Annotated in this window: 55 protein-coding genes and 1 tRNA gene (2 of these 56 cut by a window edge); 33 read left to right on the forward strand and 23 right to left on the reverse strand. The window is 65.3% G+C overall.

The window, feature by feature from the left end; genetic code table 11:
- On the reverse strand, positions 1–549 hold the 5' end (the start) of the coding sequence (locus OU995_RS14585) for a porin (protein ID WP_267830759.1). The gene continues 555 nt to the left of window position 1, outside the view; only the first 549 of its 1104 coding nucleotides appear in the window; the start codon lies at positions 547–549; the stop codon falls past the left edge of the window.
- A 426-nt stretch (positions 550–975) separates the two neighbouring features.
- Positions 976–1248 carry a cold-shock protein gene (locus OU995_RS14590; protein ID WP_267830760.1) on the reverse strand — a complete coding sequence of 91 codons (273 nt, stop codon included), beginning with the start codon at positions 1246–1248 and terminating at the stop codon, positions 976–978.
- 247 nt (positions 1249–1495) lie between these two features.
- On the opposite strand from OU995_RS14590, the gene clpS reads away from it, so the two are divergent.
- Together clpS and clpA are read left to right on the forward strand one after the other, a co-directional pair.
- Positions 1496–1861 carry an ATP-dependent Clp protease adapter ClpS gene (gene clpS, locus OU995_RS14595; protein WP_267830761.1) on the forward strand — a complete coding sequence of 122 codons (366 nt, stop codon included), beginning with the start codon at positions 1496–1498 and terminating at the stop codon, positions 1859–1861.
- Positions 1858–4176 (forward strand): ATP-dependent Clp protease ATP-binding subunit ClpA, encoded by a 2319-nt coding sequence (gene clpA, locus OU995_RS14600; RefSeq protein WP_267830762.1) that lies wholly within the window; start codon positions 1858–1860, stop codon positions 4174–4176. Before clpS ends, clpA begins: the two co-directional genes overlap by 4 nt.
- Before the next feature lie 104 nt (positions 4177–4280).
- Here clpA and OU995_RS14605 read toward each other — a convergent pair whose 3' ends face one another.
- The 5 genes from OU995_RS14605 to OU995_RS14625 all read right to left on the reverse strand — a co-directional run bounded on the left by OU995_RS14605 (position 4281) and on the right by OU995_RS14625 (position 7614).
- A complete protein-coding gene (locus OU995_RS14605) occupies positions 4281–5069 on the reverse strand; it encodes a zinc-dependent peptidase (RefSeq protein WP_267830763.1) in 789 nt (262 codons plus the stop codon).
- A 13-nt stretch (positions 5070–5082) separates the two neighbouring features.
- A complete protein-coding gene (locus tag OU995_RS14610; protein ID WP_267830764.1) occupies positions 5083–5898 on the reverse strand; it encodes a UDP-2,3-diacylglucosamine diphosphatase in 816 nt (271 codons plus the stop codon).
- Positions 5895–6398: a peptidylprolyl isomerase gene (locus tag OU995_RS14615; RefSeq protein ID WP_267830765.1), complete on the reverse strand. Its 504-nt coding sequence runs from the start codon at positions 6396–6398 to the stop codon at positions 5895–5897. Before OU995_RS14615 ends, OU995_RS14610 begins: the two co-directional genes overlap by 4 nt.
- Entirely contained in the window at positions 6395–6970 is a 576-nt protein-coding gene (locus OU995_RS14620; RefSeq protein WP_267830766.1) for a peptidylprolyl isomerase, read from the reverse strand. Before OU995_RS14620 ends, OU995_RS14615 begins: the two co-directional genes overlap by 4 nt.
- A 113-nt stretch (positions 6971–7083) precedes the next feature.
- Entirely contained in the window at positions 7084–7614 is a 531-nt protein-coding gene (locus OU995_RS14625) for a tetratricopeptide repeat protein (protein ID WP_267830767.1), read from the reverse strand.
- Between the two features lie 246 nt (positions 7615–7860).
- On the opposite strand from OU995_RS14625, the gene cysS reads away from it, so the two are divergent.
- The 7 genes from cysS to OU995_RS14660 all read left to right on the forward strand — a co-directional run bounded on the left by cysS (position 7861) and on the right by OU995_RS14660 (position 14910).
- Positions 7861–9261, forward strand: a complete 1401-nt coding sequence (gene cysS / locus OU995_RS14630) for a cysteine--tRNA ligase (protein WP_267830768.1) — start codon at positions 7861–7863, stop codon at positions 9259–9261.
- Positions 9261–9914: a DNA-3-methyladenine glycosylase family protein gene (locus OU995_RS14635; RefSeq protein WP_267830769.1), complete on the forward strand. Its 654-nt coding sequence runs from the start codon at positions 9261–9263 to the stop codon at positions 9912–9914. The genes cysS and OU995_RS14635 overlap by 1 nt, the downstream gene beginning before the upstream one ends.
- Position 9915: 1 nt before the next feature.
- Positions 9916–10887, forward strand: a complete 972-nt coding sequence (locus tag OU995_RS14640) for an acetyl-CoA carboxylase carboxyltransferase subunit alpha (protein WP_267830770.1) — start codon at positions 9916–9918, stop codon at positions 10885–10887.
- Positions 10888–12399, forward strand: coding sequence for a tRNA lysidine(34) synthetase TilS (gene tilS / locus OU995_RS14645; protein ID WP_267830771.1), 1512 nt, complete (start codon positions 10888–10890; stop codon positions 12397–12399).
- Positions 12400–12503: 104 nt separating this feature from the next.
- Positions 12504–13775: an aspartate kinase gene (locus OU995_RS14650; RefSeq protein WP_267830772.1), complete on the forward strand. Its 1272-nt coding sequence runs from the start codon at positions 12504–12506 to the stop codon at positions 13773–13775.
- Between the two features lie 163 nt (positions 13776–13938).
- Positions 13939–14031 (forward strand) — tRNA-Ser (locus OU995_RS14655).
- Positions 14032–14277: 246 nt separating this feature from the next.
- The gene (locus tag OU995_RS14660) at positions 14278–14910 is read left to right on the forward strand and encodes an FMN-binding negative transcriptional regulator (RefSeq protein ID WP_267830773.1); all 633 of its coding nucleotides are present in this window, start codon (positions 14278–14280) and stop codon (positions 14908–14910) included.
- Here OU995_RS14660 and OU995_RS14665 read toward each other — a convergent pair.
- The 3 genes from OU995_RS14665 to OU995_RS14675 form a co-directional block, all read right to left on the reverse strand.
- Positions 14859–15107 carry a hypothetical protein gene (locus tag OU995_RS14665; RefSeq protein ID WP_267830774.1) on the reverse strand — a complete coding sequence of 83 codons (249 nt, stop codon included), beginning with the start codon at positions 15105–15107 and terminating at the stop codon, positions 14859–14861. The genes OU995_RS14660 and OU995_RS14665 overlap by 52 nt on opposite strands.
- A gap of 245 nt (positions 15108–15352) precedes the next feature.
- Positions 15353–15796 carry a hypothetical protein gene (locus tag OU995_RS14670; protein ID WP_267830775.1) on the reverse strand — a complete coding sequence of 148 codons (444 nt, stop codon included), beginning with the start codon at positions 15794–15796 and terminating at the stop codon, positions 15353–15355.
- Between the two features lie 294 nt (positions 15797–16090).
- Positions 16091–17776 (reverse strand): electron transfer flavoprotein-ubiquinone oxidoreductase, encoded by a 1686-nt coding sequence (locus OU995_RS14675; protein ID WP_267830776.1) that lies wholly within the window; start codon positions 17774–17776, stop codon positions 16091–16093.
- Between the two features lie 247 nt (positions 17777–18023).
- On the opposite strand from OU995_RS14675, the gene OU995_RS14680 reads away from it, so the two are divergent.
- The 6 genes from OU995_RS14680 (at position 18024) to OU995_RS14705 (ending at position 20914) form a co-directional block, all read left to right on the forward strand.
- Entirely contained in the window at positions 18024–18425 is a 402-nt protein-coding gene (locus OU995_RS14680) for an OsmC family protein (RefSeq protein ID WP_267830777.1), read from the forward strand.
- Positions 18426–18556: 131 nt separating this feature from the next.
- Entirely contained in the window at positions 18557–19339 is a 783-nt protein-coding gene (locus OU995_RS14685; protein WP_267830778.1) for an SDR family oxidoreductase, read from the forward strand.
- A gap of 2 nt (positions 19340–19341) precedes the next feature.
- Positions 19342–20028, forward strand: coding sequence for a YceH family protein (locus tag OU995_RS14690; protein WP_267830779.1), 687 nt, complete (start codon positions 19342–19344; stop codon positions 20026–20028).
- Positions 20025–20444 (forward strand): acyl-CoA thioesterase, encoded by a 420-nt coding sequence (locus OU995_RS14695; protein ID WP_267830780.1) that lies wholly within the window; start codon positions 20025–20027, stop codon positions 20442–20444. The genes OU995_RS14690 and OU995_RS14695 overlap by 4 nt, the downstream gene beginning before the upstream one ends.
- The gene (locus tag OU995_RS14700) at positions 20441–20677 is read left to right on the forward strand and encodes a hypothetical protein (protein ID WP_267830781.1); all 237 of its coding nucleotides are present in this window, start codon (positions 20441–20443) and stop codon (positions 20675–20677) included. The genes OU995_RS14695 and OU995_RS14700 overlap by 4 nt, the downstream gene beginning before the upstream one ends.
- Before the next feature lie 93 nt (positions 20678–20770).
- The gene (locus OU995_RS14705) at positions 20771–20914 is read left to right on the forward strand and encodes a hypothetical protein (protein ID WP_267830782.1); all 144 of its coding nucleotides are present in this window, start codon (positions 20771–20773) and stop codon (positions 20912–20914) included.
- Positions 20915–21029: 115 nt separating this feature from the next.
- Here the strand turns inward: OU995_RS14705 and OU995_RS14710 are convergent, their stop codons facing one another.
- On the reverse strand, positions 21030–23018 hold the full coding sequence (locus tag OU995_RS14710; protein ID WP_267830783.1) for a potassium transporter Kup: 1989 nt from the start codon (positions 23016–23018) through the stop codon (positions 21030–21032).
- 235 nt (positions 23019–23253) lie between these two features.
- Between OU995_RS14710 and OU995_RS14715 the strand changes: the two genes are divergently transcribed.
- The 3 genes from OU995_RS14715 to OU995_RS14725 all read left to right on the forward strand — a co-directional run bounded on the left by OU995_RS14715 (position 23254) and on the right by OU995_RS14725 (position 25773).
- A complete protein-coding gene (locus OU995_RS14715; RefSeq protein WP_267830784.1) occupies positions 23254–23661 on the forward strand; it encodes a VOC family protein in 408 nt (135 codons plus the stop codon).
- The gene (locus OU995_RS14720) at positions 23658–24263 is read left to right on the forward strand and encodes a DUF2939 domain-containing protein (RefSeq protein WP_267830785.1); all 606 of its coding nucleotides are present in this window, start codon (positions 23658–23660) and stop codon (positions 24261–24263) included. Before OU995_RS14715 ends, OU995_RS14720 begins: the two co-directional genes overlap by 4 nt.
- Before the next feature lie 229 nt (positions 24264–24492).
- On the forward strand, positions 24493–25773 hold the full coding sequence (locus OU995_RS14725) for a cyanophycinase (protein ID WP_267830786.1): 1281 nt from the start codon (positions 24493–24495) through the stop codon (positions 25771–25773).
- A gap of 50 nt (positions 25774–25823) precedes the next feature.
- Here OU995_RS14725 and OU995_RS14730 read toward each other — a convergent pair whose 3' ends face one another.
- A complete protein-coding gene (locus OU995_RS14730) occupies positions 25824–27452 on the reverse strand; it encodes an ABC transporter substrate-binding protein (protein WP_267830787.1) in 1629 nt (542 codons plus the stop codon).
- A 300-nt stretch (positions 27453–27752) separates the two neighbouring features.
- On the opposite strand from OU995_RS14730, the gene ettA reads away from it, so the two are divergent.
- From ettA to OU995_RS14765, 7 genes are all read left to right on the forward strand, one after another.
- Entirely contained in the window at positions 27753–29417 is a 1665-nt protein-coding gene (gene ettA, locus OU995_RS14735; RefSeq protein ID WP_267830788.1) for an energy-dependent translational throttle protein EttA, read from the forward strand.
- Positions 29418–29430: 13 nt separating this feature from the next.
- Entirely contained in the window at positions 29431–29868 is a 438-nt protein-coding gene (locus OU995_RS14740; RefSeq protein ID WP_267830789.1) for a GtrA family protein, read from the forward strand.
- A 166-nt stretch (positions 29869–30034) separates the two neighbouring features.
- Positions 30035–31042 carry a glycosyltransferase family 2 protein gene (locus OU995_RS14745; RefSeq protein WP_267830790.1) on the forward strand — a complete coding sequence of 336 codons (1008 nt, stop codon included), beginning with the start codon at positions 30035–30037 and terminating at the stop codon, positions 31040–31042.
- A complete protein-coding gene (locus OU995_RS14750) occupies positions 31039–32994 on the forward strand; it encodes a glycosyltransferase family 39 protein (RefSeq protein ID WP_267830791.1) in 1956 nt (651 codons plus the stop codon). Before OU995_RS14745 ends, OU995_RS14750 begins: the two co-directional genes overlap by 4 nt.
- 237 nt (positions 32995–33231) lie before the next feature.
- A complete protein-coding gene (locus OU995_RS14755; protein WP_267830792.1) occupies positions 33232–33870 on the forward strand; it encodes a Spy/CpxP family protein refolding chaperone in 639 nt (212 codons plus the stop codon).
- Between the two features lie 99 nt (positions 33871–33969).
- Entirely contained in the window at positions 33970–34683 is a 714-nt protein-coding gene (locus OU995_RS14760) for a response regulator (RefSeq protein WP_267836268.1), read from the forward strand.
- Positions 34680–36299 (forward strand): HAMP domain-containing sensor histidine kinase, encoded by a 1620-nt coding sequence (locus OU995_RS14765; RefSeq protein WP_267830793.1) that lies wholly within the window; start codon positions 34680–34682, stop codon positions 36297–36299. The genes OU995_RS14760 and OU995_RS14765 overlap by 4 nt, the downstream gene beginning before the upstream one ends.
- A 57-nt stretch (positions 36300–36356) precedes the next feature.
- Here OU995_RS14765 and OU995_RS14770 read toward each other — a convergent pair whose 3' ends face one another.
- The 3 genes from OU995_RS14770 to trpS form a co-directional block, all read right to left on the reverse strand.
- On the reverse strand, positions 36357–37733 hold the full coding sequence (locus tag OU995_RS14770) for an MATE family efflux transporter (RefSeq protein WP_267830794.1): 1377 nt from the start codon (positions 37731–37733) through the stop codon (positions 36357–36359).
- Positions 37730–38248 carry a DUF3717 domain-containing protein gene (locus tag OU995_RS14775; RefSeq protein ID WP_267830795.1) on the reverse strand — a complete coding sequence of 173 codons (519 nt, stop codon included), beginning with the start codon at positions 38246–38248 and terminating at the stop codon, positions 37730–37732. The genes OU995_RS14770 and OU995_RS14775 overlap by 4 nt, the downstream gene beginning before the upstream one ends.
- Before the next feature lie 90 nt (positions 38249–38338).
- The gene (trpS, locus tag OU995_RS14780) at positions 38339–39418 is read right to left on the reverse strand and encodes a tryptophan--tRNA ligase (RefSeq protein ID WP_267830796.1); all 1080 of its coding nucleotides are present in this window, start codon (positions 39416–39418) and stop codon (positions 38339–38341) included.
- Between the two features lie 87 nt (positions 39419–39505).
- Here trpS and purN point away from each other — a divergent pair, with 87 nt between their 5' ends.
- A complete protein-coding gene (gene purN / locus OU995_RS14785; RefSeq protein WP_267830797.1) occupies positions 39506–40144 on the forward strand; it encodes a phosphoribosylglycinamide formyltransferase in 639 nt (212 codons plus the stop codon).
- Here purN and OU995_RS14790 read toward each other — a convergent pair whose 3' ends face one another.
- Together OU995_RS14790 and OU995_RS14795 are read right to left on the reverse strand one after the other, a co-directional pair.
- The gene (locus OU995_RS14790) at positions 40145–40801 is read right to left on the reverse strand and encodes a DUF1345 domain-containing protein (RefSeq protein WP_267830798.1); all 657 of its coding nucleotides are present in this window, start codon (positions 40799–40801) and stop codon (positions 40145–40147) included.
- A 9-nt stretch (positions 40802–40810) separates the two neighbouring features.
- A complete protein-coding gene (locus OU995_RS14795; protein ID WP_267830799.1) occupies positions 40811–41059 on the reverse strand; it encodes a DUF1653 domain-containing protein in 249 nt (82 codons plus the stop codon).
- A gap of 37 nt (positions 41060–41096) precedes the next feature.
- Here OU995_RS14795 and OU995_RS14800 point away from each other — a divergent pair, with 37 nt between their 5' ends.
- The 5 genes from OU995_RS14800 to OU995_RS14820 all read left to right on the forward strand — a co-directional run bounded on the left by OU995_RS14800 (position 41097) and on the right by OU995_RS14820 (position 48522).
- Positions 41097–42362 (forward strand): RsmB/NOP family class I SAM-dependent RNA methyltransferase, encoded by a 1266-nt coding sequence (locus OU995_RS14800; protein ID WP_267830800.1) that lies wholly within the window; start codon positions 41097–41099, stop codon positions 42360–42362.
- A 173-nt stretch (positions 42363–42535) separates the two neighbouring features.
- Positions 42536–43759: a fatty acid desaturase gene (locus tag OU995_RS14805; RefSeq protein ID WP_267830801.1), complete on the forward strand. Its 1224-nt coding sequence runs from the start codon at positions 42536–42538 to the stop codon at positions 43757–43759.
- 272 nt (positions 43760–44031) lie between these two features.
- Entirely contained in the window at positions 44032–44562 is a 531-nt protein-coding gene (locus OU995_RS14810) for a helix-turn-helix transcriptional regulator (RefSeq protein WP_267836269.1), read from the forward strand.
- A 30-nt stretch (positions 44563–44592) separates the two neighbouring features.
- Positions 44593–45684, forward strand: a complete 1092-nt coding sequence (gene xerD, locus OU995_RS14815; RefSeq protein WP_267830802.1) for a site-specific tyrosine recombinase XerD — start codon at positions 44593–44595, stop codon at positions 45682–45684.
- A gap of 144 nt (positions 45685–45828) precedes the next feature.
- Complete coding sequence (locus OU995_RS14820) at positions 45829–48522, forward strand: hypothetical protein (RefSeq protein ID WP_267830803.1); 2694 nt, start codon at positions 45829–45831, stop codon at positions 48520–48522.
- Between the two features lie 27 nt (positions 48523–48549).
- Here the strand turns inward: OU995_RS14820 and OU995_RS14825 are convergent, their stop codons facing one another.
- Positions 48550–49023 (reverse strand): Lrp/AsnC family transcriptional regulator, encoded by a 474-nt coding sequence (locus tag OU995_RS14825; RefSeq protein WP_267830804.1) that lies wholly within the window; start codon positions 49021–49023, stop codon positions 48550–48552.
- 113 nt (positions 49024–49136) lie between these two features.
- Here OU995_RS14825 and OU995_RS14830 point away from each other — a divergent pair, with 113 nt between their 5' ends.
- Positions 49137–49739, forward strand: a complete 603-nt coding sequence (locus OU995_RS14830; RefSeq protein ID WP_267830805.1) for a MarC family protein — start codon at positions 49137–49139, stop codon at positions 49737–49739.
- A gap of 14 nt (positions 49740–49753) precedes the next feature.
- On the opposite strand, the gene OU995_RS14835 is transcribed toward OU995_RS14830, so the two are convergent.
- On the reverse strand, positions 49754–50380 hold the full coding sequence (locus OU995_RS14835) for a GNAT family N-acetyltransferase (protein ID WP_324288547.1): 627 nt from the start codon (positions 50378–50380) through the stop codon (positions 49754–49756).
- A 201-nt stretch (positions 50381–50581) separates the two neighbouring features.
- On the opposite strand from OU995_RS14835, the gene OU995_RS14840 reads away from it, so the two are divergent.
- A complete protein-coding gene (locus OU995_RS14840; protein ID WP_267830806.1) occupies positions 50582–51211 on the forward strand; it encodes a GGDEF domain-containing protein in 630 nt (209 codons plus the stop codon).
- Here the strand turns inward: OU995_RS14840 and OU995_RS14845 are convergent.
- The 4 genes in view from OU995_RS14845 to miaA are tightly spaced (at most 41 nt apart) and all read right to left on the reverse strand, a layout consistent with a single transcriptional unit that may run on beyond the window.
- Positions 51187–52563: a lipocalin-like domain-containing protein gene (locus OU995_RS14845; protein ID WP_267830807.1), complete on the reverse strand. Its 1377-nt coding sequence runs from the start codon at positions 52561–52563 to the stop codon at positions 51187–51189. The genes OU995_RS14840 and OU995_RS14845 overlap by 25 nt on opposite strands.
- On the reverse strand, positions 52563–55301 hold the full coding sequence (locus tag OU995_RS14850; RefSeq protein WP_267830808.1) for an FtsX-like permease family protein: 2739 nt from the start codon (positions 55299–55301) through the stop codon (positions 52563–52565). Before OU995_RS14850 ends, OU995_RS14845 begins: the two co-directional genes overlap by 1 nt.
- A 41-nt stretch (positions 55302–55342) precedes the next feature.
- Positions 55343–56008: an ABC transporter ATP-binding protein gene (locus OU995_RS14855; protein ID WP_267830809.1), complete on the reverse strand. Its 666-nt coding sequence runs from the start codon at positions 56006–56008 to the stop codon at positions 55343–55345.
- A gap of 17 nt (positions 56009–56025) precedes the next feature.
- On the reverse strand, positions 56026–56631 hold the 3' portion of the coding sequence (gene miaA / locus OU995_RS14860) for a tRNA (adenosine(37)-N6)-dimethylallyltransferase MiaA (RefSeq protein WP_420714730.1). The gene runs 378 nt beyond the window's last position; 606 of the gene's 984 nt are visible here — the last part of the coding sequence; its start codon lies beyond the right edge, outside the window; it ends in the stop codon at positions 56026–56028.

A 56631-nucleotide genomic window follows, 5' to 3' on the forward strand; every position in this document is an offset into this window, starting at 1 on the left:
GTAGGATGCACCGGCGGTGAGCGTGCCACCGCCCACATGCCAGGCGTAGCTGAGATCGCCGCCTGTCATGCTGTTGTTGAGCAGGTCCAGGCCATAAACCTCATTGGAGGGGCGCAGCGCCGTGTTGGCATACCCGATGCGGCGGGAATCCGACACCAGGAAGTTGGAGACTAGCAACTTGCCTGCGCGGGCACTCAGGTTCTCCACCGGAGTGACCTTGACATAAGCCCAATCGAAGCGCGTGGTCAATTCGTCGGAGTCGCGCTCGGCAGTGAGCGATTGCACCGTGGCGGAGAGCCAGTCGTTCGCCTTGGCGGTCAGTTGCAGGCCCAGGTTGGAGTCCACCAGCAGACTTGGGGTCTTGGTGGCGCCCTTGGCCTGTCGTTCACGGACATAGTCCGCTACATCGGTACTGGAGCGCACCGCCCCCAGCGTGCCGAAGGCACTGAAGGTGAGGTACTGCCCGATGGCAGTTTCCGCCAGGGCGGGTTGCGCCAGGGCGGCGACGGCAGCGGCGGCGATCAAAGGCCGAAGAGTCATGCGCTTCATACAGTTCCTAACTTCAGGTTGTCGGGGATTCGGTGACTGAAGGTTACGGAACAGTTTCAAAACCGCTGTCAGACGATTACCTACATGAAATCAGGGATGCGAAATCCGCACGTACGACGTTGTGTCGATGTTGCAGGCGGGGCACGTTAAACGTTGCACCTCGCTGGGGAGTGAAATCCTGCACGCCCCCCATTCCGAAACTCGCGGTAATCGCGCGCGGGTAGGACATCTGCCAGAGAGCGCTCTGGGTCCATCCTTGCGCAGGTGTCCACCCAGGTGCGTTGATGCCGAGCGGAGCTGCATCCCGCCTGTGTGCTGGACACGAAAAAGCCCGCCGGTGGCGGGCTTTGCATCGCAGCAAGAAGCTCCCCCTCAGAAGCTTGTGCGATTGGCGGAAGTGGTGTGCAAAAAAGCGGTGAAAACCGCTCAGGCTGTCGCCGCTGGCTGTGCCGCCATGACGGATTCGGCCAGCAGGCCCACATCCACCAGGTCGGACTCCAACGGGCGAATGTTCTGAGCCATCTGGCCCTTCGGACCATGTACCAGCTCGTAACTCACCTTGCCGCCCTGCTTGAGCGTGCGGAAACCTTCCATCTGGATGGCTGAGAAGTGCGCAAAAACATCGCCCCCGCCTTGATCCGGCTCAATGAAGCCAAACCCTTTGGCATCGTTGAACCACTTTACCGTGCCTGTAGCCATTTTTTTCTCTCCGTCCCGGTGTCTTGTCGCACCCGAGCGGATTCTCAAATCCGCGTCAAGGCAGTGTCAATTCAGGAACTCCCCGGGGTCGGCACCGCTGAAGATGCCAAACTAGGGCTTTTCCCGAGGATCCGATCTTCCGACGGCTCATCTGAAACCTGCCCCGAAGCTGATCAATTTCTCGATTGCTTGAAACCCGGGAACCCGTCCACATGTAGGGAAGTCCCGCTGTTTATAGAATCGGCTCATGCCTTTGTTTGCCCACAACTCCACGCCAGCGGGACCGCCGGGCACGCCACCGGGCCATGAAGAGGACGGCGGCGCGTCTACGACGCTGGAGCGTGTTGCTCAGAAGACGGAGCCTCCGCGCCTGTATCAGGTGCTGATGCTCAACGATGACTTCACGCCGATGGAATTCGTAGTGATGGTCTTGCAGGAGTATTTCCGCCACGATCTGGACACGGCCACCCAGATCATGTTGAAGATCCATCACGAAGGTCGTGGCGTCTGCGGTGTTTTCACCAAGGATGTCGCGGCCACCAAGGTCGAAATGGTCCTGGCCGCCGCCCGGCGAGCCGGTCATCCCCTGCAGTGCATTATGGAGGCCGCATGATTGCGCAAGAGCTTGAAGTCAGCCTGCACATGGCGTTTGTTGAAGCGCGCCAGCAGCGCCACGAGTTCATTACCGTGGAGCACCTGCTGATGGCGTTGCTCGACAACCCGTCCGCGGCCGAAGTGCTGCGCGCCTGCGCAGCCAATATTGAAGACCTGCGCAAGTCCCTGGCGCAGTTCATCAAGGAAAACACGCCCACGGTGGGCGGCACCGATGAGGTGGATACCCAGCCCACGCTGGGTTTCCAGCGCGTGATCCAACGCGCCATCATGCATGTGCAATCCACCGGCAACGGCAAGAAGGAAGTCACCGGCGCCAATGTCCTGGTGGCCATCTTCGGTGAGAAGGACTCCCACGCGGTCTACTACCTGCACCAGCAAGGGGTCACTCGCCTGGATGTCGTCAACTACATCGCCCATGGCATCAAGAAGAGCGAGCCGCCCGAGCCCCCCAAGGGCCCGGAAGGGTCCGGCAGCGAATCCGAGCGCGAAGAGGGCGACGCCCAGAGCGGCGGGGGCAAGGGTTCGCCCCTGGAGCAGTTCACCCAGAACCTCAACCAGCAGGCCCGCGACGGCAAGATCGACCCGCTGATCGGTCGTGAGCTGGAAGTGGAACGTGTGGTGCAGGTGCTGTGCCGCCGCCGCAAGAACAACCCGCTGCTGGTGGGTGAAGCCGGCGTGGGCAAGACCGCCATCGCCGAAGGCCTGGCCTGGCGCATCACCGAAGGCCAGGTGCCGGACGTGCTGGCCGAAGCCGTGGTCTATTCGCTGGACATGGGCGCCCTGCTGGCGGGCACCAAGTACCGGGGTGACTTCGAGCAACGCCTCAAGGCAGTGATCAAACAGCTCAAGGACCAGCCGGGCGCCATTCTGTTCATCGACGAGATCCACACCCTGATCGGTGCCGGTGCGGCTTCCGGCGGCACCCTGGACGCCAGCAACCTGCTGAAGCCGGCGCTGTCGTCCGGCCAGCTCAAGTGCATCGGCGCCACCACCTTCAGCGAATATCGCGGCATCTTCGAAAAGGACGCGGCCCTGTCGCGTCGTTTCCAGAAGATCGACGTGGTGGAGCCGTCGGTGGAGCAGACGGTGGAGATCCTCAAGGGTCTGAAGTCCCGCTTTGAAGAGCACCACAGCGTGAAGTACGCGCTGGGCGCCCTGCAGGCGGCGGCGGAACTGTCGGCGAAGTACATCAACGACCGTCATCTGCCGGACAAGGCCATCGACGTCATTGACGAGGCCGGTGCCGCCCAGCGTGTGCTGCCCAAGAGCAAGCAGAAGAAGACGATCACCCGCGCTGAAGTGGAAGACATCGTGGCCAAGATTGCCCGTATTCCGCCGGCCTCGGTGTCGTCGGATGACCGTGGCAAGCTCAAGAGCCTGGACCGCGATCTCAAGAGCGTGGTGTTCGGTCAGGACCCATCCATCGACGCCCTGGCGGCCGCCATCAAGATGGCCCGCTCGGGCCTGGGCAAGCCGGACAAGCCGATCGGCTCCTTCCTCTTCACCGGCCCGACCGGTGTGGGCAAGACCGAGGTGGCCAAGCAGCTGGCCTATATCCTGGGCATCGAGCTGATCCGTTTTGACATGTCCGAGTACATGGAACGCCATGCGGTGAGCCGTCTGATCGGCGCGCCTCCGGGCTACGTGGGCTTTGACCAGGGCGGTCTGCTGACCGAGGCGGTCACCAAGAAGCCGCATGCGGTGCTGCTGCTCGACGAAATCGAGAAGGCGCATCCGGATGTCTTCAACGTGCTGCTGCAGGTGATGGACCACGGCACGCTGACCGACAACAACGGCCGCAAGGCCGACTTCCGCAACGTGATCATCATCATGACCACCAATGCGGGAGCGGAAGCGCTGCAGAAGGCCACCATCGGCTTCACGACCAAGCGCGAGCAGGGCGACGAAATGGGCGACATCAAGCGCCTGTTCACGCCGGAGTTCCGCAACCGCCTGGATGCCATCGTGCACTTCCGCTCCCTGGACGAAGACATCATCCTGCGGGTGGTGGACAAGTTTCTGCTGCAACTGGAAAGCCAGCTGCAGGAGAAGAAGGTGGAAGTCACCTTCAGCGATGCGCTGCGCAAACATCTGGCGTCCAAGGGCTTCGATCCGCAGATGGGCGCGCGGCCGATGCAGCGCCTCATCCAGGACACGATCCGTCGTGCACTGGCCGACGAGCTGCTGTTTGGCAAGCTGGTCGACGGTGGACGCCTGAGCGTGGACGTGGACGACAAGGGCGAGGTCCAACTGGACATCACCCCGCTGAAGAAGGACAACAAGCCGAAGGCGGAACCGGCCACGGCCGATTGATGACCTGCGGGCTCTTGCTGCCCGCCCCCACGGCAAAGGCCCGCTTCGGCGGGCCTTTGTTCTGGTTGAGCCGTGGAGCGCCAGGCCTGCGGGAAGGTGCCCGTCTACTCCGCCGGGTCCTGCCTGAAAAACGCTGCCAGCACGCGGTAGAGCTGCGGCTGCTCATGGCGCAGTTCGACCGGCGCCACAAAAAACGCCTCCACCGCCACGGCAAAGAATTCTTCCGGCGCTTCGGCGCCGTAAGGGTCAATGACGGTGGTGTGCCCGGCATCCACCTGTTCACAGAACCATTGCCACTCCGCCTCCAGCGTGGCCGCCCAGCGGGCCCGGGCTTGCGGGGAGTCCAACGCAGGTGCGCCGTTGGCCCAGCCGTCCCGCATGTCGATCACATGCGCAAACTCGTGGATCACGACGTTATAGGCCGGATCGAACCCTTCCAGCCGGTCCAGGGCTTCCGGCGCCACCTCGCTCCAGGCCAGCATCAGCGGCCCGCCTTCCATGGCTTCACCGGCCAGCGTTTCGTCGTAGGCGTGGACCACGCCGTCTTCATCCATGACCTCGCGCGGCGCCACCACTTCGCCTTCATGCATGACGATGCCAACAAAGCCGTCATACCAGGCCAGCCCTAGTTTCAGCACCGGCAGGCAGGCTTGCGCCGCCACGGCGACGGCCACTTCGTCCGTGACCTGGAATCCGTTGGCGCCGTGGAACTCCTTGGAGGCGAGGAAGAGGGATGAGAGGCGGCGCAGTTCCGTCAGGTCCTGCGTCGACCGGCGCCCCAGAAACGGATAACGCGCCAGCGTCAGCGCCCAGAGTGCGTCAGGAATGGCATGTTGCGCCAGCAGGCGTTGCTCACGGTGCTGGTGCCAGCGCTGCAGCAGGGTGCTCCACATACGCGCGCAGGCCTCAATGGCGATGGCGGTCCCGCACGGCCTCGGTGCGCATCGGCGCGTCGCGACGCAGCCCCGTGGCGTCCAGGATCAGCACGTCTCCGCGCTGGCCATGGTCGAAATCCCAGTCGGAGAGCACCACGCGTCGCAACCCGTTGCCCAGGTCATGCTCGCCAGGTCGATGGGTGTGGCCGTGGATGAGGCTGTCGCAGCCCGCAGCCTTCAGCCAGTCGCGGCAGGCCTGGGCTTGCACATCGGCCCACAACGACGGGTCCATCTGGTGGGCTTTGCTGCGCTCACGCAGATGGCGGGCCAGTGCGCGACGTGCTGCCAGCGGCAGTGCCAGCAGCAGCGCTTTGACCAGCGGCCGGCGCACGATCGAACGCGCCCGCTGATACCCTACGTCATCGATGCAGAGCAGGTCGCCATGGCTCAGCAGCCAACGGCGGCCGAAGGCCTCCAGCCGTGTCGGGTCGTCCAGCAATTGCAGGCCGGCGTCATACGCCATGGCCGGGCCCAGCAGGAAGTCCCGGTTGCCGTGCATGAAAAACAGCCGGGTGCGGCGGGATGCATCCCGCAACAGGCTCATGCACTGCTGCTCAAAACTGTCGGGCAGCCAGCGGACGTCGTCACCAATCCAGGCTTCGAAGATATCGCCCAGCAGGAAGACCGCGTCCGCCGGGGTGGCCGCGAGATGCTCACGCAGCCGCTCCACCGTACGCGGCAGGGCGGGCGAGAGGTGCAGATCGGACAGCACATCCACCCGCCGCCAGCCCGGGTCGGCGCGCAGGGTCGCCAGAGGACCAGGCAGCGGGAAGGATGCAGCGTTCACTCGAGCACGATCGCTTTCTCGATGACCACGGCGTCCACCGGCACGTCATCATGGAAACCGGAGCGGCTGGTCTTGACCTTCTCGATCTTGTCCACCACCTCGGTGCCGCCGATGACCTTGCCGAAGACCGCATAGCCCCAGCCCGACGGGCTTTCGCTCTTGAAGTTCAGGAACTCGTTGTCCACCGTGTTGATGAAGAACTGAGCGCTGGCCGAATGCGGTGCATTGGTGCGGGCCATGGCCAGCGTGTACTTGTTGTTCTTCAGGCCGTTGTTGGCTTCGTTCTGGATGGGGGCATCGGTGGGCTTTTGCTTCATGCCGGCTTCAAAACCGCCGCCCTGGACCATGAAGCCCTTGATGACGCGGTGGAAGATGGTGCCGTCATAGTGGCCCTTGTTGACGTAGGCGATGAAGTTCGCGACGGAGGCCGGGGCCTTGTCGTCATCCAGTTCAATCGTGATCACGCCGTGATTGGTTTGCAGTTCGACTTTCTTGCTCATGACTTGTTCTCCACGGTGGCTTGTTTGATGAGGATAGGGGTGGTGGGCAGGTTCTGGAACAGGGCGTTGCGCGGGGCCGTGGGGGTGGCGCGGATCTTGTCCACCACCTCCATGCCCTCGATCACATAGCCAAACACGGCATAACCGCGACCGTCCGGGGCATACCCTGGGTCCAGGCCCGGGTTGTCCACCACATTGATGAAGAACTGCGACGTTGCCGAGTTCGGATCGTTGGTGCGGGCCATGGCCACGCTACCGCGGATGTTGAGCAGGCCGTTACCGGCCTCCAGAGGGATCGGTGCCTTGGTGGGCTTCTGCTGCAGCTGCGGCGTATAGCCGCCGGTTTGCACCATGAATCCATCAATCACGCGGTGGAAGATGACGCCGTTGTAATGGCCTGACTTCACATAGTTGATGAAGTTGGCCACGCTCTTGGGCGCTTTTTCCGGCTCCAGCTGGATGCGAATGTCGCCCAGCGTGGTGGTGAGCTTCACGACCTGCGCCTGGGCCAGTGACGCCGCCAGGCTCAGCGCGGTGGCGCCCAGCGCCATCAGCAGTTTGGTGGTCCTCATGATCGATGCTTGTTGCGGAAGGTGGAAGGGCGCCGCGCCGTCTGGTGGGAGCCAGGCGCGGCCGGAGGACACCTGCGCGGCCGTGAACTTCCAGACCGGGGCAGGCGGACAGATCAGGACGACGGGCGTTTGCCGTTGTTGAGGTCGGACACCCGCTGCAGCTTCAGCCGCAAAGCGGAATCATCCCCCAGCGGCTGCTTGAGCGCGCGCTCGTAGGCCTGCTGGGCCAGACGCAGCAGCACATCGCCCAAATTTTCCTGGGCTTGGGCATGGTCCGGCTGCAGCTCGAGTGCTCGCATCAGCTGCTGCCGGGCGGGTTCATATTCCCCGCGCGCCGCATGGATCACGGCCAGATTGTTGTAGGGGTCCGCCAGATCGGGGTAATCCTCGGTCAGGGCGGTGAAGATGACGCGGGCGCGCTCCAATTGGCGCTGTTCCAGCAGCATCGTTCCAAGGACGAAGCGCAGGCGGGGGTCGTCCGGGCTGCTTTTAAGCGCGTCCTCGGCGGCCTTGATGGCCTGGTCACGCTTGCCGGAGGCCCACAGGGCCTGGGCGCCTTCCAGCGCTGCGGCATGCACGGCGGTGGAGGTGAGCACGGCCAGGGCGATGCAGCAGCTGTGGAGCAGGACGTGGAACTTGGGCATGGGCGGATGGGGGGTGGTCAAGGCCGTGGCACGGGGTTGGAGCGGGACCTTCGAGGGTCTGCCCGAAGCTCCCGAACCAGCGGGCCGCTATACTGCCGGTCATTCTAGAGCGAGCGGCCATCTCTCGCCCGACCAATGCCCTTGCCGTGCCCTACCGTCGCACTTGACCGTCATCCCTGACGTTGGCTGCGGCTCCAGCATCACGCATTTCCGCCTGGCGCGGCGAACGCACCAGTGGCCCCATTCATGTCCTCCTTGCGCATCTTCAATACGCTGACTCGTCAGCCAGAACCGTTTCAACCGATCGACCCGGGCCACGTCCGCATGTATGTGTGCGGCATCACCGTCTATGACCTGTGCCACATGGGCCATGCGCGGATGAACATTGCGTTCGACGTGGTCTATCGGTGGCTCAAGGCCAGCGGCTACAACCCCACCTACGTCAGAAATATCACCGACATCGATGACAAGATCATCCGTCGCGCGCTGGAGCGGGGCATCACCATCCGCCAGCTGACCGACGACATGATCGCCGCCATGCACCGGGACTTCGACGCCATCGGCATTGCCAAGCCCACGCATGAACCGCGGGCGACGGACTATGTCCCGCAGATGTTGGACATCATCGGCCGCCTGGAGCGCAACGGCCTGGCCTATCAGGCCGAGGGCGGGGATGTGAACTATGCGGTCCGCAAGTTCCCGGGTTATGGCAAGTTGAGCGGCAAGTCGCTGGATCAGTTGCGTGCCGGTGAGCGCGTGGCCGTGGACGGCGGCAAGCAGGACCCGCTGGACTTTGTGCTGTGGAAGTCCGCCAAGGCCGAAGAGCCGTTGGAAGCCAAGTGGGCCAGCCCGTGGGGTGAAGGCCGTCCGGGCTGGCACATCGAGTGCTCGGCCATGAGCTGCGCGCTGCTGGGGGAGCGGTTCGACATCCACGGTGGTGGCATGGACCTGCAATTCCCCCACCACGAAAACGAAATTGCCCAGAGCGAAGGCGCCTTCGGCCATCCCTTCGTGAACGTGTGGATGCACAACGGCTTCCTCAATGTCGACAACGAGAAGATGTCCAAGAGCCTGGGCAACTTCTTCACCATTGCCGACGTGCTGAAGAAGTTTGATGGGGAAGCCATCCGCTTCTTCATGCTGCGCACCCACTACCGCAGCCCGTTCAATTTCAGTGACGCCAGCCTGGACGACGCACGGACGGCGCTGCGTCGGCTGTACACCGCCCTGGAGGCGGTGCCGGCGGACGACGTGAGCATCGACTGGACCTGCGGCCCGGCTGCCGAGTTCAAGCGGGCCATGGACGACGACTTCAACACCCCGGGGGCGCTGGCCGTGCTGTTTGAGCTGGCCAACCAGGTCAATCGCAGCCGCTCCGGCGCCGATGCTGGCCTGCTGAAGGCGCTGGGCGGTGTGCTGGGCGTGCTGCAACAGGCGCCCAAGGCCTACCTGCAGGCGGGGGAGGGGCTGGATGAGGGCTTCATTGAAGCCCAGATTGCCGCCCGCGCCGCTGCCAAGGCGGCTCGCAACTTTGCGGAGGCGGACCGCATTCGCATTTCGCTTGCCGAACAAGGTATTGAATTGAAGGATTCCGCAGCCGGCACGACCTGGGTCCGTACTGGCGCAAAGGCTGGGGTGAAGGCCTGATGGGGCGTGTGGCGACCGCCGGGGTGACCCCGGACTATTGGGACGAAGCCTGCCGTCATCTGGTCAAACGCGACCGGGTGATGAAGAAGCTCATCCCGCAATTTGGCGAAGCCCGGCTGCAGAGCCGGGGGGATGCGTTCACGACGCTGGCCCGCTCCATCGTGGGGCAGCAGATTTCGGTCAAGGCCGCGCAATCGGTCTGGGACAAGTTCGCCGGGCTGATGAGTGGCCCGTCCAACCGGATCAAACCGGTGGAGGTGCTGGCCCTGGACAAGGACCAGCTCAAGGCGGTGGGCCTGTCCGCCCGCAAGGTGGAATACCTCAGCGACCTCGCCCAGCATTTTGAATCGGGGCAGGTTCATCCGCGCCAATGGGCGCAGATGGACGACGAAGCCATCATTGACGAGCTGGTCGCCATCCGCGGCATTGCCCGTTGGACGGCTGAAATGTTCCTCATCTTCCATTTGATGCGGCCGAACGTGCTGCCCCTGGACGACCTGGGGCTGCTCAAGGGGATCAGCCAGCACTACTTCAGCGACGAGCCGGTGTCCCGGGCCGAGGCGCGGGAGCTGGGCGAAGGGTGGGCCCCCTATCGGTCTGTGGCCACATGGTACATTTGGCGTAGCCTGGATCCGCTTCCGGTGGATTACTGATATGAGCAAACGACACTTTCTCGAGTTCGAGCAACCCATTGCCGAGCTAGAAACCAAGATTGACGAACTCCGCTACGTGCAGAGTGAGTCGGCGGTGGACATCTCCGAAGAGATCGACCGCCTGAGCAAAAAGAGCCACCAGCTCACCAAGGACATCTACGCCAACGTGCTACCGTGGCAGGTGTACCAGGTGGCCCGGCATCCGCAGCGCCCCCAGACGCTGGACTACTGCCGCGACGTCTTCACCGAGTTCCAGGAACTGCACGGTGACCGGCATTTTGCGGATGACGCCGCCATCGTGGGTGGTTTGGCCCGCTTCAACGGCCAACCCTGCATGATCATCGGCCATCAGCGCGGTGCGGACGCCAAGGAGCGCACGCTGCGCAACTTCGGCATGCCACGCCCCGAGGGCTATCGCAAGGCACTGCGCCTGCTGAAGCTGGCTGAGAAATTCGGCCTGCCCGTGTTCACCTTCATCGACACCATGGGGGCCTACCCCGGTATTGGTGCGGAAGAACGGGGCCAGTCGGAAGCCATCGGCCGGAACATCTTCGAGATGGCCCAGCTGGAAGTGCCCATCATTGCCACCGTCATCGGTGAAGGCGGCTCCGGCGGCGCCCTGGCCATCGGCGTGGCCGATCAGGTGCTGATGCTGCAGTTCTCCGCTTATTCGGTGATCTCGCCCGAAGGCTGCGCGTCCATCCTCTGGAAGACCGCTGCGCGTGCCCCCGAGGCCGCCGAGGCCCTGGGCATCACCGCGCACCGCCTGAAGGCGATGGGCCTGGTGGACAAGATCGTCAGCGAGCCGGTCGGTGGTGCTCACCGCGACCCCAAGCAGATGGCGTCCAGCCTGAAGCGCGCTCTGGGCGACGCCCTGCGCCAGGTGTCCGACCTCAAGACCAAGGACCTGCTGGAGCGCCGTTACGAGCGCCTGCAGGCCTATGGCCGCTTCAGCGACACCAAGAGTCACTGATTGACGCTGGCCGGCGGTTCCGCCGGCCTCTCCATGCTCCCCCACGCATCGCCATCCCCCTCGGCCCATCGGCCCTCCGGGGTGGCGGTGGCCTGCAGCGGGGGGCGTGATTCCACCGCTTTGCTGCATGCCACCGTCTGCGCGTCCCGATCCTTGGGCCTGCAGGTGGTGGCGTTGCATGTCCATCACGGCTTGAATCCGCAGGCCGATGGCTGGCTGGCGCATCTGCAGGCCCAGGTGGCGCAGTGGGCCGCTGAGGGCTTGCCGGTGCGCCTGATGTGGGAGCGGCTGGACGGCCGCCCTGGTCCGGGTGAAAGCATTGAGGCCTGGGCGCGCGCCGGCCGCCATCAGGCACTGCAGCGGATGGCTCGCAGGGCGGGCACCGACTTGCTGCTGCTGGCCCATCATCGGCGCGACCAGGCGGAAACCTTTCTGCTGCAGGCGCTGCGTGGTGCCGGAGCGGCCGGGCTCGCGGCCATGCCGCAGCAGCAATGGCGCGACGGCGTGTGCTGGGCGCGGCCGTGGCTGGATCAGCCGCGTGAGGCGGTGGAGGCGTATGTGCGGCAGCATGGCTTGTCGCACATTGAGGACAGCAGCAACACCGACCTGCGATTTGCTCGTAATCGGCTGCGGCATGCCCTGTGGCCGGTGCTGACCGAGGCGGCGCCGGGGGCGGAAGCTGCGTTGGCGCAGTCAGCGGCATGGGCACAGCAGGCCTTGGCGTTGCAGCAGGAGATCGCGGCGCAGGATCTGGCGGTGTGGGCGCCAGCGCTGCCGCCTGCTCGTGCGTTGCGGACTGCGGCGTGGACTGCGCTCAGCCCGGCGAGGCTCTCGAATCTGCTTCGGGCCTGGTTGCGCCTCTGCGGTGAACAGGCGGCGCCGGCCAGCCTGATCGAGCGCCTGATGAATGAGGTACCGGCTGCTGACGTCGGGCGTTGGCTCTGGGGGCGGCTGGAGGTTCGGCTGTATCGTGGAGAACTGTCGGTGGCGCGAGCAAGAAGGGCCCCCGACAGGCCCTTGGCGGGGTTCATGTTGACCGCCGCCGACATCGCGTCGTCGTCCGACCAGGGGCTTGTGACCGACGTGACCCCTGTGACCGACATGGCCGACACGACCGGCCCGACCGGCCCGACCGACGCCCCTGTCTTGACCCTCGATCTCTCTCGGCCCGGCCGCCATCCCGTCCCGCAATGGCGGGGCGCCATCGAGGTGCTCCCGGCCGAAGCGATGTTGGAAGGCGTCAGTCGTGGTGTATCGGCTTCCCGGCTCATCAAGGTCGAGTTGCGTCCACGCGAAGGCGGCATCCAGTTTCAGGCCCATGCAAGGGGTATTCCGCGAAGCCTCAAGAAGTGCTGGCAGACGGCTGGAATCCCGGCGCCACAGAGGGAAGGGCCGCTGTTATGGGGCGATGGCGCGCTGCTGTTTGTGCCTGGCCTGGGCCTGGACGCGAGGGTGCTGGAGACGGCGGCGCAGGGCCTGCTGGCCCTGCGATGGCACCCGGATGCATGCTGATGCTGCATGGCTTGCTGAACTGGCCCCTATAGAATCGGTGGCTCCGGCCGCGGTGCCTGCTTGGGTGTAAGTCGCGGCCTTCCCCTGCGTCTGAAGACACTCCCATGGCATTGATCGTTCACAAGTACGGCGGCACCTCGATGGGGAGCCCCGAACGTATCCGCAATGTGGCCAAGCGCGTCGCCAAATGGGCCCGTGCCGGCCATCAGATGGTGGTGGTGCCCTCGGCCATGAGCGGCGAAACCAACCGCCTGCTGGGCCTGGCCAAGGAACTCTCGCCCGCCAGCAGCACACCGGCGCTGATGCGTGAGCTGGACATGATTGCCTCCACCGGCGAGCAGGTGTCCGTGGGCCTGCTGGCCATTGCGCTGCAGGCGGAAGGCATGGACGCGGTCAGCTACACCGGCTGGCAGGTGCCCGTGGCCACCGACAGCTCCTACACCAAGGCCCGCATCGAAAGCATCGACGACACCCGCGTGCGTGCCGATCTGGCCGCTGGCAAGGTGGTGGTCATCACCGGCTTCCAGGGTGTGGACGAAGCCAACAACATCACCACGCTGGGCCGCGGTGGCTCGGACACATCGGCCGTGGCCATTGCCGCTGCGATGAAGGCGGACGAATGCCTCATCTACACCGATGTGGACGGCGTCTACACCACCGACCCGCGCATCGTTCCCGAAGCACGTCGCCTGCACACCATCAGCTTTGAAGAGATGCTGGAGATGGCGTCGCTGGGCTCCAAGGTGTTGCAGATCCGTTCGGTGGAATTCGCCGGCAAATACCGGGTGCCGCTGCGCGTGCTGTCCAGCTTCACGCCCTGGGACATCGACATCAACGAGGAAGCCAAGTCCGGCACCTTGATCACCTTTGAAGAGGACGAAAAAATGGAACAAGCGGTCGTCTCGGGCATTGCCTTCAACCGTGACGAAGCCAAGGTCACCCTGCTGGGCGTGCCCGACAAGCCGGGCATCGCGTTCCAGATCCTGGGCCCGGTGGCGGATGCCAAGATCGATGTGGATGTGATCATCCAGAACGTGTCGCAGGACGGCAAGACCGACTTCTCCTTCACCGTCCATCGCAACGACTACCAGCGTGCCATCGAGCTGCTGGAAAAGACGGTCGGCCCGGCGGTGCAGGCGGCCAAGGTGATTGGCGATACCCGCATCTGCAAGGTGTCCATTGTTGGTATCGGCATGCGCTCGCATGTGGGCATTGCATCGAAGATGTTCCGCTCGCTGTCGGAGGAGGGCATCAACATCCAGATGATCACCACCAGCGAAATCAAGACCTCAGTCGTCATCGACGAGAAGTACATGGAGCTGGCCGTCCGCGCGCTGCATCGCGCCTTTGATCTGGATCAGGAACTGCCGGTCTGAGACTGTGCAAAACGCTTGGCGTCAGGCTCGGGATCCAGCCCGGCTTGAATGTCGGCATGAAGGGGGCTGACATGCTTGGGCGGATTGCGATTTCTCAGAGAGATTCTTGGGAATCTTCTCTGGAGCGCCAAAAACCCGTGCTATAGTTTCAGCTTCTTCGGATGGAGACGTGACCGAGTGGCCGAAGGTGCTCCCCTGCTAAGGGAGTATGTGGGCAAAACCTGCATCGAGGGTTCGAATCCCTCCGTCTCCGCCAACTGAATGTGAGGCCCCCGCAGCGCAAGTTGCGGGGGCTTTCTCACTTCTGGGGGCGGGAGTGGGCAGGGCTGGGCTGGGTCGGTCTGCATATGTCGCAATCGCAACGCGTGCATTGCGCTGGATGTGCTGTTTGTCACAGGCCGTTTTGCAGTCTGAATCGTGACCGGTTTGCTGTTGCTGCTAGATACGGTCCGGTCCCTGCAAACCCCCTGTTCATGGGTGAAGTACTCTACATTCACAGCGCATGCACACTCCGAATTCGTCTGAACTGCCCGATCTGTCCATGGCCCGGTTGCTGATCCAGCAACACCCTCTGGCCACGTTGATGCTGCAGGACCCCACGCATGGGCTCAGCGCAGTGCCAGTCCCCATGATCTGGGGCGCGGAGAAGAACAAGCCGGACCAATGGTGGGTAGAAGGGCATATGGCCCGTTCGAACCAGAACACCGATGCGTTGGTCAGCGGCAAGGCGGGCCAGGTGCTGGTGCAGTTCAGTGGTCCCGGCGCGTATGTGTCGCCCCGGCATTACGACGTCTCCAAGTCCGTGCCCACCTGGAACTACGTGACGGTGCAAATCCATGGCCGGGTGCAGATCATCGACAACCCGCTGGAGAAGGACACCCTGCTCAAGCGCCTGATTGCCACCCAGGAGCCTGCCTACGCGCGGGACTGGAGTGGCCTGCCGGCCGACCGGGATGGCAAGTTGCTGGGTAGCATCATCGGTTTTCGCATTCCCGTGGAGCGCTGCGTGCTGAAGGTCAAGCTCAGCCAGAACCGCAGCGAGGGGGAGCGCAGCCGCATCCTGGCGCATCAGCGCAAGGGCAGCTATGAAGAGCAGGTGCTGGCGCGCTGGATGACGCTGCTGGCGCAGCGGTAGAGCGGGTCGAAGACCTGCAAAGGGCGCGCAGGCGCTAGAAATGCCTTCACCGAGCCCGTCAGGTCGAGGCTGGCGAAGTCTTCGTCTTTGAACGAGCACTTTTCAAACTGCAGCGGTTCGCCGTGACGCCCATCCAGAAGCGCTTGAAGTGTTTCGCAGTCCAGCGCAATGCCAGACACCGTCGCTGCATCGCTCACGTCATCTATCCTTTTTCTTCAACGCGTTGATTTCGTTGCGTTCGCAGTGACGTGCCCCGGAGCGCCAAAGAGCTGGATCTTTGCCCCTTGCCTGGGGCGGGCGAAACACCTCGGGAGGCCTTGCAGGCGCTCCTTCATTCTGGAGCCGTCAATTCAACGCGCGCGATTGTATTGCCTGCCACCCGCGCGCGCCCGCTCCCCCGCGTCTCCGGCCAATCCCCGCGCGAGCTGTAATCAAAAGGCAGTCACTTGTTCCCGGTGAGCAGCATTTTGACGACAGGTTTGAGCTTGGTTCGCGTCGGGCGCCATCTCTCCTTCTCGTCGTCCTTTCCCGGCCAATAGAAGGCGGTGGAAATGATGCGGCCAGATGGCTCGCGGAGTGTGAGGGAGACGAAAGAAACGTAGGGGTGAAAGCCTTGATCAGCAAAGTCCGCCCACTGGGTGTTGACCATGTAGAACAGCCAGGCTTCACATTCGGGATTGTTGGTGAAGATTTCGTAAACGCGGGACTCGATGTTGCTTTCTTTGAGCTCCGACTGAATTGCTACGAGTACAGCCCCGGATTGCTGTTCGGGATTGTTGACAATGCAGACATTCTTGATCGGCGCATGCTCATGAAATATTGCGGGCGGCTCTTCCGAATGATCGCCAGCGGGAATGAGGGCACACGCGCATAGCGTCAATGTCAACGTCGATAGGGAAGCCCAAAACGGTAGGTGGTGGCGCTGCACGGTGTTGGGGTGGGATAAGCCCCCCCCTTTTGAGCATCGAGATGATCTGTGGATGTTAGTTGGGCAGAGTTTTAGGCAGGGTTCGTCGGGGTTAAGTTGCGTTAAAGGGGCGCAGTGCTGCTCATGCGGAAGGGGGCACTACGGAGCCATGACGCCCTGGCAGCATTGGCCAAGGTGGAGCCACGTCCGCGTGATCCCGGCCCATGAAAAAGCCCGCCGAAGCGGGCTTTGCTGTGTGCCGGCCAGCGGTGATCACATCCCCGCGTAATTCGGCCCACCGCCGCCTTCCGGCGTCACCCAGACGATGTTCTGGGTCGGGTCCTTGATGTCGCAGGTCTTGCAGTGCACGCAGTTCTGCGCATTGATCTGCAGGCGCTCTGAGTTGTCCGGGTTCTTCACGAACTCATACACGCCAGCGGGGCAGTAGCGGCTTTCAGGGCCTGCATATTGGCTCAGGTTGACCTGCACCGGCACCACGTTGTCCTTCAGCGTCAGGTGGGCGGGCTGGTTCTCTTCGTGGTTGGTGTTGGACACAAACACCGACGAGAGGCGGTCAAACGTCAGCTTGCCGTCCGGCTTGGGATAGCTGATCTTGGGCATCTCCGACGCCGGACGCAGATAGGTGTGGTCCGGCTGGTCCCGATGCAGCGTCCACGGCGGGCTCTTGATGCCCAGCTTCGGCAGCAGCCACTGCTCGATGCCAGTCATCAGCGTGCCGATGGTGTTGCCCTTCTTGAACCAGGTCTTGAAGTTGCGGGACTGGTCCAGCTCCTCACGCAGCCAGCTTTGCTCAAACGCGGCCGGGTAAGCATGCAGCTCATCCAGCTGACGGCCGGCTGCCAGCGCGTCGGCAATGGCTTCGGCGCACAACATGCCGCTCTTGATGGCCGCGTGGCTGCCCTTGATCCGGGCCGCATTCAGATAACCCGCATCGTCCCCCACCAGTGCGCCGCCAGGGAATACCTGCTTGGGCAGGCTCAGCAGGCCGCCGGCCGTGATGGCCCGGGCGCCATAACCCAGGCGCTTGCCGCCTTCGATGTGCTGACGGATGGACGGATGCGTCTTCCAGCGCTGCATCTCTTCAAAGGGGGACAGCCACGGATTCTTGTAGTCCAGCCCCACCACAAAGCCCAAGGTGACCTTGTTGCCTTCCAGGTGGTAGAGGAAGCCGCCACCATAGGTGTCGCTGTCCATCGGCCAACCCGCAGTGTGCACCACCAACCCAGGCTTGGCCTTGTCCGCCGGCACTTCCCACAGCTCCTTGATGCCAATGCCGTAGGTCTGCGGATCTTTGCCAGCATCCAACTGATATTTGGCAATCAGCTGCTTGCCCAGGTGGCCGCGGCAGCCCTCGGCAAAGATGGTGTACTTGCCATGCAGCTCCATGCCCAGCTGGAAGCCGTCATGCGGCTCACCATCCTTGCCCACGCCGACATTGCCGGTGGCCACGCCCTTGACGCGCCCCTGTTCGTCATACACCACCTCGGCGGCGGCAAAGCCGGCAAAGATTTCCACGCCCAGGGCCTCGGCCTGCTGCGCCAGCCACTTGGTGACGTTGCCCAGCGAGATGACGTAGTTGCCGTGGTTGTGGAAGCAGGCCGGGATCAGCCACTGCGGCGTGTCCTTGGCACCGGTTTCGCTCAGGAACAGCACCTGATCACCGGTGACCGGCTGCGCCAGCGGTGCGCCCAGCTCTTTCCAGTTGGGGAACAGTTCGGTCAGCGCGCGCGGGTCCATCACAGCCCCGGAGAGAATATGGGCGCCGGCTTCCGACCCCTTCTCCAGCACCACCACCGAGATCTCCTGACCCTTGTCAGAGGCCAGCTGCTTCAGGCGGATGGCGGTGGCCAGGCCGGCGGGGCCGCCGCCAACGACCACAACGTCGTATTCCATGCTGTCGCGCGGACCGTACTGGGCAACAAGTTCTTCGGAGGTCATGGTCTTCCTAGGTTGTTCTCATTGGGGAGGCCGGGCGGCTGCTCCGGCGGGTTGCGGCGCATTCTAGCCGTCTGGCGTCAAAATAGAACGGTCGTGCTTTTCCGTGTGATGAGGAATAGAGAGCTGCGCCGAAAGTGACAGGCAGGGCCTGCATGATGTGGCAGGAAACTCTCCCGGGAGGTGGATGCTGGCCCGCAGGGCGCACCGTAGGATCGGCATCCAGCAACCCTCACTCTTTGGAGCCCCCATGACCATCCAGATCCAGCGCGACAAAACCGGCCCCATGCGCCAGACCGTGCGCATCGGCCAGCACCAGTTGACCGCCGACCAACCGGTGTCCGGCGGCGGGGAGGGCGCCGGGCCTGATCCGCATGAGCTGTATGACGCGGCACTGGGCACCTGCAAGGCGCTGACCGTACTTTGGTATGCCAACCGCAAGGGCTTGCCATTGGAGGATGTGCTGGTGCAGGTGGACCGGGATGGTTCGCAGGAGCAACAAGGCGTCTACAAATTGAAGACCACACTGACCTTGGTGGGCAACCTGACCCCGGAAGATCGGGAGCGGCTGCTGCAGGTGGCGGCCAAGTGCCCGGTCCACAAGCTGATGACCCAAGTGACGACCGAGATCGAAACGGTTCTGGCGGATTGACGGCCGAGAGGCCTGCGGCTGACGCTGGGCAAGGTCCGACGCATCCGTGACGCAAGTTCGGGTGGTCACGTGCTATCGTGACCGCCAGCAATTTTTGGGTCACCGAGCAGTCATCAACGAGAGACCTTGTCATGAGCTACAGCATTGATCTGGAGGGCCGTGTGGCCCTCGTTACCGGCGCCTCCAGCGGCTTGGGTGCGCAGTTTGCAAAGACCTTGTCCAAGGCCGGCGCCTGTGTGGTGCTGGCGGCGCGTCGCGTGGAGCGGCTGAAGGCCCTGCGTGCGGAAATTGAAGCCGGGGGTGGCGATGCGCATGTGGTGAGCCTGGATGTCACCGACATCGACAGCATTGCGGCAGCGGTGGCCCGTGCGGAGACGGAAGTCGGCACGCTGGACATCCTGATCAACAACTCCGGCGTGAGCACCACGCAGCGCCTGACCGATGTCACCCCGGACGATTTCGACTACGTGATGGACACCAATGTCCGCGGGTCGTTCTTTGTGGCGCAGGAAGTGGGCAAGCGCATGCTGGCCCGTGCGCGCGGGGCGGCACCGGGCACGTTCACGGGCGGGCGCATTGTCAACATCGCTTCCATGGCGGGCTTGCGCGTGCTGTCGCAAATTGGCGTGTATTCCATAAGCAAGGCGGCCGTCATTCACATGACGCGGGCCATGGCGCTGGAATGGGGCAAATACGACATCAATGTCAATGCCATCTGCCCTGGTTATATCGATACGGAAATCAACCATCACCACTGGCAGACCGAGCAGGGCCGCAAACTGGTGGAACTGCTGCCGCGCAAGCGCGTGGGGCAACCGCAGGACCTGGACACCACCTTGCTGATGTTGTGTGCCAAGGAAAGCCGTTTCATCAACGGCGCGGTGATTCAAGCGGACGACGGGTTTGGTGTTTGAGCATGGCTTTGCGTGAATTGAGCGCGCTGGAAGCGCGTGTGCTGGCGGTGTTGGTGGAAAAGGCCTTCACCGTGCCGGACAGTTATCCGATGTCCCTGAACGGTCTGACGCTGGGCGTGAACCAGAAGACGGCGCGGGACCCGGTGATGAATGCATCGGAGGCCGATGTGGCCGCAGCGCTGGACGAGCTCAAGGCGATGAGCCTGGTGAATACGGTCAGCGGCAGCCGGGTGCTGCGGTTTGAGCACAACATGAAGCGGGTGCTGGGCGTGCCGGGGCAAGCCGAGGCGCTGCTGACGGTCATGATGCTGCGCGGCCCGCAGACGGCGGCGGAACTGCGGCTGAATGCGGAGCGCATTCACCGGTTCGCGGATGTGTCGTCGGTGGAAGGCTTCCTGGACGAGCTGGCGGCGCGTGAACCGCCGCTGGCGCGCAAACTGCCGCGGGCGCCTGGGGCGCGGGAGCAGCGTTGGGCGCATATGCTGAGTGGAGAACCGGACGTGGCGGTGGGCGGTGGGGGCGTGGCGGCCTATGGTTCGGCTTCGGCTTCGGCTTCGGCTTCGGCTTCGGCTTCGGCGCCGGCTGGCCCGGATGCCCGAGACGAAGAAATCGCGGCCTTGCGGGCGGATGTGGAACAGCTCAAGGCGGCGGTGGCACGGCTGCAGTCGGAACTGGGGCTGACGCCATGAGATTCGAGATTCCGCAGGAGAAGAAGCTGGTCCATGAGACCCGCATTCAGATCCGGTGGGGCGACATGGACGCGATGGGGCATGTCAACAACACGGTGTATTTCCGCTACCTGGAAATGGCGCGTGTGGAGTGGCTGGAGCGCCTGGGTGGCGCGCCCAGTCCGGCAGGGCAGGGGCCGGTGATCGTGAATGCTTTCTGCAACTTTTATCGCCAGGTGACCTATCCCGGTGAGTTGATCGCACGGCACTATGTCTCTTCCCCAGGGCGCTCCAGTTTTGACACCTGGATCACGCTGGAACGGACGGACGAGCCGGGGGTGATCTGCGCAGCCGGAGGCGCCACGACCGTGTGGCAGGATGCGGCGCTGCAAAAGTCGGTGGAACTGCCGACGTGGTTGAGGGAGCAACTCACATGAATATGAAACCGACGGGCCGGCAACGGGCGTTGGGCCTGCTGCTGGCGGCCCTGATGGCCGTGTTTTTCATCTGGCTGATCAACAGCGGCGCCAAGCAGGTGCTGGAGTGGCTGATGAACCTGCCCAACAAACGTCAGGGGGATTTGCACACCGGGGTGGGGGTGTTGCTGGCGTTGGTGTTGCCGTTGGCGGCGTATCGGATTCGGCGGGCGAGGAAGAAGTCCCCGGCTTGACCCTGAGCGGATTCGTCTGCGGATTTCGGCGTTTGGCCTTGGTCCGCGATTCGACCACTGCGCTTTGCTGACTCAAATCCAAGGACAACAGGGATGCTGCATAGCCCTCGCGAGCGTGCGCTGGATGCCATCAGAAGTTGGTCACCCGACCGAGCGGAGGCCATCATCGACCGGCTGCATCGACACGGAATACTGTGTGATGAAGACGCTGGCCTCGGTCTGGGCTTCGAAATCTAGCAGCCGAATTCGGATTCAACATCAAGCCTGACGCGCTCCGGATCACGGCGCCCCGGCTGCAGTCGGAGCCTGCCTCTGAACCTTGCAGCCGGTCGCCGTGGCGGTTGACCTTCCCTCAAAGCTGCACCCGCGACCCCAGCTCAATCACCCCGTTGTCCGGCAACCGGAAGTAGTCGGCCGCGCTGCTGGAATTGCGCGCCATGGTGATGAACAGCTGTTGACGCCAACGCGCCATTCCCGATTTCTTCTTCTGAGCGCCCGGCACCACCACCTGCCGGCTCAGGAAGTACGAGGCGAGGAAGGGGTCGAACTGCAGATCATGGCGCGCGCACCGCCCCAGGGCCGCCGGCAGGTTGGGTTCATCCTTGAACCCGTAACGCACCACCACCCGCCAGAAACCGCCAGGCAGCATCTCCACCGTGAGTTGCTGGTCCTCGGGCACAAACGGCACTTCGTCGAAACGCACCGTCACGATCACATTTCGCGCGTGCAGCAACTGGTAGTGCTTCAGGTTGTGCAGCAGCGCGGGCGGCACGACCTCCGGGTTGGACACCGGATACACCGCAATACGGTCCGGTCGCGGGCCACCGATGTCGTGCGACAGCGATTCCAGGAACGGCAGCAGCGGAAGGTCTTCGTCCGCCACCTGCGCGTGCAGACGTTCCTTGCCACGGCGCCAGGTGGCCATCACCGCAAAGAGCACCAGGCCCATCGCCAGGGGGAACCAGCCCCCCTGCAGCACCTTGAGCGAGCAAGAGAGCACCAGCACGGCGTCGACCACCAGGAAGACGGCCGTTGCTGCCCAGGCCACCGGGGCGGGATAACGCCAGGCATATCGCACCACGAAGAAGGTCAGTGCCGTGGTGATCAGCATGGTGATGGTCACGGCGATGCCGTAAGCCGAAGCCAGCGCCGACGAACTCTCAAAGCCGAGCACGGCCAGCAGGACCGCGATCAGCAGCGTCCAGTTGATGGCAGGCAGATAGACCTGGCCCATGGCCTGCGCGGAGGTGTAGATGACCCGCATACGAGGCAACAGACCCAGCTGGATGGCCTCCTTGGTCAACGAAAACGCCCCGGAGATCACCGCCTGGGAAGCGATCACCGAGGCGAGGGTGGCCAGCAGCACCATGGGGATCAGCCATGCGGGCGGGAACAACCGGAAAAACGGGTTGTCCAGCGCGGTCGGGTCTCTCAGCAGCAAGGCGCCTTGCCCGGCGTAGTTCAAGGCCAGCATCGGCAGCACCAGCGCCGTCCACGCCAGCCGGATGGGGCGACGACCAAAATGGCCCATGTCCGCGTAAAGCGCCTCTGCACCCGTCAGCGCCAGCACCAGCGCCCCCACAACAAGGAAGAGCCCCGGCCCACGGGCCTGCAGGAACGCAAAACCGTAACGCGGATCAAGCGCCCGGAGGATCTCCGGCGCCTGCGAGATCTGGAGTACGCCAATCAGGCCCAGCACGCTGAACCACAACAGCATGACCGGGCCGAACAGCACACCAACGGCCGCAGAGCCGTGGCGCTGGATCACGAACAGTCCAGCCAGGACCGCCACCGAGATGGGCAACACAAAGGGTTTGAGTGCCGGCGTGACCAGTTCGAGGCCCTCCACCGCACCCATGACGGAGATGGCCGGTGTGATGACGCTGTCGCCATAAAACAGCGCCGCGCCGCAGACGCCGACCAACAGCAGCACCCGCCGCCTGGCCGCCGTATCGCCGGCCGCGCACACGGCCAGTGCCGTCAGCGCCATGATGCCGCCCTCACCGCGGTTGTCCGCGCGAAGGATCAATACAACGTACTTGAGGGTCACCACGACCATCAAGGCCCAGAAGATGGCGGACACCGCACCGATGATCGACGCAGGGTCCAGCGTCACGCCGTTGGCGGGGTTGAGCACCTCGCGCATCGTGTAGAGCGGGCTGGTACCAATGTCCCCAAACACGACCCCCAGCGCGCCCAGCGTGAGCGTGGCCAAGCCTTGACGCGGCCCATGGTGGGGCGTGGAATTCACATGGGCAGTGGGGGCGGCAGCAGAGGACGGCGTTCGAAGCATCTCGATGGGCTCGCAGGGCGGCTGGCGGATCAAATCACTGGGCGACATCAGGCGCTGGTGACTGGACGAACGGCCCCCCAGAAGTAGGAGCGCGAGTGTGCCTCCACCGGATCAAGAGCACAAGATTCAGCCTCAGGCGCCGCAGGCATGACCGCTACCTCTTGGTGAAGAGATGTGGTACCCACGCTCAAGTGTGGGTGAGGAGGCTGGCTGCAGCAGCGGGGCCGCTCGCTGAGATGCGAGTTGAGCGGGGCTGGGCTGGGCTGGGGGTATTCTCACCACCATGATCCACCACCTCGACCACCTCGTCCTGACCACCAGCCACGAAGCCGATTGCATCCGCTTCTATACCGACGTGCTGGGCATGCAACTCGAGTCCTTCATTGGCGGCACTCCGCCGGTGGAACGCCGGGCCTTCAAGTTCGGGCAGCAGAAGATCAACCTGCATGTCAAAGGCCGCGAGTTTGAGCCCAAGGCCCATACGCCGGTGCCCGGTGCGCTGGACCTGTGCTTCATTGCCTCCATCCCGCTGGATCAGGTCATTGAGCGGCTGAATCGGCATGGCGTCCCCATCATCGAAGGTCCCGTCATGCGCACTGGCGCTGCCGGGAAGATCCGATCCGTCTACCTCCGGGACCCCGACCTGAATCTGATCGAGATTTCGGAACCCGCCACCGGCTCAGCGGCATGACTCGCAGCAAGTGGATCCAGGCAGCCGTTGTGGCGGTGGTGGTCGTTGTGGGCGGCGGGTGGTTTGCATCGCCCTATCTGGCGGTGCACCAGATGCGGGAAGCTGCGAAGGCCGGTGACACCGACCGCTTTAACGCCCACGTGGACTATCCCAGGCTGCGCGACAACCTGAAGGCGCAACTCACAGCCTCATTCAAGCAAGGCGACGAAGACTCGTCCCAGCCGGGCAATGACTTCAAGAAGGCAGCCGGCGCCTTCGGCAGGATGCTGGGAACGGCCATGGCCGAGGGGGCCGTGGAGGCGCTGGTGCGCCCCGAGGTGGTGATGCGCTTGCTGCAGCAAGGGCAATGGATGCCAAAGAAGCGGGCTGCCGACCGGGAGCCGTCGGCGGGGACCGGCCCGGACGCGCCCCCGGGCCAGCAGCCCGAGACCACCCCAAAGGATGAACAGGTCGATTGGTGGACCGAGCGCCCCAGCCTGACCACCGTCATCTTCCATGCCCGCCGCATCGACAAGCCGCAGGACCGCCAGGTGGCGCTGGTCTTTGAGCAGCGCGGATGGGTGTCCTGGCAACTGACAGACATTCAGCTGCCGCGTCAGTGATCCATGGAGACCGCGCTTCATGCTCGGTCCAGCCTCTGCGCCCACCCCGCGCCCGGGTCTGCTCCGCCTGGGTCGTTGATCTCGACCCTTTTAAGCGCTCCTCCACATCCGTCTAGCGGCAGGCCGAATGTCCAACAAAAATGTACGGAGTACGTTGGTGGGTCTGCTGGATTGCTGAAGACATTCGAGGCACTATTGCGCCATGCAGACGCTCCGCCGACTCCTTCGCATGCCTGTGCTGTTGCTGGCCGCCTGCAGCTGGCACTTGGCCGAGGCCCAGACCGCCATCGTCATCGGCGGTAACCTGCGCTTCGATAACGAGGCCGTATGGCAGCGCATCGTGGAAGAGGCCGGCGGCCCGGGCAAGGCCAGGTTCGCCGTGCTGGCCACCGCATCGGCCGCTCCGGAGCAGACGGCCACGGCCATCGTGCAGGTGCTTCAGCGGCATGGCGCGCAGGCGGAGCACATTCCCGTTGCCCCGCGGCTGGAGGGGGCGGACCTGCAGAAAAACCTGAATGATCCGGCGCTGATCGGGAAGATCCGCAATTCCAGCGCCGTGTTCTTCTCAGGCGGGGCGCAAGGCCTGATCGTGGACACCTTCCAGCCCAACGGCAAACCCACCGCCATGCTGGATGCCATCTGGGATGTCTATCGACGGGGTGGTGTCGTGGCTGGCACCAGCGCGGGCGCGGCCATCATGAGCCGCACCATGTTTCGCGACGCTCAGGATGTGATGGGCGTGATGCGCGGCCAGATGCGCGCTGGGCATGAAGTGGACCGGGGGCTGGGCTTCATCACCGACCGGCTGTTCGTGGACCAGCATTTCCTCAAGCGTGGCCGCATCGGCCGCATGCTGCCGCTGATGATGGCGCAGGGCTATCGCCTGGGCCTGGGCATTGAGGAAAACAGCGCGGCCGTGATTCAGGGCCCCTCGGTGGACATCATCGGCGCCCGCGGCGCCTTGCTGGTGGATCTGCGCAGCGCACGCACCGATCCGTCGCTGCCGCTGTTCAATGTTCAGGATGCGCGCCTGAGCTACCTCGCCAACGGCGACCATTACGAACTGCGCTCCGGCCGCGTCACCCCCGAGCGAAGCAAGAGCCCGTTGCCGGAAACCCGGCTGATCCGGGCCTCTCATCACGTGCCGGGCCCGGTGAGCACCTTCCAGACCGACATCCTGGGGGATAACCGCATCGTGCAGGCCATGGCCGAGCTGATGACCGCGCCGTCTGGCGAGGTGCGGGCGATGGCAGCCCGCGTCCGGCCCGGCGCGACCGAAGCGCGAGACCGGACGGCCTTTGTGTTCCGGCTGTATCGCGGGGAGGGCACGCAAGGCTGGTTCAACAGCCAGGGCGATGCAGACGACATCACCCTGCTGGACGTGCGTCTGGATGTGCGCCCGGTGCCGGTGCCCTTGGCGGCGCCGCCACGTCTGGCGGCCAACAACCCGACGCCGACCGCCAGCGAGGGGCCGGCGGTGGTGCCGGAGCCGGCCACCACTCCCCGCTGATCTTTCGCTGCAGAGCCGGGCCGGCTGACGGTTGCAGCGTCCCTCCGGCCTTACTTCCCGCCCACGGTCACCCAGCGCAGCTCAAACCAGTTGTCCGCCCGGTGCTGCACCGTCACGTTCTGGCGGAAGGCCCAGGGGATCATCTGGCGGTGCAGCGGAATCACATGGTTCTGCGCCTTGAACACCTGCAGTGCCGCCTTGACGAGTTCCTCACGCTTCTTCGGGTCGGCTTCCACACTGGAGCTGGCCGCCAGGGCATCGAACTTGTCGTCCTTCCAGTTGCCGAAGTTGTAATAACCCACGCCCTTGTCACTGCGGTTGCGCAGCAGCGGGGTGAAGGCCACTTCCGCATCGGTGATCACACCGCCCCAGCCGAACATGTAGAGGCTGGTGTCCAGCTTCTCCAGCTTGGGGAACATCAGCGTGCGCGGCTGCGCATTGACATTCACCTTGACCTTCAGCTGCGCCCACATCGAGGCCAGCGCCAGGCAGATCTTCTCGTCGTTGATGTAGCGGTTGTTGGTGCAGTCCAGCGTGACCTCAAACCCATTGCCATAACCCGCATCGGCCATCAGCTTGCGCGCCGCCGCCAGATCAAAGGGCAGGCGGGATTCAATCTGGGCATCGTTGTAGGCACCCAGCGGCGAAGGCGTGAGGCCGCCGGTGGGCAGGCTCAGCCCGTTCATCAGCTTCACCTGGATGGCCTTGATGTCGATCGCCTGGTAGAGCGCCTGACGCACCCGCGCGTCCTTGAACGGGTTCTTGTCGCCTGGCACCTTGCCGTAGATCAGCTTGTCCCGGCCCTGGTCCATGCCGATGAAGATCAGGCGGTTTTCCGGGCCTTCCAGCACCTTCACGCCGCTGGTCTGCTTGAGCTTGTTGAGGTCGCGCGGGGCGGGGTCCAGCACCACATCCACTTCGCCGGACACCAGCGCCGCCAGGCGCGTGGAGTCATTGCTAATGGGCGTGAACACCGCTTCCTGCACATTGCCTTCGAACTTGCCCCACCAGTTGGGGTTGCGCTTGAAGCTGGTGCGGATGCCGGGCTGGCGGTCCACCATGATGTAGGGGCCGGTGCCATTGCTGTGGGTGGCCGCGTAGGTCTCGTCCTTGTCCTTGTAATTCTGCGGCTTGGTGACCTTGTTCTGTTCACTCCACCGCTTGCTCATGATGAAGATCAGGTCCAGGTGCTGCAGAAAGATCGGGTTGACCTGCTCCAGCTGAAACTCCACCGTGAAGTCGTCCACCTTGCGCGGTGTACCCACCGCCTGCGCATAGGCGGCGATGTTGGAATGGACGTCCTTGGCCCGGTTCACTGAAAACACCACGTCATCGGCGGTGAAGGGGCTGCCGTCCTGGAACTTCACGCCCTGGCGCAGCTTCACCCGCCACAGCGTGGGCTTCAGCTGCGTCCATTCCGTGGCCAGGCTGGGCACGATGTTCAGGTTGCGGTCCCGCGCCACCAGGCGTTCGTACACCTGGCCGTTCATGGCGTTGGTGACGATCTCGTTTTGCGAATGCGGGTCCGCCGTCTGCATGTCGCCCGCACCCGCCCAGCGCAGGGTCTGGGCCTGCACCAGCCACGGGGCCAGGCCCAGGCTGCAGGTCAGGCCGACAACAGCCGCCAGGCGCACCAACCGTGGGGCAGGGGAGGCAAGGGCATGCGGGGTGGGGTTCATTCTTTCTCCAGATCACAAATTCAGGAACGACCCGTCGCCGGAGCGGGCCGTCGACACGCGGACAAGCAAGTGCTGTTCCCATGCACCAGCCGGGCCTTTGTCCACTCAGCCTTCGATCCAGTTTAGGGGCAGTCCCGGAAGCTGCGACAATGGAGCGAAACGGGCCGCGCACGGGCCTGCGTCATGCACCACTCTGGCAGGGCTCAGGCACACCGTACGCAGAACTCACGCAGAACGCCCCAAGACTCTGCCCGGTGCGCTGCCCACCCTCTTCTAGAACCAATCCGGAACCCTTCCGCCATGGCTCAATACGTCTTTTCGATGAACCGCGTCAACAAGACGGTTCCTCCCAAACGTCACATCCTCAAGGACATCTCGCTGTCCTTCTTCCCCGGCGCCAAGATTGGCGTGCTGGGCCTGAACGGCTCCGGCAAGTCCACGCTGCTCAAGATCATGGCGGGCGTGGACAAGGAAATCGAAGGCGAGGCCGTCCCCATGCCCGGCATCAAGATCGGCTACCTGGAGCAGGAGCCGAAGCTGAACCCGGAGCAGACCGTGCGTGAAGCCGTCGAGGAAGGCATTGGCGGCGTGCTGGCCGCCAAGAAGCGCCTGGACGAGGTGTATGCCGCTTATGCCGAGCCGGACGCCGACTTCGACGCCCTGGCCGCCGAGCAGGGCGAGCTGGAGGCCATCATTGCCGCCGCCGGTTCGGAAAACACCGACCTGCAGCTGGAACTGGCCGCCGACGCCCTGAACCTGCCGCCCTGGGACGCCAACATCGGCGTGCTGTCCGGCGGTGAAAAGCGTCGCGTGGCGCTGTGCCGCCTGCTGCTGTCCAAGCCGGACATGCTGCTGCTGGACGAACCCACCAACCACTTGGACGCCGAATCCGTCGAATGGCTGGAGCAATTCCTGCAGCGTTTCCCCGGCACCGTGGTGGCCATCACCCACGATCGCTACTTCCTGGACAACGCCGCCGAGTGGATTCTGGAACTGGACCGTGGCCACGGCATCCCCTGGAAGGGCAACTATTCCGACTGGCTGGACCAGAAGGAACGTCGCCTGGAGCAGGAACAGAAGTCGGAAGACGCCCGCGCCAAGGCCATGAAGGAAGAATTGAAGTGGGTGCGCTCCAATGCCAAGGGCCGTCAGGCCAAGAGCAAGGCGCGTCTGGCCCGCTTCGAGGAACTGAGCGACGTCGAATACCAGAAGCGCAACGAAACCAACGAAATCTTCATTCCCGTGGCTGAGCGCCTGGGCAATGAGGTGATCGAGTTCGAAAACGTCACCAAGTCGTTTGGTGACCGCGTGCTGATCGACAACCTGTCGTTCAAGGTGCCCCCGGGCGCCATCGTGGGCATCATCGGCCCGAACGGGGCCGGTAAATCGACCCTGTTCCGCATGATCCAGGGCGTGGAGCAGCCGGATGCCGGCACGGTCAAGATCGGCAAAACCGCCAAGCTGGCCTTTGTGGACCAAAGCCGCCAGAGCCTGGACGCCAACAAGACGGTCTGGGAAGACGTGTCCGGTGGCCTGGACAACATCATCGTGGGCAAGTTCGTGATGCCGTCGCGCGCCTATATCGGCCGCTTCAACTTCAAGGGCAACGACCAGCAGAAGATGGTGGGCCAGCTCTCCGGTGGTGAACGCGGCCGTCTGCACCTGGCCAAGACCCTGGCGCAGGGCGGCAACGTGCTGATGCTGGACGAACCGTCCAACGACCTGGACGTCGAAACCCTGCGCGCGCTGGAAGAAGCGCTGCTGGAGTTCGGTGGCTCGGCCATGGTCATCTCCCATGACCGCTGGTTCCTGGACCGTATCTGCACCCACATCCTTGCCTGCGAAGGTGACTCGCAGTGGTTCTTCTTTGACGGCAACTTCCACGAGTACGAAGCCGACAAGAAGAAGCGTCTGGGTGAAGAAGGCGCGCGTCCGAAGCGGGTGCGTTTCAAGCCCATCACCTGATCTGAAGCCACGCATGGCCCGCGCGCCTGTGGACACTCCCGCCGCCGGCCCGGTCACGCTGGGCCGGTTCGGGCGCTTCTTGCTGGTGGGCGGTGTGGCCACGGCGGTGCATTACGTCACCGCCTTTTTATGGCTCAATCTTGCCGGCTGGCCTGCGGTGCGCGCCTCCGCCACCGGATATCTGGTGGGCGCGCTGGCCAACTATGCGCTCAATGCGCGCTTCACCTTCGGGGTGAAGGGCGGGCACGGCAAACACCTGCCCCGTTTTGCGGCGGTGGCCGCCATGGGCTGGCTGCTGAATGCGGGCGGCATGTGGGGCCTGCTGCGGCTGGGCCTGCACCCCTACCTGGCGCAGCCGGTGGTCACCATTCTGGTGCTCTTCTTCAATTTCCTGCTCAATGCCTTGTGGGCCATGCGTCCGCACCGGGCAGAGTCGGCCCCATCGTCCTGACGCGCCCCGGTTCTGCCTGATTCACCCGGACTCGGGGACATCCCCACCCGCTCGCCCCCCCCAATTCAGAGGGCTGATCGCCCCACGGCGGCCGAGTTTCGCCCGCTAGAGTCGGCGTCGGGAGCGGCAGGCCAAGACACGTTCCCGGCAGCGCAGGGGGCGGGCAGTGGAACTCATCGAACGACAGCATTTCCTCGGGGCACCGGATTTCCGCGTGGGGGCGCCGGTCATCAACTTCGTTTTGCCTTGCTACAACGAAGAAGCCGTGTTGCCCGAAACCGCCCGGCGGATGGAGCGGCTGCTGGAGGAACTGGAAGCGCAGGAGCTGATTTCGTCTGCCAGTTCGGTCTACTTCGTGGACGATGGCAGCCGGGACAAGACCTGGTCGCTGATCGAAACACTGTCCAACCGATCGCCGCGCTTTTGCGGGATCAAGCTCAGCCGCAATCGCGGCCACCAGAATGCCTTGCTGTGCGGGCTGATGAGCATCCATGGAGACGCCATCATCAGCCTGGATGCGGACCTGCAGGACGACCTCGGCATCATCGCGGACATGGTGCGGGCTTTCCGTGCGGGCCATGAGGTGGTTTATGCGGTGCGCCGGCGTCGGGACACGGACACCTTCTTCAAGCGGGTCACCGCCGAGGGCTACTACCGCATCCTCGCCGCCATGGGCGTGAAGCTGGTCTTCAACCATGCGGACTACCGCCTGATGGGCCGGCGCCCGCTGGAGGCGCTGCGGGGCTACCGCGAACCGCATCTGTTCCTGCGCGGCCTGGTGCCGCTGCTGGGCTACCGCAGCACCACCGTGGAGTTCGACCGGGCGGAGCGCTTTGCCGGGGAATCGAAATATCCGCTGGGCAAGATGCTGGCGCTGGCCTGGCAGGGCATCAGCTCGTTCACGCCGTATCCCTTGCGGCTGATCACCGGCGCTGGGGTGTTGGTGTCGCTGGTGAGCCTCAGCATGGCGCTTTGGGCGCTGGGCTTGCGGATCCTGACGGAGGATGCCTTGCCCGGTTGGGCCTCCACCGTCATCCCGATGTATTTCCTCGGCGGCATTCAGTTGCTGGGGCTGGGTGTGATCGGTGAGTACCTGGCCAAGGTGTTTGAGTCGGGCAAACACCGGCCGCGTTATCAGGTGGAGAGCATCTGCGGCGAGTGGAGGGGCCCTTGAACGCGGTGCCTGGGCCGGTGCCTGGACCGGTGGATAGCGCCGGGCAGGCCCCGGTGAGTGCCTCGACGGCTGCCACCGCTGCCGCCCCCGCAAACGCTGCAAACGCTGCAAACGCTGCAAACGCCGCAAACGCTTCCGCCCCTGGAAACGCCGCCAACGCCGCCAACGCCGCCAACGCCGCCAAGACCGCCAAGACCGCCAGCCGGGATGCCCCCCGCTTGCGGCAGCGCTGGTGGTGGCACGCGCCCGCCTGGTTGCTGGGCCTGTGCGTGGGCCTGGGCTATTTCCTCAGCAGCCCGCGCACGGGGGACTTCTGGTGGTTTGACGCGTCGCGCCACGCCATGAACAGCGTGTTCGTCCACGATTTCTTCGCCCAGGGCGGATGGAAAGATCCGATCCGGTCCGCCAAGGCCTATTACGACCAGTACCCCGGCATCAACATCGGCTTCTATCCGCCGTTTCTCTATCTGGTGACCGCGCCATGGCTCGCGGTATTCGGCGTGAGCCATGCCGTGTGCCAGGCGGTGGTGTCCGCCTTTGCGGCGCTGACGGCCATGGCCGGTTATGCCTGGACCCGACCCGTGCTGGGCCGCTGGGCTGCTTGCGCCGCCGGGGCCATGCTGGTGCTGGCCCCGGAGATGGCCTTGTGGGGGCGACAGGTGCAGCTGGATGTACCGGCGGTGGCGCTGCTGTTGTGGGGTAGTTGGGCGCTGGTGGTGTGGTTGGAAGGGGCGCGGCGGGTAGGCGTCGGGCGGGTAGGCGTCGAGCGGGCAGGGGGCGGACGGGAAGCGGGCGGACCAGAGGCGGGCGGGCTCGACAGTGGGCGGCCGGTGGGGCTGGGGCCGCAGGGTCCCGGTTCGCGTTGGTTGCTGCTGGCTGCCGTGCTGCTGGGCTGCGCCATGCTGACGCGGGTGCAGACCGTGTTTGCATGGCCGCTATGGCTGGCTGTGGTGTTTGTGCATCCGGTGGGCAGGGCGCAGCCCTGGCGGCCGCGCCTGTGGGCGACGGCGCTCTATGGGCTGCTGTCGCTGCCCTCGGTTGCGTCGGCGGTTTACTTCGCCAAGGTGATGGGGAGTCTTGCAGGCCAGATGCCGGACATGCCGCCATTGGCCTCTTGGGCCAACTGGGCTTGGTATGCCTCCCGCTTCGGGGAGCAGCTTGGGGCCATGGGGCTGTCCGTATTGCTGCTGGGCCTGCTGTTGATGGTGATGGCACTCGTTCGGTCCCTGCGGCGGTTCCGACGGCCCACGGCCGTGCTGCTGCTCATGCATGGGAGGGCTGGGTGGGCGCTGGCCCTGGGCCTGGCGGCCTGGCTGTTCTTCACCGTGGTGTCCAACAAGGAGCCGAGATTCGGTCTGCCGATATTGCCGTTTGTGATGCTGGCAGCCCTGCTGGTCATTGGCCGCTGGCCGCAGCTGTGGCGCATGGGCGCGGCGCCTACGCCGGCATCTGCCGCCTCGGTGGTGTCTGTCCTGGTGCTCTTCGCCGGCATGTTGATCGAGGCGCACGTGAGTCATCGCTGGACGGACGTCCCCCGTGTGACCGGCCATCGCGAGGCTGCCTTGGTGGCGGCCCGCCTGGCACCTTCGAACGCCCGGGTGATGATCTCCGCGCACCGGGATGGCAACTTCATCTTCTCCCTCCGGGCCGAAGGCCAGCGGCCCGACCTCGCCGTGCGCCGCGCCGACAAGTGGCTGGTGGACATCACCATCATGCGTCAGCTGGGCATTCGGGACCGCGGGCTGACCGAGGACGACATCCGCGCACTGCTCGACCGCGAACACGTGGCGGTGGTGGTGGCGCAAACCGGCTATCTGGGCGATCAGCCCTCGATGCAGGCGCTGGAACGCTTGCTGGCGTCGGGCTGCTGCTTCGTACTGCGCCAGACCGTGCCCATCCTCGGCCAGCACCGGCCCGACGAGACCGAGCTGCGTGTGTACAGTCGCCGCTGAGTCGGTGGATGGTGGGGAGGCCCGGTTGGGCACCGGTTGGGATGGCGCCCACAGAGCGCCTCAGGCCTGGCTTTTGTGTCGAATCCGACAAGATTGGCTGCTCATTTGTCTGCATCTCTCCTGGGCGGCTGGGGCCGCCAACAGTCTTCGAGTGTTTTCACCTTTCTTTACGGCGGCCCCATGGCCAAATTACCTGCGCCGTCGAGGATTGCGTCATTCACACAGGAGATGTCAACAATGATCAAGCGTTTCTCCCGTCCCCTCCAGGCACTGAGCGTGGCGGCGGTGATGAGTCTGGCCGCCGTGGGCGTACAAAGCGTTCAAGCCCAGGCGCGTCCCGATGCCCCCCCGGCCCAAGGGAAGGACCAAGGCCCCGGCCGTGGTGAGCGTATGCAGCCCGGCCCGGGTTTCGGCCCCGGCATGCCCGGCGGCCCCGGCCCGATGTTCCTGGATGGCCGGATTCTGAAAGATGTCGGAGCCTCCGAGGCTCAACGCAAGCAGATCCGCGACATCTTCGAAGCGGCCCACAAGGACCTCAAGGCCCAGCACGAAGGCGGCCGTCAGCTGCACGACCAACTGGAAGCCCTGATGACCGCCCCGACCGTCGATGCGGCCGCTGTGGAGCAACTGCGCCAGCAGATGACGGCCCAGCATGAGGCGGCTTCCAAGCGCATCAGCCAGGCCATGGTGGACGCAGCCAAGGTGCTGACCGCCGAGCAGCGCGCCAAGCTGGCCGTGGAGCTGAAGAAGCACAAAGCCCGCATGGAAAAGCGCATGGAACACCTGCGCGAGCAGGGTGGCCGTGGGGGTCCGCGCGGTGGCGATGGTCCGCATGGCGACCACGATATGGATCCCCCGCCCCCGCCCAAGGGCTAAAGACTGACGGAGCCGGATATGCTTCAGACTTTTGATGATTCCGCAGCACGTGTCCAGGCCGAACAAGCGGCCCGGCAGGCGGCTGTGGCGCAACGCCCCATGAATCCACGACTGCTGTTGATCGACGACGACGCGCGCCTCACGGCCATGCTGGGCGACTACCTGAGCAGTGCCGGCTTCGACGTTAGTTTTGCCGGCTCCTTGGCGCAGGGTCGGACCGAGCTGGAAGCAGGCCAGTACGAACTCCTCGTGCTGGACCTGATGCTTCCGGATGGCGACGGTCTCGAGTTCTGCCGCCAACTGCGCAGCGACAAACGCTGGCGCCGCCTGCCGGTGCTGATGTTGTCGGCCCGCGGGGAACCGATGGACCGCATCCTCGGCCTTGAGCTGGGTGCGGACGACTACCTGGCCAAACCTTTCGAGCCGCGTGAGCTGCAGGCCCGTGTGAAGGCGCTGCTGCGCCGCACCGAGCCGCAGGCCCTGGGCGACGAGGTGCTGCGCTTCGGGCGTCTGGAAATTGACCTGGCTGCCCGCCAGGTGCGCCTGGACGGCAACGCCTGCGACCTCACCAGCCATCAGTTCGACCTGCTGGTGGTGCTGGCGCAAAGCCCGGGCCGGGTGTTGTCCCGCGACCAGATCATGGACGCGCTCAAGGGCCATCCGCTGGAAGCCTTCGACCGCTCCATCGATGTGCACATCTCGCGCATCCGTTCGGTGATTGAAGACGACGCCAAGAATCCGCGCCGGGTGCTCACCGTGCGTGGCGCCGGTTATGTCTTTGCACGCAAGCAGGACGCCGAAGGCCTGGAGTGAAATCGCTTTATCTGCGGATCTACATCACCGTGGTGGTGGTGTTGCTCGCATTCGCGCTGGGTTCGGCCTGGTTGTTCCAGGGCCGGATCGAGCAGGAGCGAGGGACTTTTGAACAAGCCGCTTCTGAGCGGCTTGTGGCCATGGCGGTGCTGGTTCAGCGCGCCTTGCCGCCGGCCTCCGCGCCGACGCATGAACAGGCGGACGCCATCGAAGATTGGGGCCAGCGCCTGCGCATGGCCCTGGCGCTGGAAGATGCCAAGGGCCGGCGCGTCGGCGCCTCGCCGCTGTTCGAGCGGCGCGAGGACCTGCCGGGCTCGCGGGTGCAGCGCATTCCGCTGGACGATGGGCGACACCTGCTGTTCCTGAGAATCGCCCGTCCGCCGGGAACATCGGGCCCCTTGCCGGGGCCTGGGCCGTTCCAGCCGGAGCAGGGCTCCAGTGGATCGCAGCCGGGCGGCCAGCCCGTTCGGGAGGGTGGAGATCGCCCGGAACGTGGAGATCGCCCGGAACGTGGCGACGGATTCAGCGCCCCGGGCACCGGGCCGCAGGACAAGGACCGCAGGGGTCCGCAGGACAGCGCCTCGGCGCCGGACGAAGGCGCCTCGCGGCCGCAACGTGTGGCCCTGCCGGAGGTGGAAGTCACCCGGCAGCGCATGATGGAGCGGCTGGAGCAGGAGCGCCGGGCGGAAAACGTTGGCTCCTGGTTCCCTGCCTGGATGCCTCGTCCGAGTGGTGAAGCCCTGGCCTCGCTGCTGGTGGTGTTGTTCATGGCTGTGGCGGGCGGTGCGTATCCGGTGGTTCGCCGCCTGACGCGGCGCCTGGAGACGCTCAAGTCGGGTGTGGAGCAATTTGGCGGAGGCGATCTGGCCTTTCGGGTGCAGGACCACGGCAAGGATGAAATTGCCGCCGTGGCCGGCAGCTTCAACCGGGCGGCGGAGAAAATCCAGACCTTGGTCAGTTCCCACAAGAGCCTGCTGGCCAATGCCAGCCATGAACTGCGCTCGCCGCTGGCCCGCTTGAAGATGGCATTTGCCATGCTGGATGAGGCCTCTCCGCCGCAGCGGTTCCGTCTGCAGCAGGAGATCAACACCAACATCGCGGAGCTGGATGCCCTGGTGGAGGAAGTGCTGCTGGCCAGCCGGCTGGAAGGCGGGGCGCAGAGCCTGCGGCTGGAACCGGTGGATCTGCTGGGCATTTCCGCCGAGGAAGCCGCACGCACCGGCGCTGAGGTGGAAGCCGAAGCCGGCCTGGAGCAATTGCAGTTGCGCGGTGATGACCGGCTGCTGCGCCGTGCACTGCGCAATCTGCTGGAAAACGCTCGCCGTTATGGTGGGCCGCAAGTGGAAGTGAAGCTGCGTCGTGCCGGGCAGGACCACGTCGAAGTGCAGGTGTGTGATCGGGGCCCCGGCGTGCCGGAAGCCATGCGGGAACGCATCTTCGAGGCGTTCTACCGGCTGCCTGGCCATGCCGAGGTGTCCGGCGGTGTGGGCCTGGGCCTGAATCTGGTCAAGCAGATTGCCGCCGCCCACAGTGGCACGGTGCGTTGCGAGGCGCGAGAGGGTGGGGGCAGCTGCTTTGTGATCAGTCTGCCGCTGCTGCAACCGGACGCGCTCTGAACCGTCGGGTTGGCGACCTGACCTGGGGCCGCCGTGTCGCGGACCCAGGTCCTTTGTTCAGTCCTTGAGCTGGGTGCGATGCACCCATGCCAGCAAGGCACTCAGGCCGATCGACGCTGTCACCAGCCCGGCCGAGGCCGCACTCCAGAAACCCATGGCGCCCTGCATGAAGGTGGGAAGCGCCACCGCATGCTCACCGAAGGCCAGCCAGTAGCCACCGCCCAGCCCCAGGCCCCAGATGGCCAAGGCGTAGATCACCATGGGGGCGGTGGCAATGTGATGAGCGCGCAGCACGAATGCGGACACCGTCTGCCCTGCGTCGGCCACGTGGAAGATCCACACCCAGCCCAGCAGCGGGAGGGCGGCGGCAATGATCGCGGCATCCCGCGTGTAAAGCCCCAGCACCTGCTCCCGCAGGGAGAAGACCACCGCTCCCATCAGGAAGGCGATGCCGACGGCCAGCTCCAGCCCGTGCCACCCCAGACGGCGGGCATGGGGCATGTCTCGTGCGCCCAGGGCCTGAGCCACCAGCGTGCTGCTGGCATTGGCCAGCGCCAGCGGCAGCATGAACATCATCGCCACCAGGTTGGCGGCGAGTTGATGGCCCGCCACCGCTGTGCTGCCGATGCGGGCAATAAAAATCGCCATGAAGGTGAAACCGGTCACCTCGATCAGCACCGACGCGCCCATGGGCACACCCAGCTTGAGCAGACGCCAGAGCGTGGCCGCGCGCGGCCGATGCAGGCCCCCGCGGGAGAAGCCGAACCCCTCATAGAAGCGGTCGCGCCGCAGCACCCCCACGGCCACCAGCAACTGGCTCCACATCACCACCGCCGTGGCCACCGCACAACCCACGGCGCCCAGGGCAGGGACCGTCACCGGCCCCAGGCTGAAGCCGCCGATGAGCAAGGCGCTGGCCGGGAACTTGAGCAGCAGCCCACCGATCTGCAGGGCCATCACCGCCTTGGGCCTGGACACCGCCGTGTTGAAACCTCGGTAGGCAGTGAAGAGCAGGGCGGCCGGCAAGGCAATGCCCAGCGTACGAAGATAAGCGGTGACCTTGGCCGCGACCTCCGGGCTGGCGTGTGAAATTGCCAGGAACGGTTGTGGGAACCAGAGGATCAACTCGCCAATCACTGCCAGCATCAGCGCCAGCCACGCGGCCTGATGCAGGCTGTCGCCGGCTTCGGTCATGCGCCGGGCACCGAAGAGCTGGCCCGCCACTGGCGAGATGGCCAGCACCACCCCCATCAAACCCACAAACACCGAGGTGTAGACGGCCGACCCCACCGCCAGCGCCGCCAGGTCCAGTGCGGAATGGCGGGCCACCAGCAGGGTGTCGATGGTGGAATAGGCCAGCACCGCCAACTGGCCGATAAAGGCCGGCCAGGCCAGCGGCAGAATCTGGCGGAAGCTCTGCAGGCGACGGCTCAAGACGACTCCAGGGGGCCGTCGTGGGGGGGCGCAGAAGCGGGCGTGTCCGCTGCGGGTGTTGGGCTGCGCTGCCGCTGCGGCCGGGTGGCGGCATCTGCCGCTGCCTGCAGCCGCGCCTCGATGGCACGTTCCGCATAACGGTTGAAGCGCCAAGCCGTGCCTTCCAGCGTGATGCGACGCCAGGTGGCGCGTTTTTCACCGGGTGTCAGCACCGGCCAGTTCTGCACCTCGTCAAAGGTGCGGCCACAGCCCTTGCACAGTTCATCGCCCTGGCTGGTGGAGCAGATGGCAATGCATGGCGCGTCCGGCGTGGTGTCATACCACGCCAGCCAGGCGCCGTGGGCAGCCGGGGGCATGGAGTCTTCATCACACAGTGTTTCATGGTGATAGACCATGAGCGCATAGACCTCCGCCAGCGCACGCAGCTCGGGGCACAGGCCGATGCCGTCGCCGGGTTCGCGGGCGCGCCACCAGTTGATGGCGGATTCGATGTCAGTGATGTGGAGGCCAGCCATGGGGGTACTGCAAAAGAGGGAACTGCGATTGTGAAGGGCGGGGACGATGGATGTCGCTCGTTGCGATGGGGGCCCTCCCTGGAGGGGGCATCAGTAGGCCAGGCCAATCGCGGCGCGGACCTCTCGAAGCGTCTTGCGGGCCACCGCCCGTGCACGCTCGGTGCCCACTTCGACGATCCAGTGGACTTTTTTCGGGTCCGCCAGCAGTTCTTCTGCCCGGGCGCGCCAGGGGGCCTGTTCCCGCTGGATGGCTTCGATCAGGGGCTGCTTGCAATCCAGGCAGCCGATGCCGGCGCTGCGGCAACCCTCGGCGGCCCATTGGCGGGTGGCGTCGTCGCTGTAGACCTGATGCAGCGGCCAGACCGGGCAGCGGTCGGGGTCGCCCGGGTCATTGCGGCGCACCCGCTGCGGGTCGGTGGGCATCTGGCGGATCTTCTGCGCCACCACGTCCGGCGCATCACGCATGGCGATGGCATTGCCGTAGGTTTTGCTCATCTTGCGGCCGTCCAGCCCCGGCAGCCGGGAGGTGTCGCTCAGCAAGGCCTGTGGTTCCGGCAGCAACGGCGCATACAGGTGGTTGAAGCGGCGTGCCACTTCACGCGTCACTTCCACGTGGGCAGACTGGTCTTCCCCCACCGGAACAAACGCGGCCTTGTAGATCAGGATGTCGGCCGCCTGCAGCAGCGGATAACCGAGGAAACCGAAGGTGGCCAGCTCGCGGTTCTCGGCCACCGTGTCCTTGTAGCTGGGCATGCGCTCCAGCCAGCTGGAGGGCGTGCTCATCGCCAGCAGCGTGAACAGCTCGGCATGTTCCGGCATGCGGCTCTGGATGAAGAGCGTGGCCTTTTCCGGGTCCACCCCTGCCGCCAGCCAGTCCACCACCATGTCGTACACGCTCTGCTCCAGACCCTCGCGGTGCTGGTAGTGGGTGGTGAGCGCATGCCAGTCCGCCACGAAGAAAAAGCAGTCGTGGCTGGCCTGCAGCTTCACCCAGCTCTTGAGCGCACCGTGGTAATGACCCAGATGCAGCGCGCCGGTTGGGCGCATGCCGGACAGTACGCGGGGCCGGGCGCCGGGGGGCGTGGCCGCTGAAGGGGCAACTGAAGCAAGGGCCGGCGTGTCGGCGGCGGGGCCGGCGGCGCTGGTGGGGAGGGGGGTGTTGTGATTCATGGGCGGGGGCCGGATTGTAGGCAGGCCGGTGGTGGGGCGCTGTGCCGGGCTGATTGTCGGGGTGGCGCGCCGCTACACTGCCGCCCCATGAAGAACATTGTGATCCTGATCTCCGGCCGTGGCTCCAACATGGAGGCCATCGTCAAGGCATGCGCGGCCGAGCAGTGGCCCGCCCGCATTGCTGCGGTGATCAGCAACCGTCCGGATGCCGGCGGCCTGGCTTTTGCCCAGTCGCATGGCATTGCCACCGCCGTGGTGGACCACAAGGCCTTTGGCCGGGGCGACGAAGCCCGCATGGCCTTTGATGCAGAACTGAAACGCGTCATTGATGGCTTCTCGCCCGATCTGGTGGTGCTGGCCGGCTTCATGCGCATCCTCACGGCCGGTTTCACCAGCCATTACGAAGGCCGCATGCTCAATATCCATCCGTCGCTGCTGCCGGCCTTCACCGGGCTGCATACCCATCAGCGGGCGATCGAGTCCGGCTGTCGTGTGGCCGGTGCCACCGTGCATTTTGTGACCGCCGAGCTGGACCATGGCCCCATCGTGGCGCAGGCCGTGGTGCCGGTCCTGGATGGTGACGATGAATCCGCGCTGGCCGCACGGGTGCTGCAGCAGGAACATCGCATGTATCCCAGCGCCGTACGCTGGTTTGTGGAGGGGGCGCTGGAAATCCAGGGCGCGGCGGTGCGGCATCGCGGCGGTGTGCCGCAGATGTTCAGCTGATCAGCCCAGCAGGCTGGCCAGCAGGTTGATGGTCAGCGCCAGCACCACGGTGTTGAAAGCGAAGGACAAAACCGCCTGCACCAGCACCAGCCGCCGGATGTGCCGGGCGCTCACCATCACATCCGACGTCTGGGATGTGGCGGCCAGCGTCACCGAAAAATACAGAAAGTCGGTGTAATCCGGCTGTCCGTCGTCCCCGGGAAACTCCAGCCCGTGAGGTGCCTGGGGGCCGCTGTGGAAGAGGCTGGCATAGGCCAGCGCAAATTCCACCGGCAGCAGCAGCCAGGAACTCGTCACCGTGCCCAGGGCCACCAGCAGATGGGGCCAGCCGTGGCTCACCCCGAGTTGCCGCACCTGGGCCAGTTCCAGCGCCAACGCCGCCAGGCTGAGCAGAGCCCCCACCATGGCCAGGCCCAGGACGGTGGGCATGCCCTCGGCAATTGCCTTGGCCTGCGCCTGCACCGCATCCACGGGCGCACGCAGCATCATCGCCAGCACCAGCACCAGGTAGACCCAGACGCCGCTGCTCCAGCCGATCAGCACCTGCGTGGACCAGGGCAGGTCCTCTGCCCAGGGCAGGACGGTGGCGAGCACGGCCCCCAGAACGGCCCCAATCAGGAGTCGTGGGCGCTGACGAAGCTGATGGAGCAGGGGCATGGTCCGCCGTCAGTCCCCGATGCGCACAAAACGCTGTACGGTCTGACCGTCCACCTCCAGCGTGCCGAAGAACATGGCATGCGGGCGCACCCAGAGGCCCGAGCTGTTGTAGAGCGGGGCATACACCACCAACGCTTCCAGCGTTTCGCTGTGGCGGGCCACCCCGTGGACCTGGTAGTGCCCGCCCTTGTAATGACGGTAGCGGCCGGCGGGCGTGACAGGGAGCGCAGGCAGCGGATGCGGGTCTTGGTCGCTCATCGTGGGGCTGGGGTCGGGAGACTGAGATAATTTGGGAATGCATCCTAATGCCCTCCTCGAACTTTGCGCCGAACTTGTCGACAGCCTGATGCTGTTCGACTCGCCGGCAGATACCCTGGTTTCCGCGTTTTTCCGCCAGCACAAGGCCCTGGGCCAGCGCGAACGCCACACCCTGGCGGAAACCGCCTATGGCGTGCTGCGCCACCGCCTGCTGTTCCAGCATCTGGCCCAGTCGGGCCGTGGGCCGATGTCGCGCCGGCTGGCCATCCTGGGCTGGGAGGGCAATGAAGCCTTCCTGCGCGGCGCGCTGACGGACCAGGAGCAGCACTGGCTGCAGCAGGTCCGGTCGGTAGACCGCAAGCAATTGCCCGAGCGCCTGCGCCACAACCTGCCGGACTGGCTGGTCGAGCCGCTGCAAAAGCGGCTGGACAAGGACCAGTTCTGGGCCCTGGCGGACGCGCTCAACGAATCCGCCCCGCTGGACCTGCGGGTCAACCTGCTCAAGGCCCGCCGGGAAGAGGTGCAGGCGGCGCTGGAGGCCAAGGGCTTCAAGTCCACGCCCACTCCGTTCTCCCCCTGGGGCCTGCGGCTGGAAGGCAAGCCGGCGCTGCAGAAGCTGGAGGTGTTCACCAGCGGTCAGGTGGAAGTCCAGGACGAAGGCAGCCAGTTGCTCTCCCTGCTGACCGAAGCCAAGCGCGGCGAGATGGTGGTGGATTTCTGTGCGGGTGCGGGCGGCAAGACCCTGGCCCTGGGCGCCGCCATGCGCAACACCGGCCGTCTTTATGCATTTGATGTGTCCGGCCACCGCCTGGACAAGCTCAAGCCGCGCCTGGCGCGCAGCGGCCTGTCCAACGTCTACCCGGTCCAGCTCACCACCGAGCGGGACGACCGCGTCAAGCGCCTGGCCGGCAAGGTGGACCGGGTGCTGGTGGACGCGCCCTGTTCCGGCCTGGGCACGCTGCGGCGCAACCCCGACCTGAAATGGCGCCAGACGCCGCAGGGCATCCAGGAGCTGCAGGCCAAGCAGTTGGCCATCCTGAACAGCGCTTCCCGCATGCTCAAGTCGGGCGGGCGGCTGGTCTATGCCACCTGCAGCCTGCTGGAGGAGGAAAATGAAGCGGTGGCGAAAGCATTTTCCGAAGCTCATCCGGAATTCACCCTGCAGCCGGTGCCTGACATCCTCCGCCATGCCCAGGTGCCCGAAGACCGCGTCGACGCCCTGTGCGAGAACGGTTTCCTGCGGCTGTGGCCGCATCGTCACCAGAGTGACGGCTTTTTTGCGGCCGTCTGGACCCGCCAATAAACGAGACTTTTTGACGATTTGGTCAAATCCGGTCCCGTGGAGGGATGTACGCCTATCGAAGTCAACAAAGACCGGCGTTAATTGGGTTTGATCAAAGACCGAATCTAGGGAGGCTCGCCTACAATGAGGCTTCCTGTGGACAACTAGCTCTTGATGAGCAGGGTTAGGACCGAATGAACGTATTGATGAATGTGCATGACGCCCTCGTGAACTGGCTGGCTTATGGCCTGCTGGACGCGAGCTGGTGGCAGATCCTGGCTTACACGCTGGTCGTGACCCACATCACGATCGCCGCCGTCACGATCTTTCTGCACCGTGCCCAGGCGCACCGCGCACTGGACCTGGGCCCCATCCCGTCGCACTTCTTCCGTTTCTGGCTCTGGATGACCACCGGCATGGTCACGCGTGAGTGGGTGGCCATCCACCGCAAGCACCACGCCAAGTGCGAAACCGAAGAAGATCCGCACAGCCCCATCACCCGTGGCATCAAAACGGTGATGACCCGTGGTGCCGAGCTCTATCGCTCGGAAGCCAAGAACGAAGAAACCATCAAGAAGTTCAGCCACGGCGTGCCGGACGACTGGATGGAGCGCAACGTCTACACCCGCCACTCGGTGCTGGGCGTGGCCTCGATGATGATCATCAACCTGGCGCTGTTCGGCATCATCGGCATGTCCATCTGGGCCATCCAGATGGCGTGGATCCCGTTCTGGGCCGCAGGTGTCATCAACGGTGCGGGCCACTACTGGGGTTATCGCAACTTCGAGGCACAGGATGCCTCCACCAACGTCTCGCCCTGGGGCCTGATCATCGGTGGTGAAGAGCTGCACAACAACCACCACACCTACCCCACGTCGGCCAAGTTCTCGGTCAAGCCCTTCGAATTCGACATCGGCTGGGGTTACATCCGTGCCATGGAAATGATCGGCTGGGCCAAGGTCCGCAAGACGGCCCCGCAGATGCGAACCGGTGAACTGAAGGCCGTGGCCGACAAGGACACCCTGGAAGCCATCATTGCCAACCGCTATGAAGTCATGGCGCGTTATGCCCGTGAACTGCGCGGCGCCTGCAAGGAAGAGCTGCGCAAGCTCAAGGCTGCCGGCGAACAGCACAGCGTGAAGTTCCATCAGTTCAAGCTGGCCACCCGGTGGCTGCACCGTGACGCCGAAAAGATCCCGACCGCCTATCAGGCGCAGATCGACGGCGCCCGCGCGGCCAGCCCGGTGCTGGACAAGCTGGTCACCATGCGTGAAGAGCTGCGTCAGCTATGGACGCGTACCAATGTCTCCGCCGAGCAGCTGGTGCACGACCTGCAAGCCTGGTGCCGCAAGGCGGAAGAAAGCGGCATCGCTGAACTGCGCGCTTTTGCACTGAGCCTGCGTACCGTGCGAGTGTGAACATGCGGGTCTGAGCTTCCTTCAGCTCCCTCCCCCTGAAAGGGCACCTGAGACAGGTGCCCTTTTTTTTTCTGAGCTCCTTGGCGTCCCTGTGAGGGCAGAGGGCTGCGGAAGTGAATGAGTGATTGACTTGCACAAGGCATGGTTTGCAGCAGTCACGCACCCACGTGCCGTGGATCGATTGCAGGGGTCGGCCAAAAATCCATCGCTTCGACCCAGGACCCACCGGACTTTCGGTGGTGTCGATGAAAGCCATCAATCTAGGAGCCGATGTGGAGTTTGCTTTCACCCTCAAGTACCAACTGTCCAGAGCGGAGGGACACCAGCGGGAGGTTGTGGAGCGCCTGATGGATACCGGATGCGGTGACGCGCTGATCCGAAACAGTCCGCCCGGGCGGTTGTCGCTGGCCTTCCACCGTGCTGCCGAGTCCCCGGACGAAGCGCTGATGAGCGCGCTGAAGGACATTCGATCGTCGCTGCCCGCCGCCCGCCTGATTGAAGCCGGGCCGGACCTGGTCGGCCTGACCGATGTGGCAGAGCTGGTGGGGGTGACGCGCCAGAACATGCGTAAGCTGATGCTGACCCACATGGCCAGCTTTCCGCCTCCCGTGCACGAAGGCAATGCGTCGTCGGTCTGGCATCTCTCCCATGTGCTGGCCTGGATGGCCTCGCGTGGGGGGTATGTGCTGGACCCGTCGGTGGTGGGCATGTCGCGTACGGCCATGCAGGTCAATCTGATCAAGGAACAGCAGCATCTGGACCGTGGTGACGGGGAGGCGGTGCTGAGGGCGCTGGTGCTCTGAGCACCGCGCACGGATGGCATGATGTGGGCCATGGCTTCCCCCGATGTCTCTCCCCCGGCCACTCCTGCCTCCTCTGGCAAAAGGTCGTCCGCTGCAAGGGTTGGCACCAACACTAGCGCCAACACCAACACCAACGCCAACACCAACACCAGCGCCACGGTCGGCGTGATCGTCGGCGTGATCGCTGATGAGAGGGCCGCTCCCACTTTGACCGCGCCCCAGCGGGAACGCCGTGAGGCCAGCCAGCGCGGCATTGACGCCTTTGTGGACGGCCTCTGGATCGAGGAGGGGCTCTCGAAGAATTCCCAGTTGGCCTACCGTCGCGACCTGCAGCTGCTGGCAGATTGGCTGGCCACCCTCGACCGCAGCCTGGACCAGACCACTGAGGTTGATCTGATGGCCTATGCCCAATCGCGTCACACGCAGAGCAAGACCAGTTCGGCCAACCGTCGCCTGTCGGTGTTCAAGCGCTATTTCCGTTGGGCCCTGCGTGAAAACCGCATGCAGGCCGACCCGACACTCAAGCTCACCGCCGCACGAGCTCCGCTACGGGTGCCGCGCACGCTGTCGCAGGAGCAGGTGGAAGCGCTGCTGTCGGCACCCGATGTGGAGACCGCCCAGGGCCTGCGGGACCGCGCCATGCTGGAACTGATGTATGCCAGCGGGCTGCGGGTGACCGAACTCGTCACGCTCAAGAGTGTGCATGTCGGTCTTCGGGAGGCTGTGCTGCGTGTGACTGGCAAGGGCAACAAGGAGCGGCTGGTGCCCTTTGGCGAAGAGGCTCATGCCTGGCTGCTGCGTTATCTGCGCGAGGCCCGGCCCGAACTGCTGAAGACCCAGGCCACCGATGAGCTGTTCCTCACCAAATTCGGCTCCGGCATGGTGCGTGAAACGTTCTGGCGACTGGTCAAGAAATATGCGGTGGTGGCGGGCATCACCAGTCCACTGTCTCCGCACACCCTGCGCCATGCCTTCGCCACCCATCTGCTCAACCATGGCGCCGACCTGCGCGCGGTGCAGCTGTTGCTTGGCCATGCAGATCTGTCCACCACACAGATCTACACCCATGTGGCACGTGAGCGGCTCAAGGTGCTGCACGCCACCCACCATCCCCGAGGCTGAACCGGCGACCGACCCAGGGGCGGGGACAGGCGCGGGGAGCGGTCGGGAGGGCCGCGTCGATGGAGACAGCAAAGCCCAGATGGCACGGCCGAACCCGGATCGAAGCGGCGGCCACCAAGAGCGGTCAGAAACTCGATTCGCGCCATGTATTCCATCCCTACCTCTCAGGCGTTCCCCGCCATGTCTGGCGGTCTGGTGTCCGTCCCTGCAGGCGGTGGTGGAAACCGGAGCAGCGCCGCCCCTTGCAAGTCTCTGCACAGCCCTGCGGTTGATCTGAAGGGCCAGTACGCCCTTCCCCCCGCCGGCCGGGAAGACGCCGCCGTGAGCGGCCATCGCTTCGCCAGTGCCGACCCCAAGCTCCCGCCGCCGCAGCTCATGGCCCTGCCCGGGGCCTCCCATGATGCTGACGCATCCGCCCAGATGCTGCGGTTTCTGTCCTCGCTCCACCAGGAGGGGCGCACCGACCTGGCGGTGATCGACGGCAACGACGCGCCCCAGCAGGACCTGCTCTCCCGTCTCATCGCCTCCGGTGAGCCCACGCAATTCAACAGCGCCGGCACGCAGTGCGCCGCCTGGGTGGAGCAACAAGGGGGTGAACACTGGCTGTGCTTCGACCTTCAAAACAGCCATGGCTTGGATGCCACCCATCGTGTTTGTCTGCACAACATCGACCTGCAGGCGGCGCCCGACAAACTGATGGAGCAGGTGGCCGCCTTGGATCAATCAGCGCGCAAACACCAGGCTGAGGTCGCAGCGGACCCCATGCTTTCAGACACCCGGCATCCAGCTTCCCTCACGCCCCCTGGCGGCGTGGCCCTGGCCTGCAGCGACGGGCGCAGCCTGTCCGGGTCCGCGCTGGTGCTTCTGGACGCACAGCAACGTTTCCGTCGCGTGATGGACGTTGTGAACGGACTGGAATCGGCCCCGCTGGAGCAAGCGCAACGGATGGTCGAAGCCGTCATGGATCCGTTGGTCATTCAGCATCAGAAGCAGTTGCTCCTGCTGCAAGGGCGCGACTGGTTGGGCGCGGAGTTCGGCTCCTTGCCTCAGCAGAAGGTGGATGCCGGGTTGAATGTGCTCAAGGACGCAGTGCGTGCCCAGCTGGACCCCTGGATGGTCACGGTTTCTTCCACGCAAGAGTTGCAGAAGGCGGATACCTCCCAGCCGCAGCTGCCGCCCCCGTTGGCGACCCCGTCTTTGTCTGCATCAACGATCCCCCCGACGACAGCATCAACACCCCCATCCACGTCATCCGTGGCCGCTCCTGCCTCACGACGCCCGGTCCCCCCGCCGCCGGTGCCTCAGCGTCTCGACCCTCAATCCTCCCCCGCTCGCGCGGCCCCAACACCGTCCTCCGCAGGTTCGGTGTCATCCGCACCAGCTCCGTCCAACAAGGCCAAGGACGAGGCCGAGCAGGCCAACGCCCAACCCTCCGCCAAAGCCAATGCCAATGCGGCCGCGAGTCCCCGCCCGGCACGTCCTGCACCGTCATCGGCACCAGCTCCAGCTCCAGCAGCTCCAGCTCCAGCAGCTCCAGCTCCAGCTGCAGCTCCAGCAGCGCCACCCCCAACCGCTCGTCGCCGACCACCGGAGCCACCGGTCGATCCAACCGCTCGTCGCCCACCACCGGAGCCACCGGTCGATCCAACCGCTCGTCGCCGACCACCGGAGCCACCGGTCGATCCAACCGCTCGTCGCCCACCACCGGAGCCACCGGTCGATCGTGCAGCGCAGCGGCCGACTGCAGGCAGTCCACCGCCCACCTCGGCCCTGCGAGGGCCCGCATCGCCCCTTCTCCCTGCCAAGCGGCCGACCGTTCCTCCACCGCCCGTCCCGGTGAAGCCCAGGGATGCTGCCGCCCCACCGGACCCCGCCAGCATTCCTACCGTCCCCACGCTCGCCGAACTGACGGACGCCGGCAACCCCGCCAAGCCGGTGATGTCCACCACAGAGAACGATGTGGCTTTCAACGCACTGGCCGACGCCATCCTGCGCGGCACTCCACTCGACATCGGACAGTTCGGCCGTTCGCTCACCAAGGCCCAGGAGGCGGAGCTTGTGGCCCTCGGCGAGCTGAGTGCACTCGCTGACGCCCTGGAGGAGGGCTCACCGGCGCCTCCCCTCCAGGGGCCGAGCCCATCGCTGAAAGCCTCACTCGCCAACAGCCCGGTCGACACCGACTCCCCTGCGGATCTCCCGCTGCCCACCGAGTTCCCGCCCCCTTACGTCGAAAAACCGCTGACGTTCGACCTCAACGTCAAGAGCGTACTGACCGACAGCGATAAGAGGACGGTCAAGGAGTTCGGCAAGGGGCTGGAGGTGGCCATGGCGAATCCTGAGGTGCTCCATCTAGCCATGGACGACCTGGTGGCTGCCTTCCAAAAGCCCAAGGAGTCCCTCATGAGCCGGTTCGCCCGCTGGATGAGGCCCGAGGCGGCCCGCGCTCAAGCGCTGCAGCTTCAGGGCATGGTCATTGGCCGCCTGACCGCCGGAGTGCTGCGGCTCGCCAATGAATTCATTCCCTCCGATCCAGCGATGGCGTCGCAGAAGTACCGGACCGAACGCGCCCACTTTATCGAGCAGGAACTGGTCAGAATGCTGAAGGAGCGCCTTGCCCGGCTGTCACCCGAAGATCGCACCCAGGTGCTGGGCCAACTGGACGATCCGCGCAGCGGCCCTCTGGCCGCTTGGTTGAACAAGGACCTGCCGGCCGACCGGAAGGAGCTGCAACAGCACCCTGCGGATATTCCAGCGAAACTCGCGGACCACTCCATCTCCAGCCTGATCATGACCCACCAAATTGTGCGGGACGCCCTGAAACGGGTGCGCGCCGAGTAATAGAGCAGGGCGCCGCGAGGCGCCTGATCAGCGCACCGGGAAACCTGCGGGTGGTTTGATCTCCTCCAGGCAGATCATGGAGCGCACATCCGCCACCCCGTCCAGCTGCATCAGCTTGTCCGTGAGGAAGGTGGAAAGGCCTTTCAGGTTGCTGGCTGCCACCTTCAGCAGGTAGTCGCAGTCCCCCGAGACGGTGTGGCACTCCAGGATTTCGGGGAAGTCGCGGATCAGGGATTCGATCTCCCGCACCCGGGCAAAGGCCTGCGCCGTGATGTTGAGGCTGACATAGGCCACCACCTCCAAGCCCAGGGACTGGGGCGCGACGTCCGCCCGATAGCCCCGCAGCACGCCGCGTTCCTCCAAGGCACGCACGCGGCGAAAGCACTGGGGCGCCGACAGATGCACCTGGCTGGCCAGGTCCACATTGGAAATGCGTCCGTCGCGCTGGAGGATGTCCAGGATCTTTCGGTCGATGGCATCCAGCCCGGTCTTCTCATTCATGAGGGGAGGGAGAGTTCACGTTTTTGAGCGATTTTAGTGAAGTTGACGCAGGAAAGTTTCGCTGACAAGGCACAGCGATCGCCGCCCGCGCAGCCTTCGGGGACAATCCGGGCATGGATCACAGTTTTCTCTCTGCTCTCATTCTTTTGCTGCTGGTGCTCGACCCCCTGGGCAGCTTGCCGATCTTCATCCCCATCATGCGGAACGTGCCCAAGGAACGCCGCATCAAGGTGGCCTTGCGCGAAGTCAGCATCGCCTTTGGGGTGCTGCTGGTGTTCATGTTTCTGGGCGACAGCTTCTTGCGGCTGATGCACCTGTCTGAACGTTCGCTGGAGGTGGCGGGCGGCGTCATCCTGATCATCATCGCCATCCGCATGATCTTCAGCCACGCGGGGGACAGCGCTTATGGCGCGGATACCGGCCGCGAGCCATTGATCTTCCCACTGGCGGTGCCGTTGCTGGCCGGCCCGTCGGCCATGGCCACCGTGCTGCTGCTGGCGTCGCGCCAGCCGGACCGCATTGCCGAGTGGATCGGCGCCTTGTTCACCGCCATGGTGCTGTCGTTCCTGGCGCTCATCCTGGCGGATCGGATCCGCAAGCTGCTGGGAGACTCGGTGGTGTCGGCGCTGGAAAAACTGATGGGGCTGGTGCTGACCGCCATCGCCGTGGAGATGATTCTGGCGGGCCTGAAGCGCTATTTCATCGGCGGGCTCTGACCCGATCCGGCGACTCAGAGAAAGCGCGGCTGCTCCCGGGCCGCCTGCGCGTCCCGAGCGGCCTGCGCCGCCCACTCGTCCTCCTCCGGCACCGCCTCGGCAAGGGCGCGCGCACAAGCCGGGGACTGGGTCCATTCCTGCGCGGTGATCCCATAGACGGTGGCATCGCTTCCATACCATTGTTCGGTGCCCCGGAGCCGCATCCCCAGCCGCTGCATCACTTGCGCGGAATTCAGGTTCTCCGGTACGCAGACCGCAGTGAGATCCGGCGCCGCCAAATAGTCAAACGCAAACCTCGCCATGCGACGGGCCGCTTCGGAGGCGAGCCCTTGCCCCCATCGGTCGCGCCGCAAGCGCCAGCCGATCTCCAGGGGCTGCGTCTGGTCCTTGCCCAGGTGCTGGATGCAGCCGGCGCCCACCAGTTCCCCGGTGCTCCGCTCGAAAAAACTCCACCAGGAATAGCCCCACTGCTTCCAGCGCTGCTTCACGCGGTCGATGCCGGCCTGCGTCTCCTCCAGCGACTCGGGGTGGCCACTCAGGTAACGCATGACCTCCGGATCGCTGTTGAGCGCGTGGAGGCCGGCCAAATGGCTGTCATCAAAGGGCTCCAGGCGTAGCCGAGGCGTGAGCAGTTGAGTCATGCGGTGACTCTACACCGGGCGGTCGGGAGGGGGGGCCGTGTACCGGCACCGTGCCCTGTAGAGCGGCGGCCGCGCCCGTGGCGGGAAGGCCACGCCCCTTCACCTTCGTCGGCATCGGGCCTATCCTCCCTCGGAAAGGGGGCGGCGCGCAGCTTGCTCCTGTGCTGCAATCATGACTCAAACGGCAAGGCGGGCAGCGGCATGGCTCAAGAGTTTGACAAAGGCCCCAAGGCTTGGTGGATCCGGCTGCGTCGTCGCTGGCAGGCAGGCGGGGGCGCCCTTCGGCAAGAAGCCCCGGTCAGCCTCCAGGCCGACGAGACGCAGTTGATGGACTCCCTCAAACGTGAGGCCGCCCGTGCCCAACGCCACGGCCACGACGGCGCCCTGGTGCTGCTGGAACTGGACCCGTGGGTGCGCCTGCAGCATCAATTCGGTGCTGATTGCACACATGCACTGGATGAACGCCTGGCCCAATTGGCCCAGCAGCAATTGCGCGGGGGCGACTGGTTGCTGCCATTGCCGCATGGGGTCTGGGCGGTTTATCTTCCCTGTACCGACCCGCTAGGCGCACTGGACGCGGCCGACCGTCTGCGCCATCGCATTTCCCTGCTGGATTACCGCTGGTCCGGCCAGCCGTTGCCGCTGAGCGCCAGCCTTGGCCTGGCCCATTGGCAGGACTGGAAACGGGAACCGCAGCAGGGGGCGGACCAACTGTTGCAGCAGGCCCGCCAGGCCCTGGCCATGGCACGAGGCGCGGGCTGCAACTGCGTGCGGGCCTATGCAGTCACGCCGTCCGGGCGTAACCGTTACAGCGGCACCCGACCGGCATAACCGGTCATCTCCAGATAGCCCCAGCCCTTGAGCGTGCCGGCGTCATCCAGCACGCGGACCACGCCTTCCCAATACAGAAATCCGGTGCTCCGGCGGGCATCGATTTCCTGGGCATCAAACATCGCTTCGATGCGCCACAGGCCTTGGGGGGTGCGGATGCGCCAGCGCACTGGGTAACGCGCCAGGCTGGTCGGGCTGGTCCAGAAGGCTTCGGCCTCAAAGCTCACCTGGCGCTCCAGGTCCTGCTGACGGCCGGCCGGGTGGCGCCAGGTGCCGCCGGTCCACAGGGTGCTGCCGTCATGTCGCCGCATCTGAAACAGCATCAGTGCCGAGCCGTCCAGCAGATTCAGGCCCAGCCAGTCCCAGCCCACCGACCGGTTCGGGTTCTCATCGCCGCCGCGGCCCAGATAGGCGTGGCTCCATTCGTGGTCCAGCCAGCATTGGGCCTGGACAGGCTGGGCGGGCTTGCCGTCCACCGCCAGTTCGCCTTGGCCGTGCAACTGCGGCTCGCTGACATACCGGCTGGCCTGTTGCGGCTGCGGACCTTTTTGCGACCAGCCCTGTCGGCCCTGCAGCAAGGGCGGGAGCGGCGCGGCCAGCGACAGCGACAGGGCCACGTTGGCCGGCTCGCTGCGGAACGCCAGTTGGTAGCGGCTCAACCCGTCGGCACCGGTGCTGCGGGCGAGCGACCAGTCCCCAAGGCGCAGGCGGGCGTCCGTCTCGTCGGTGAAGGCATTGGCAAAGCCCTGGCGCAGCAGCCGCTGGTCGTGGTGCAGGCGCTGACGGGCAAGATCGGTGACCGCCATGTGCCCCAGCATGATCTGTGACGGCGCAAAGCGGCTGTTCAGCGGGCGTTGCAACGGCCGTTGGATGCGGAAGAAGGTCAGCTGGAAACCGTAGGCGGGGGCCGGTGACAGCTGCTCTGGCTGCTCCGACTGCGCCGGCTGCTCAGGCCGAGGGCCTCCCTGCGGTGCCCCTTGCCCGCGGCTCGAACGCTCCCCTGCAGCGCCGCGCTTGGTCGGGTCCGATGCGTCGGATGGCCGAAGTACCCCCGTCACATACCACCACTCCACACGCGTCTCTGGATGCGATCCATGGTCGCGCGGAAACACTAGCGGTGCGTTCGATAGTGGGGGCGGGTCGGTGGCGTTCATGTCGGGAGCATCCGCCGCATTCGTGGCATTTGCGGCGTGCGCGGCATCGCTCCCTGCGGCGCCTGCGCCCACCAGGCCCAGCACTGAACCCCGGGCCAGAGAACCAACCGTGCCCACGCTTCCCACACGCCCCAGCGCCGCCAGGCCGGCCAGCGCGCGCCCACCCATCCCCAACAGCAGCGGTCGTCGTCCGATCATCACCAGTCCTCCCGCACCGCGCGCAGGGCCTCGCCCTGGCGCGAGCCCAGGGCCCGGGCGCCCGCCACTGCGGCGGTCATGCCGGTCGCCACCAGGCTGGCCAGCAGCAGTTCCGCCACCCGTGACCAAGGCACCTGCCAATCCATGCTCCAGTGGAAGCTCTGAGGATTGAGGCGGAACACCAGCACGGCGCTGATGGCCAAACCGACCAGCAAGCCCATCAACGCGCCGGCCAGGCCTTGGATCAAGGTCTCTCCCAGCACCAGCCGACGCAGCATGGCGCGTGTCAGCCCCAGATGCAGCAGCAACCCGAATTCACGCCGGCGGGCGAGCAACTGGGCCGACAGGCTGGCCGCTACGCCAAACAAGCCCAGCCCCAGCCCCACCGCCTGCAGCCAGTAGGTGATGGCGAAGCTGCGGTCGAACATCGCCAGCGAAAACCGCCGCAGTTCACCCGCGGAGGCCATCTCCACCGACTCCGGGGAGGGGGCCAACTGCCGCACGGCGGACTGCACCGCCTGCAGGTCAGCGTCGGGTGTCAGCCACAGGGCGAGTTCGGTCAAGGTGTCGTCGCCACTGGCCTGGGTCCAGTCGGCCCGTTCCAGCAGCACGGCGGAGGACTGGCGGCTGTAGTCGCGCCACACGCCTTGCACGGCGGCGGCCACATCCTTGCCGGCCACTCGCAGGGTCAGGGGGGCGCCCGGTTGAAGGTTCAAGGCATCGCGCATGGCCTCGTTGATGTAGACCCCCAGCACCCCTTTGGGTGCAGGGACCGTCGCGCCTTGCAGCGGCAGAGTGTGGTCCAGTGGACGAGCCAGCAGCGTGGCGCGGTCCTGCCTGCCATCGGCCAGGCGCAGGCCGATTTCCCGGGTGCGCTGAGCCTCCACGCGGGTCACCCCGGGCAAGGCCGCTGCCTTGACCAGCAGGGCCGGGGCCAGAGGCCTCGCCTGTTCGGCGGTGTCGCGGGCGGTCTGTCGCAGGTAAAGGTCGGCGGGCAGCATCTGCATCAGCCATTGGTCCAGGGACAGCCGGAAGCTGGCGATCATCACCAGCATGGCCACCGCCAGGGCCAAGGCCACAAGCACACCCGCAATCAGGCGGCCGGCTTCACCGGCCTGGTCCCGGGCCCGCTCCACGGCCAGCAAGGGCAGGGCTGAGCGGGCGGCACGACGGCGCATCAGCCCGGTGATCAGTTGCAGCAGCCAGGGCACGCTGCCCAAGGCGCCCAACAGCAGCGCCACCATCGCGCCGTAGGCACCGAGCGGCAGGCCGGCGATGGGGGGCAGAGCGGCCAGCGGCGCTGCAAGCAGCAGCAGGGCAGGGCCCAGCAACCACCAGCGCCGGTCCGGTGCGCCGCTGCCCAGGCCCTTGAGCACCTGCGCCGCAGGCAGGCGCCTGAGGCGGGCCAGCGGCAGGGCGGCCGCACCCAGGCTGACCACGGGGCCCAGCAACAGCAGCCCAAGGATCGAAGCGGTGGACGTTTGCAGCGCCGGGCGCGCGCCGGACAAGCCCATCATGCCGCTGCCCAGGTCGCCGCCCAACTGGCGCAGGCCGAGCTCGGCCAGGGCCAGCGCCAGCAGCAACCCCAATACGGCGCCGGCCAGGCCCAGCAACAGCGCTTCGGCCAGCAGCAGACCCAGCCGTTGGCGGCTGCTCATGCCCAGCACGCCCAGCAACGCCAGTTGCGGCAGGCGTTGGGCCACGGAGAGGCTGTGTACCGCAAACACCATGAAAGCACCCACAAACAACGCCATCAGCGACAGCACGCCCAGGTTCAACCGGTAGGCCTGGGTCAACCGGCGTGCATCGTCGGCCTGCTGGCGGGCCTGATCCTGCGGGGCGATGGCCCGCAGGCCGTCGGGCCACTGGGTGGGGGCGGCATGGCCCGTCGCCATGCGCAGCAGGATGGCGTCCAGCTCTCCGGGGCGCTGCAGCAGCGCCTGGGCCCAGGCGATGTCCATGATGATCAGCGCCTGGTTGCTGTCCGGTACGCTGGCGGCTACGGTCAGTCGGGTCTGGCCACCGGGCAGGTCGATGGAGAGGGTGCTTGGCAGCGGCGACGGCGAAGGAGCGCGGCCGCGTGATGAGTCTGTGGAGCGCGCGGAATCCGTGGAACTCGCAGATCCTGCTGATCCTGCTGATCCTGCTGATCCTGCTGATCCTGCTGATCCTGCTGATCCCGCTGCACCAGTTGAGTCCACTGGATCCGCTGACCTCGATGCATCCGCAGAGCTGGCAGAACCCCTCGCAGTCGTTGAAGGCGCCGGATTCGTCCCTGCCGCCGGTGCTCCCGCAACCAACTGCCGCAGAGCCGCATCACTGATCAACACCGCCGGCGCCGACAACGCATCCGCGATGCCGCCGCCGTCCGCTCGCGGCCACCACTGCGGATGGAAGCTGCCCATCTGCAGCAGATCCAGGCCCAGCAAACGCAGCCGCACCCAGCGCCCATCCGCTGCCTGCACCCGCACACTGCCTTCCAGCCTTGGCGCCAGCGCGGCAATGTCGGTTCGTGCGGCCAGCGTCGCATACACCTCGTCGGTCAGCGCGGCAGCACCGGGGCTGGCCTGCACTTCCAGATCCGCCTGAGCGCTGCTTTGCCGCGCCGCCGCCTCAAACTGGGCCAGCGCCGATCCATTGATCCAATGCACCGCGCCCGCCAGCGCCAGCCCCAGCGCAATCGTCAGCAACGCCGCCAGTTGGCGCCCCCATTGAAGCCGCAGCGCTGGCCAGGACAAGTGCCACCACCAACCCCACGCTTGGCGCAGCGCGCGCATCATCAAGCGTCCACCAGTTGGCCGCCGTCCAGGCGCAGCCGGCGGTCCGCCAGGGCGGCTGCATGGGCGGAATGGGTCACCAGCAAACAAGCCGCGCCCTGTTGCTGCAGTTGCTGGCGCAGCAGCTGCATGACCTGGTCGGCATGGCGAGGGTCCAGATTGCCAGTGGGTTCATCCGCCAGCACCAGCGCCGGCCGATGCACCAGCGCCCGCGCAATCGCCACCCGTTGCAACTGCCCGCCGGAGAGTTGTCGAGGCAGGTGCCGCGCACGGTCGGACAGGCCCACGGCTGCGAGCATCTCGTCCACACGCGTGGGGTCCGGCGCGCCCTGCAGCAGCAGGGGCAAGCCGATGTTGTCTCGCACCGTCAGGTGGGGCAGCACATGAAAGGCCTGGAACACGAACCCCAGCCGTTCCCGCCGCAGGGCGGCCTGGCCTGATTCGTCCAGCGTGAGGATGTCCTGGCCATCCAGCAACACCTGGCCGTCGTCCAGGGGCTCCAGGGCCGCCAGTCCATTGAGCAGGGTGGATTTGCCGCTGCCGGATTCACCCAGCAGCGCCAGCAGCTCGCCACGCCGCAGTTGCAGGTCCAAGCGCTCAAAGAGGGTTTGGCCGCCAAACCGTTTGGTCAGGCCGGTGGCTTGCAGCAGCGGTGGGGCAACGGACATCAGGGCTCATCCTCGCGCTAGGGCTCGGGCAGGTTCTCGATCAGGGCGATGACCTGGGCCTGCGCCTCCGGGTGTTCCGCCGCCACCACGCGGCGCGTCGGCATGCTGCGCAGCCAGGTGATCTGACGTTTGGCCAATTGCCGGGTGGCTGCCGTGCCGCGTTCCTGCAAGGCGGCCAGGTCCGGTTCGGAGCGGCCCAGGGCCGCGGCTTCGTCCAGCAGTTCCCAGGCCTGCCGGTAGCCGACGCAGCGCATCGATGGCAGGTCCAGGGTCAGATCACCCCGGGCCCGCAAGTGGCGCACTTCATCGACCAATCCCGCCTGCAGCATCTGGGCAAACCGCTCACCCAGCCGCTGATGCAGCCAGGCACGCGCAGCATCGCTAGGCTCCAGCGACACCAGCGGCCAGTCCACCCCTTCGCTGCGCTGGCGCTGGTAGAGCGCCGACATCGGCTCCCCGGCCAGCAGGCAGACCTCCAGCGCGCGCTGGATGCGTTGGCTGTCCATCGGGGCCAGGCGGGCTGCGGTCTCCGGGTCGAGTGTGGCGAGCCAGGCATGCAGTGCCGGCCAGCCTTCGCGGCTGGCGCGGGCATCCAGCTCCGAGCGCAGCGCCGGATCCGCCAG

This window comes from Roseateles sp. SL47 (assembly GCF_026625885.1).
Classification (GTDB): domain Bacteria; phylum Pseudomonadota; class Gammaproteobacteria; order Burkholderiales; family Burkholderiaceae_C; genus Roseateles.

Bases quoted from the DNA above. Each gene is read 5' to 3' on its own strand.
- OU995_RS14590 (WP_267830760.1), bottom strand. From the start codon at position 1,248: ATGGCTACAGGCACGGTAAAGTGGTTCAACGATGCCAAAGGGTTTGGC.
- clpS (WP_267830761.1), top strand. From the start codon at position 1,496: ATGCCTTTGTTTGCCCACAACTCCACGCCAGCGGGACCGCCGGGCACG.
- clpA (WP_267830762.1), top strand. From the start codon at position 1,858: ATGATTGCGCAAGAGCTTGAAGTCAGCCTGCACATGGCGTTTGTTGAA.
- OU995_RS14605 (WP_267830763.1), bottom strand. From the start codon at position 5,069: ATGTGGAGCACCCTGCTGCAGCGCTGGCACCAGCACCGTGAGCAACGC.
- OU995_RS14615 (WP_267830765.1), bottom strand. From the start codon at position 6,398: ATGAGCAAGAAAGTCGAACTGCAAACCAATCACGGCGTGATCACGATT.
- OU995_RS14620 (WP_267830766.1), bottom strand. From the start codon at position 6,970: ATGAGGACCACCAAACTGCTGATGGCGCTGGGCGCCACCGCGCTGAGC.
- OU995_RS14625 (WP_267830767.1), bottom strand. From the start codon at position 7,614: ATGCCCAAGTTCCACGTCCTGCTCCACAGCTGCTGCATCGCCCTGGCC.
- cysS (WP_267830768.1), top strand. From the start codon at position 7,861: ATGTCCTCCTTGCGCATCTTCAATACGCTGACTCGTCAGCCAGAACCG.
- OU995_RS14635 (WP_267830769.1), top strand. From the start codon at position 9,261: ATGGGGCGTGTGGCGACCGCCGGGGTGACCCCGGACTATTGGGACGAA.
- OU995_RS14640 (WP_267830770.1), top strand. From the start codon at position 9,916: ATGAGCAAACGACACTTTCTCGAGTTCGAGCAACCCATTGCCGAGCTA.
- OU995_RS14650 (WP_267830772.1), top strand. From the start codon at position 12,504: ATGGCATTGATCGTTCACAAGTACGGCGGCACCTCGATGGGGAGCCCC.
- OU995_RS14660 (WP_267830773.1), top strand. From the start codon at position 14,278: ATGCACACTCCGAATTCGTCTGAACTGCCCGATCTGTCCATGGCCCGG.
- OU995_RS14675 (WP_267830776.1), bottom strand. From the start codon at position 17,776: ATGACCTCCGAAGAACTTGTTGCCCAGTACGGTCCGCGCGACAGCATG.
- OU995_RS14680 (WP_267830777.1), top strand. From the start codon at position 18,024: ATGACCATCCAGATCCAGCGCGACAAAACCGGCCCCATGCGCCAGACC.
- OU995_RS14685 (WP_267830778.1), top strand. From the start codon at position 18,557: ATGAGCTACAGCATTGATCTGGAGGGCCGTGTGGCCCTCGTTACCGGC.
- OU995_RS14690 (WP_267830779.1), top strand. From the start codon at position 19,342: ATGGCTTTGCGTGAATTGAGCGCGCTGGAAGCGCGTGTGCTGGCGGTG.
- OU995_RS14695 (WP_267830780.1), top strand. From the start codon at position 20,025: ATGAGATTCGAGATTCCGCAGGAGAAGAAGCTGGTCCATGAGACCCGC.
- OU995_RS14700 (WP_267830781.1), top strand. From the start codon at position 20,441: ATGAATATGAAACCGACGGGCCGGCAACGGGCGTTGGGCCTGCTGCTG.
- OU995_RS14705 (WP_267830782.1), top strand. From the start codon at position 20,771: ATGCTGCATAGCCCTCGCGAGCGTGCGCTGGATGCCATCAGAAGTTGG.
- OU995_RS14710 (WP_267830783.1), bottom strand. From the start codon at position 23,018: ATGTCGCCCAGTGATTTGATCCGCCAGCCGCCCTGCGAGCCCATCGAG.
- OU995_RS14715 (WP_267830784.1), top strand. From the start codon at position 23,254: ATGATCCACCACCTCGACCACCTCGTCCTGACCACCAGCCACGAAGCC.
- OU995_RS14720 (WP_267830785.1), top strand. From the start codon at position 23,658: ATGACTCGCAGCAAGTGGATCCAGGCAGCCGTTGTGGCGGTGGTGGTC.
- OU995_RS14725 (WP_267830786.1), top strand. From the start codon at position 24,493: ATGCCTGTGCTGTTGCTGGCCGCCTGCAGCTGGCACTTGGCCGAGGCC.
- OU995_RS14730 (WP_267830787.1), bottom strand. From the start codon at position 27,452: ATGAACCCCACCCCGCATGCCCTTGCCTCCCCTGCCCCACGGTTGGTG.
- ettA (WP_267830788.1), top strand. From the start codon at position 27,753: ATGGCTCAATACGTCTTTTCGATGAACCGCGTCAACAAGACGGTTCCT.
- OU995_RS14740 (WP_267830789.1), top strand. From the start codon at position 29,431: ATGGCCCGCGCGCCTGTGGACACTCCCGCCGCCGGCCCGGTCACGCTG.
- OU995_RS14755 (WP_267830792.1), top strand. From the start codon at position 33,232: ATGATCAAGCGTTTCTCCCGTCCCCTCCAGGCACTGAGCGTGGCGGCG.
- OU995_RS14760 (WP_267836268.1), top strand. From the start codon at position 33,970: ATGAATCCACGACTGCTGTTGATCGACGACGACGCGCGCCTCACGGCC.
- OU995_RS14775 (WP_267830795.1), bottom strand. From the start codon at position 38,248: ATGGCTGGCCTCCACATCACTGACATCGAATCCGCCATCAACTGGTGG.
- trpS (WP_267830796.1), bottom strand. From the start codon at position 39,418: ATGAATCACAACACCCCCCTCCCCACCAGCGCCGCCGGCCCCGCCGCC.
- purN (WP_267830797.1), top strand. From the start codon at position 39,506: ATGAAGAACATTGTGATCCTGATCTCCGGCCGTGGCTCCAACATGGAG.
- OU995_RS14790 (WP_267830798.1), bottom strand. From the start codon at position 40,801: ATGCCCCTGCTCCATCAGCTTCGTCAGCGCCCACGACTCCTGATTGGG.
- OU995_RS14795 (WP_267830799.1), bottom strand. From the start codon at position 41,059: ATGAGCGACCAAGACCCGCATCCGCTGCCTGCGCTCCCTGTCACGCCC.
- OU995_RS14800 (WP_267830800.1), top strand. From the start codon at position 41,097: ATGCATCCTAATGCCCTCCTCGAACTTTGCGCCGAACTTGTCGACAGC.
- OU995_RS14805 (WP_267830801.1), top strand. From the start codon at position 42,536: ATGAACGTATTGATGAATGTGCATGACGCCCTCGTGAACTGGCTGGCT.
- xerD (WP_267830802.1), top strand. From the start codon at position 44,593: ATGGCTTCCCCCGATGTCTCTCCCCCGGCCACTCCTGCCTCCTCTGGC.
- OU995_RS14820 (WP_267830803.1), top strand. From the start codon at position 45,829: ATGTATTCCATCCCTACCTCTCAGGCGTTCCCCGCCATGTCTGGCGGT.
- OU995_RS14825 (WP_267830804.1), bottom strand. From the start codon at position 49,023: ATGAATGAGAAGACCGGGCTGGATGCCATCGACCGAAAGATCCTGGAC.
- OU995_RS14830 (WP_267830805.1), top strand. From the start codon at position 49,137: ATGGATCACAGTTTTCTCTCTGCTCTCATTCTTTTGCTGCTGGTGCTC.
- OU995_RS14835 (WP_324288547.1), bottom strand. From the start codon at position 50,380: ATGACTCAACTGCTCACGCCTCGGCTACGCCTGGAGCCCTTTGATGAC.
- OU995_RS14840 (WP_267830806.1), top strand. From the start codon at position 50,582: ATGGCTCAAGAGTTTGACAAAGGCCCCAAGGCTTGGTGGATCCGGCTG.
- OU995_RS14845 (WP_267830807.1), bottom strand. From the start codon at position 52,563: ATGATCGGACGACGACCGCTGCTGTTGGGGATGGGTGGGCGCGCGCTG.
- OU995_RS14855 (WP_267830809.1), bottom strand. From the start codon at position 56,008: ATGTCCGTTGCCCCACCGCTGCTGCAAGCCACCGGCCTGACCAAACGG.